Origin of the sequence: Miniphocaeibacter halophilus, assembly GCF_016458825.1 — a bacterium.
Taxonomy (GTDB): Bacteria; Bacillota; Clostridia; order Tissierellales; family Peptoniphilaceae; genus Miniphocaeibacter; species Miniphocaeibacter halophilus.
This window is the reverse complement of sequence record NZ_CP066744.1, coordinates 2,311,353-2,369,023: the sequence shown is the minus strand read 5'-3', so window position 1 is coordinate 2,369,023 and position 57,671 is coordinate 2,311,353. Positions and strand designations below refer to the sequence as shown.

The 57,671-nt window shown below is 30.6% G+C and carries 54 protein-coding genes, 1 tRNA gene, 3 rRNA genes and 2 pseudogenes (1 of these 60 only partly in view); 56 read left to right on the top strand and 4 right to left on the bottom strand.

The features are described from left to right. From JFY71_RS11870 to xdh, 21 genes and pseudogenes are all read left to right on the top strand, one after another. On the top strand, window positions 1–100 hold the 3' portion of the coding sequence (locus tag JFY71_RS11870; RefSeq protein WP_243660983.1) for an RNA-binding S4 domain-containing protein. Its footprint begins 143 nt before the window's first position; the window shows 100 of its 243 coding nt (coding positions 144–243); the start codon falls outside the window, past its left edge; its stop codon occupies window positions 98–100. Continuing rightward, entirely contained in the window at window positions 100–432 is a 333-nt protein-coding gene (locus JFY71_RS11865; RefSeq protein ID WP_243660982.1) for an FtsB family cell division protein, read from the top strand. Before JFY71_RS11870 ends, JFY71_RS11865 begins: the two co-directional genes overlap by 1 nt. A gap of 91 nt (window positions 433–523) precedes the next feature. Further along, complete coding sequence (locus JFY71_RS11860; protein WP_243660981.1) at window positions 524–922, top strand: S1 RNA-binding domain-containing protein; 399 nt, start codon at window positions 524–526, stop codon at window positions 920–922. Beyond that, window positions 903–2,315: a tRNA lysidine(34) synthetase TilS gene (gene tilS / locus JFY71_RS11855; protein ID WP_243660980.1), complete on the top strand. Its 1,413-nt coding sequence runs from the start codon at window positions 903–905 to the stop codon at window positions 2,313–2,315. Before JFY71_RS11860 ends, tilS begins: the two co-directional genes overlap by 20 nt. After that, a complete protein-coding gene (gene hpt, locus JFY71_RS11850; RefSeq protein ID WP_243660979.1) occupies window positions 2,308–2,859 on the top strand; it encodes a hypoxanthine phosphoribosyltransferase in 552 nt (183 codons plus the stop codon). The genes tilS and hpt overlap by 8 nt, the downstream gene beginning before the upstream one ends. A gap of 21 nt (window positions 2,860–2,880) precedes the next feature. Continuing rightward, window positions 2,881–4,791, top strand: a complete 1,911-nt coding sequence (gene ftsH / locus JFY71_RS11845) for an ATP-dependent zinc metalloprotease FtsH (RefSeq protein WP_263457736.1) — start codon at window positions 2,881–2,883, stop codon at window positions 4,789–4,791. Next, window positions 4,792–5,283 carry a DUF5673 domain-containing protein gene (locus JFY71_RS11840; RefSeq protein WP_243660978.1) on the top strand — a complete coding sequence of 164 codons (492 nt, stop codon included), beginning with the start codon at window positions 4,792–4,794 and terminating at the stop codon, window positions 5,281–5,283. Between the two features lie 130 nt (window positions 5,284–5,413). Further along, the gene (locus JFY71_RS11835; RefSeq protein WP_243662179.1) at window positions 5,414–6,199 is read left to right on the top strand and encodes a type III pantothenate kinase; all 786 of its coding nucleotides are present in this window, start codon (window positions 5,414–5,416) and stop codon (window positions 6,197–6,199) included. Continuing rightward, the gene (gene dusB / locus JFY71_RS11830; protein WP_243660977.1) at window positions 6,171–7,169 is read left to right on the top strand and encodes a tRNA dihydrouridine synthase DusB; all 999 of its coding nucleotides are present in this window, start codon (window positions 6,171–6,173) and stop codon (window positions 7,167–7,169) included. The genes JFY71_RS11835 and dusB overlap by 29 nt, the downstream gene beginning before the upstream one ends. Then, on the top strand, window positions 7,147–7,653 hold the full coding sequence (locus JFY71_RS11825) for a DUF5673 domain-containing protein (RefSeq protein ID WP_243660976.1): 507 nt from the start codon (window positions 7,147–7,149) through the stop codon (window positions 7,651–7,653). Before dusB ends, JFY71_RS11825 begins: the two co-directional genes overlap by 23 nt. A 94-nt stretch (window positions 7,654–7,747) precedes the next feature. Continuing rightward, window positions 7,748–8,224 carry a transcription elongation factor GreA gene (greA, locus tag JFY71_RS11820; RefSeq protein WP_243660975.1) on the top strand — a complete coding sequence of 159 codons (477 nt, stop codon included), beginning with the start codon at window positions 7,748–7,750 and terminating at the stop codon, window positions 8,222–8,224. A gap of 2 nt (window positions 8,225–8,226) precedes the next feature. Then, a pseudogene (gene lysS / locus JFY71_RS11815) lies at window positions 8,227–9,702 on the top strand (lysine--tRNA ligase); the annotation flags it as partial. A gap of 486 nt (window positions 9,703–10,188) precedes the next feature. Next, window positions 10,189–11,394 carry a DegT/DnrJ/EryC1/StrS family aminotransferase gene (locus JFY71_RS11810; protein WP_243660973.1) on the top strand — a complete coding sequence of 402 codons (1,206 nt, stop codon included), beginning with the start codon at window positions 10,189–10,191 and terminating at the stop codon, window positions 11,392–11,394. Beyond that, the gene (locus JFY71_RS11805; RefSeq protein ID WP_243660972.1) at window positions 11,378–12,067 is read left to right on the top strand and encodes a sugar transferase; all 690 of its coding nucleotides are present in this window, start codon (window positions 11,378–11,380) and stop codon (window positions 12,065–12,067) included. The genes JFY71_RS11810 and JFY71_RS11805 overlap by 17 nt, the downstream gene beginning before the upstream one ends. Further along, a complete protein-coding gene (locus JFY71_RS11800) occupies window positions 12,060–13,322 on the top strand; it encodes a glycosyltransferase family 4 protein (protein WP_243660971.1) in 1,263 nt (420 codons plus the stop codon). The genes JFY71_RS11805 and JFY71_RS11800 overlap by 8 nt, the downstream gene beginning before the upstream one ends. After that, entirely contained in the window at window positions 13,319–14,506 is a 1,188-nt protein-coding gene (locus JFY71_RS11795) for a DegT/DnrJ/EryC1/StrS family aminotransferase (protein ID WP_243660970.1), read from the top strand. Before JFY71_RS11800 ends, JFY71_RS11795 begins: the two co-directional genes overlap by 4 nt. Further along, entirely contained in the window at window positions 14,506–15,084 is a 579-nt protein-coding gene (locus tag JFY71_RS11790) for an acyltransferase (protein ID WP_243660969.1), read from the top strand. Before JFY71_RS11795 ends, JFY71_RS11790 begins: the two co-directional genes overlap by 1 nt. A gap of 5 nt (window positions 15,085–15,089) precedes the next feature. After that, the gene (locus tag JFY71_RS11785; RefSeq protein WP_243660968.1) at window positions 15,090–16,421 is read left to right on the top strand and encodes a nucleotide sugar dehydrogenase; all 1,332 of its coding nucleotides are present in this window, start codon (window positions 15,090–15,092) and stop codon (window positions 16,419–16,421) included. Window positions 16,422–16,434: 13 nt separating this feature from the next. Further along, a complete protein-coding gene (locus JFY71_RS11780) occupies window positions 16,435–17,460 on the top strand; it encodes a Gfo/Idh/MocA family protein (RefSeq protein WP_243660967.1) in 1,026 nt (341 codons plus the stop codon). 33 nt (window positions 17,461–17,493) lie between these two features. Continuing rightward, window positions 17,494–18,096, top strand: a complete 603-nt coding sequence (locus tag JFY71_RS11775) for a transglutaminase-like domain-containing protein (protein WP_243660966.1) — start codon at window positions 17,494–17,496, stop codon at window positions 18,094–18,096. Between the two features lie 287 nt (window positions 18,097–18,383). Further along, window positions 18,384–20,975 carry a selenium-dependent xanthine dehydrogenase gene (xdh, locus tag JFY71_RS11770; RefSeq protein ID WP_243660965.1) on the top strand — a complete coding sequence of 864 codons (2,592 nt, stop codon included), beginning with the start codon at window positions 18,384–18,386 and terminating at the stop codon, window positions 20,973–20,975. Window positions 20,976–21,349: 374 nt separating this feature from the next. On the opposite strand, the gene JFY71_RS11765 is transcribed toward xdh, so the two are convergent. Further along, entirely contained in the window at window positions 21,350–22,786 is a 1,437-nt protein-coding gene (locus JFY71_RS11765; protein WP_243660964.1) for a leucyl aminopeptidase, read from the bottom strand. A gap of 89 nt (window positions 22,787–22,875) precedes the next feature. On the opposite strand from JFY71_RS11765, the gene JFY71_RS11760 reads away from it, so the two are divergent. Continuing rightward, a complete protein-coding gene (locus JFY71_RS11760) occupies window positions 22,876–23,211 on the top strand; it encodes an FMN-binding protein (RefSeq protein ID WP_243660963.1) in 336 nt (111 codons plus the stop codon). A 180-nt stretch (window positions 23,212–23,391) separates the two neighbouring features. On the opposite strand, the pseudogene JFY71_RS11755 reads toward JFY71_RS11760, so the two are convergent. Further along, window positions 23,392–24,812, bottom strand: a pseudogene (locus tag JFY71_RS11755) (IS3 family transposase). Window positions 24,813–24,912: 100 nt separating this feature from the next. Between JFY71_RS11755 and JFY71_RS11750 the strand changes: the two are divergent. The 25 genes from JFY71_RS11750 (at window position 24,913) to JFY71_RS11630 (ending at window position 48,665) form a co-directional block, all read left to right on the top strand. Next, the gene (locus JFY71_RS11750) at window positions 24,913–25,698 is read left to right on the top strand and encodes a threonine/serine exporter family protein (protein WP_243660962.1); all 786 of its coding nucleotides are present in this window, start codon (window positions 24,913–24,915) and stop codon (window positions 25,696–25,698) included. A 10-nt stretch (window positions 25,699–25,708) separates the two neighbouring features. Beyond that, a complete protein-coding gene (locus JFY71_RS11745) occupies window positions 25,709–26,158 on the top strand; it encodes a threonine/serine exporter family protein (RefSeq protein ID WP_243660961.1) in 450 nt (149 codons plus the stop codon). 3 nt (window positions 26,159–26,161) lie between these two features. Beyond that, entirely contained in the window at window positions 26,162–27,133 is a 972-nt protein-coding gene (gene msrB / locus JFY71_RS11740) for a peptide-methionine (R)-S-oxide reductase MsrB (protein ID WP_243660960.1), read from the top strand. A gap of 343 nt (window positions 27,134–27,476) precedes the next feature. Continuing rightward, a 16S ribosomal RNA gene (locus JFY71_RS11735) occupies window positions 27,477–29,006 on the top strand. A 141-nt stretch (window positions 29,007–29,147) separates the two neighbouring features. Continuing rightward, window positions 29,148–29,223, top strand: a tRNA-Ala gene (locus JFY71_RS11730). Window positions 29,224–29,282: 59 nt separating this feature from the next. After that, window positions 29,283–32,183: ribosomal RNA gene (locus tag JFY71_RS11725) — 23S ribosomal RNA — on the top strand. A gap of 125 nt (window positions 32,184–32,308) precedes the next feature. Beyond that, window positions 32,309–32,425 (top strand): 5S ribosomal RNA (rrf, locus tag JFY71_RS11720). The 16S, 23S and 5S rRNA genes sit together here with 1 tRNA gene alongside, the layout of an rRNA operon. A gap of 389 nt (window positions 32,426–32,814) precedes the next feature. Further along, window positions 32,815–33,864, top strand: a complete 1,050-nt coding sequence (locus JFY71_RS11715; protein WP_243660959.1) for an inorganic phosphate transporter — start codon at window positions 32,815–32,817, stop codon at window positions 33,862–33,864. A gap of 9 nt (window positions 33,865–33,873) precedes the next feature. Continuing rightward, window positions 33,874–34,488 (top strand): DUF47 domain-containing protein, encoded by a 615-nt coding sequence (locus JFY71_RS11710; RefSeq protein ID WP_243660958.1) that lies wholly within the window; start codon window positions 33,874–33,876, stop codon window positions 34,486–34,488. Window positions 34,489–34,502: 14 nt separating this feature from the next. After that, window positions 34,503–35,150 (top strand): fructose-6-phosphate aldolase, encoded by a 648-nt coding sequence (gene fsa / locus JFY71_RS11705; RefSeq protein ID WP_243660957.1) that lies wholly within the window; start codon window positions 34,503–34,505, stop codon window positions 35,148–35,150. Between the two features lie 42 nt (window positions 35,151–35,192). Next, entirely contained in the window at window positions 35,193–36,173 is a 981-nt protein-coding gene (gene glpX / locus JFY71_RS11700; RefSeq protein WP_243660956.1) for a class II fructose-bisphosphatase, read from the top strand. A 12-nt stretch (window positions 36,174–36,185) separates the two neighbouring features. Continuing rightward, window positions 36,186–37,526, top strand: a complete 1,341-nt coding sequence (gene rho, locus JFY71_RS11695; RefSeq protein WP_243660955.1) for a transcription termination factor Rho — start codon at window positions 36,186–36,188, stop codon at window positions 37,524–37,526. Between the two features lie 73 nt (window positions 37,527–37,599). Further along, entirely contained in the window at window positions 37,600–37,803 is a 204-nt protein-coding gene (gene rpmE / locus JFY71_RS11690; RefSeq protein ID WP_243662178.1) for a 50S ribosomal protein L31, read from the top strand. 55 nt (window positions 37,804–37,858) lie between these two features. Next, window positions 37,859–38,782, top strand: a complete 924-nt coding sequence (locus JFY71_RS11685) for a DUF1385 domain-containing protein (protein WP_243660954.1) — start codon at window positions 37,859–37,861, stop codon at window positions 38,780–38,782. Further along, complete coding sequence (gene prmC, locus JFY71_RS11680; RefSeq protein ID WP_243660953.1) at window positions 38,776–39,576, top strand: peptide chain release factor N(5)-glutamine methyltransferase; 801 nt, start codon at window positions 38,776–38,778, stop codon at window positions 39,574–39,576. The genes JFY71_RS11685 and prmC overlap by 7 nt, the downstream gene beginning before the upstream one ends. Window position 39,577: 1 nt before the next feature. After that, window positions 39,578–40,096: a chromate transporter gene (locus JFY71_RS11675; RefSeq protein ID WP_243660952.1), complete on the top strand. Its 519-nt coding sequence runs from the start codon at window positions 39,578–39,580 to the stop codon at window positions 40,094–40,096. A 10-nt stretch (window positions 40,097–40,106) separates the two neighbouring features. Further along, window positions 40,107–40,655, top strand: a complete 549-nt coding sequence (locus JFY71_RS11670) for a chromate transporter (RefSeq protein WP_243660951.1) — start codon at window positions 40,107–40,109, stop codon at window positions 40,653–40,655. Window position 40,656: 1 nt separating this feature from the next. Further along, on the top strand, window positions 40,657–41,724 hold the full coding sequence (gene prfA / locus JFY71_RS11665) for a peptide chain release factor 1 (protein WP_243660950.1): 1,068 nt from the start codon (window positions 40,657–40,659) through the stop codon (window positions 41,722–41,724). A gap of 72 nt (window positions 41,725–41,796) precedes the next feature. Beyond that, entirely contained in the window at window positions 41,797–43,050 is a 1,254-nt protein-coding gene (locus tag JFY71_RS11660; protein ID WP_243660949.1) for a bifunctional folylpolyglutamate synthase/dihydrofolate synthase, read from the top strand. Between the two features lie 10 nt (window positions 43,051–43,060). After that, window positions 43,061–43,969, top strand: a complete 909-nt coding sequence (murB, locus tag JFY71_RS11655; RefSeq protein ID WP_243660948.1) for a UDP-N-acetylmuramate dehydrogenase — start codon at window positions 43,061–43,063, stop codon at window positions 43,967–43,969. Then, entirely contained in the window at window positions 43,956–44,720 is a 765-nt protein-coding gene (locus JFY71_RS11650; RefSeq protein WP_243660947.1) for a PHP domain-containing protein, read from the top strand. The genes murB and JFY71_RS11650 overlap by 14 nt, the downstream gene beginning before the upstream one ends. A gap of 20 nt (window positions 44,721–44,740) precedes the next feature. Continuing rightward, window positions 44,741–45,601: an RNase adapter RapZ gene (gene rapZ, locus JFY71_RS11645; RefSeq protein WP_243660946.1), complete on the top strand. Its 861-nt coding sequence runs from the start codon at window positions 44,741–44,743 to the stop codon at window positions 45,599–45,601. Continuing rightward, complete coding sequence (locus tag JFY71_RS11640) at window positions 45,570–46,577, top strand: gluconeogenesis factor YvcK family protein (protein ID WP_243660945.1); 1,008 nt, start codon at window positions 45,570–45,572, stop codon at window positions 46,575–46,577. Before rapZ ends, JFY71_RS11640 begins: the two co-directional genes overlap by 32 nt. 163 nt (window positions 46,578–46,740) lie before the next feature. Then, complete coding sequence (locus tag JFY71_RS11635; RefSeq protein ID WP_243660944.1) at window positions 46,741–47,523, top strand: acyl-CoA dehydratase activase; 783 nt, start codon at window positions 46,741–46,743, stop codon at window positions 47,521–47,523. Beyond that, a complete protein-coding gene (locus JFY71_RS11630; protein WP_275955184.1) occupies window positions 47,520–48,665 on the top strand; it encodes a double-cubane-cluster-containing anaerobic reductase in 1,146 nt (381 codons plus the stop codon). The genes JFY71_RS11635 and JFY71_RS11630 overlap by 4 nt, the downstream gene beginning before the upstream one ends. Before the next feature lie 23 nt (window positions 48,666–48,688). On the opposite strand, the gene JFY71_RS11625 is transcribed toward JFY71_RS11630, so the two are convergent. Then, window positions 48,689–49,696, bottom strand: coding sequence for a serine hydrolase domain-containing protein (locus tag JFY71_RS11625; RefSeq protein ID WP_243660943.1), 1,008 nt, complete (start codon window positions 49,694–49,696; stop codon window positions 48,689–48,691). Between the two features lie 119 nt (window positions 49,697–49,815). On the opposite strand from JFY71_RS11625, the gene JFY71_RS11620 reads away from it, so the two are divergent. From JFY71_RS11620 to JFY71_RS11610, 3 genes are all read left to right on the top strand, one after another. Beyond that, on the top strand, window positions 49,816–50,262 hold the full coding sequence (locus JFY71_RS11620) for a hypothetical protein (RefSeq protein WP_243660942.1): 447 nt from the start codon (window positions 49,816–49,818) through the stop codon (window positions 50,260–50,262). 10 nt (window positions 50,263–50,272) lie between these two features. After that, a complete protein-coding gene (locus JFY71_RS11615; RefSeq protein ID WP_243660941.1) occupies window positions 50,273–50,788 on the top strand; it encodes a hypothetical protein in 516 nt (171 codons plus the stop codon). A 61-nt stretch (window positions 50,789–50,849) separates the two neighbouring features. Beyond that, window positions 50,850–51,719, top strand: a complete 870-nt coding sequence (locus JFY71_RS11610) for a hypothetical protein (RefSeq protein ID WP_243660940.1) — start codon at window positions 50,850–50,852, stop codon at window positions 51,717–51,719. Window positions 51,720–51,780: 61 nt separating this feature from the next. On the opposite strand, the gene JFY71_RS11605 is transcribed toward JFY71_RS11610, so the two are convergent. Continuing rightward, window positions 51,781–52,818 carry a M42 family metallopeptidase gene (locus JFY71_RS11605; RefSeq protein WP_243660939.1) on the bottom strand — a complete coding sequence of 346 codons (1,038 nt, stop codon included), beginning with the start codon at window positions 52,816–52,818 and terminating at the stop codon, window positions 51,781–51,783. Window positions 52,819–52,878: 60 nt separating this feature from the next. Here JFY71_RS11605 and JFY71_RS11600 point away from each other — a divergent pair, with 60 nt between their 5' ends. The 6 genes from JFY71_RS11600 (at window position 52,879) to JFY71_RS11575 (ending at window position 57,594) form a co-directional block, all read left to right on the top strand. After that, window positions 52,879–53,616: a copper homeostasis protein CutC gene (locus JFY71_RS11600; RefSeq protein WP_243660938.1), complete on the top strand. Its 738-nt coding sequence runs from the start codon at window positions 52,879–52,881 to the stop codon at window positions 53,614–53,616. A 90-nt stretch (window positions 53,617–53,706) separates the two neighbouring features. Next, complete coding sequence (locus tag JFY71_RS11595; protein WP_243660937.1) at window positions 53,707–54,120, top strand: NUDIX hydrolase; 414 nt, start codon at window positions 53,707–53,709, stop codon at window positions 54,118–54,120. A gap of 2 nt (window positions 54,121–54,122) precedes the next feature. Further along, a complete protein-coding gene (gene whiA, locus JFY71_RS11590; RefSeq protein ID WP_243660936.1) occupies window positions 54,123–55,052 on the top strand; it encodes a DNA-binding protein WhiA in 930 nt (309 codons plus the stop codon). Window positions 55,053–55,137: 85 nt separating this feature from the next. After that, window positions 55,138–55,830, top strand: a complete 693-nt coding sequence (locus JFY71_RS11585) for a response regulator transcription factor (RefSeq protein WP_243660935.1) — start codon at window positions 55,138–55,140, stop codon at window positions 55,828–55,830. 2 nt (window positions 55,831–55,832) lie between these two features. Then, window positions 55,833–57,143: a sensor histidine kinase gene (locus JFY71_RS11580; protein ID WP_243660934.1), complete on the top strand. Its 1,311-nt coding sequence runs from the start codon at window positions 55,833–55,835 to the stop codon at window positions 57,141–57,143. 13 nt (window positions 57,144–57,156) lie between these two features. Then, complete coding sequence (locus tag JFY71_RS11575; protein WP_243660933.1) at window positions 57,157–57,594, top strand: MarR family winged helix-turn-helix transcriptional regulator; 438 nt, start codon at window positions 57,157–57,159, stop codon at window positions 57,592–57,594. The last annotated feature ends 77 nt before the right edge of the window (window positions 57,595–57,671 follow it).

Here is a 57,671-nt window from a genome sequence, read left to right as displayed (position 1 = left end):
AATAAGATTTGGTACTGGAGAGTTAAAGGTAGAAGTTAAAGAGATAATAGACAATCCTAAAAAAAACCAAGCATCTGAAATGATTGAAAAGGTAGAATAATGGAAAGAAAAACTTATAAAAAAGAAATAAGAAAAAGAAAACAAAGTAATAGAAGATTTGTAAGCTTTATAGTTGTTTTGGCAATTATTTCTTCTTTGTATTTTACTTTTACTTTTATTAGGCAAATAGGTGATTATAATAGAATAAATAAAGAACTGGATACTTTAGTAAGTGAAAAAGAATCCTTGAAAGATGAAATAAAAGAACTGGAAAATACCTATAAGGAAGTGGATACGCCTGAATTTGTGGAAAAGATGGCAAGGGAAAAACTAGGTATGGTTAAATCAGATGAATATATAGTAAAGTATAAAACAAAAAAATCAAATGAATAATAATATATGAAAAATGGCATTTCATTGACATTAATGACTATTTGGAATATAATTTTATAAGCAAAAAATATTTAGGAGGAAGTTATAATCTATGTCGATTTCAGTAGGAGATATAGTTGAAGGAAAGGTAACAGGAATTACAAAATTTGGAGCTTTTGTTACTTTGGAAGATGGTAGTAATGGTTTAGTACATATTTCTGAGATATCTAATGAATATGTTGAAAAGGTTGAGGATTTTATTAAGAAAGATGATAAGGTGAAAGTTAAAGTGCTTTCTACAAAGGACGGCAAAATAAGTTTGTCTATGAAAACAACATCTAAGAAGGTAAAGCAACCTGAGGAATTTAAAAAGAATGTGGAAAACTCAGAAAATGACGAAATGTCTTTTGAGGATAAAATCTCTAAGTTTTTGAAGGATAGTAATGAACGTTACGTAGAAATAAGAACTAGAGAGAATAAAAGAAAGCGTAATGGGTCAAAGAATTATTAATAAACCGGATTTATCCGGTTTTCTTTTTTTAGCTATGATTATAAATAAAGTTGAAGATTTCATAAAAGAAAAAAACTTAATATTAAATGGAGATAAAATCGTAGTAGGTTTTTCAGGAGGTCCAGATTCTGTTTTTCTCTTGTATTTATTAAATAATATAAGGGATAAATATAATCTGGAAATTGTTGCTGTCCATATTAATCATTTAATTAGAGAAGATGATGCAAGAAGGGATGAGGAATTTTCCAGGGAATTTGCTAGTAGATTAAATATAAAATTTGTTTCCTATAAGAAGGATGTTATTTCCTATGCAAAGGAAAAAGGTTTATCTGTAGAAGATGCCGGGAGACGAATAAGATATAATGTATTTAATGATGAGGCAAAAAAATTAGGGCCTAATGCAAAAATAGTTGTTGGACATCATAAAGATGATTTAGTAGAAACTATATTTCTGAATTTTTTAAGGGGTTCAGGAAGTAATGGACTTATAGGTATACAAGAAAAAAACAGGAATATTATACGTCCAATTTTGTGTTTGGAAAAATCGGAAATTATTAATTTCCTAAAATCAAACAATATTTCCTATGTAGAGGATTATACTAATTTAGAAAATGATTATAGACGAAATAAAATACGAAATGAGTTAATACCATATATAAAAGAAAATTTTAATCCTAATATTACTAATACAATAAGGAATATGTCAAATATTATTAAGGATGAACAAGAATTTATTGAAGAATATAGCAATAATTTAAATTTAATAAAGGAAGTTAATAATAATATTTGTTTAAATATAGAAGAATTAAAAATTCAATCAAGGGCTATACAAAGAAATTTAATTATTAAGGCCTATGAGAAGATTAATGGAAATAGGAAAGATTTGTCCTTTGAGAATATAGAATCAATTTTAGAATTAATATATAAGAAAAATTCAAGTTTTGAAATAAAGAATTATAGAATATATAATTATAATAATAATATTATTTTTTCCATTAAAAAGAAAATTAAATATAAAAAAATAGATTATAAAATCAATGAAAAAATTACTTTTAATGATTATATTATTAAAAGCGAAATAGTAGATAATACTGGAAATTTAGAATTAAATAAAAATATTGCCTATTTTAATACGGACATTTTAAAGGGAGATTTAATTATACGAAGTAGAGAAATTGGTGATACAATAAAATTAGAGGGTTTTACAAAAAAAGTCAAAGATATATTTATTGACAAGAAAATTAATAAATATAATAGAGATTTAATTCCTTTAATTGAGTTTAATAATGAGATATTATGGATTATGGGAATTAGAAGAAGTAGTTTGTATAAAATTAATAAAAACATGAAAAAAGTTGTAAAAATTTCATTTGAGAGGGTAATAAATGGTTAAGAAGGTAGAAATTTATAAAGAAATTTTAGTATCAGAAGAAGAACTGGATAAAAGATTAGATGAACTAGCAGAAGAAATTACCGAAAGTTACAAGAATTCGGAAAAAGAATTATTAGTTGTAGGTATTTTAAGAGGGGCAGTAATCTTTATGACTAATCTTGTAACCAGAATGGATTTAGATTTAACTATGGATTTTATGGCTGTTTCCAGTTACGGAGGTTCATCGGTTTCTTCAGGAGTAGTAAGAATACTAAAGGATTTAGAAGAAGGAATAAAGGATAAGGATGTTTTAATAGTCGAAGATATTATCGATACAGGATTAACACTAGACTATTTAATTAGAAATTTAAAAGATAGAGGTGCAAATTCTATAAAAATTGCTACATTGTTAGATAAGCCTAATAGGAGAAAAGTAAATGTAGATGTTGATTTTGTAGGATTCAAAATTCCTGACGAATTTGTTGTAGGATATGGATTAGACTATAATCAAAAATATAGAAATTTACCATTTATTGCTGCTCTAAAAGAAGAAGTTTATTCTTAATAAACAGTAGGAGGATATGGTTTGAAAAAAACTTATAGAAATATATTTTATTATATTGGACCTATTTTGGTTATTATATTGATTATGTCTTTTTTACAAAAGAATTTAACAGGAACAAAGGAAATAAGTGTAAATACTTTTATAGAATACATTAATTCCGAAAAAATTGTAGAGGTTTCTAACGAAGGAAATTACTACAGAGGTAAATTAAAAGACGATACAACTTTTGAAATTTATTTACCTGATAATATAGGAAATACTTTCTTTAGTGAGTATTTAAGAAAACCAATAGAGAATAAGGAAATTATTTTAACAACGGCACCAGCTCAAGATACGAATTGGATTTTTAATTGGCTGCCTATATTCTTTATTGTAATTATTATGGTAGGATTTTTCTATTTATTAATGTCACAAGCCCAAAGTAAGGGCGGTAGCTCTACAATGAATTTTGGTAAAAACAGGGCTAAGCTATCAAAAAATGACACCTCTGTTACCTTTAAGGATGTTGCTGGACTAAAGGAAGAAAAAGAAGAATTAATGGAAGTAGTAGATTTTCTTAAAAGTCCTAAAAAATATATTGCATTAGGAGCAAGAATACCTAAAGGGATTTTATTAGTAGGTCCTCCAGGAACAGGTAAAACATATTTGTCAAAGGCTGTTGCAGGAGAAGCAGGAGTTCCGTTTTTTAGTATTTCAGGTTCTGATTTTGTTGAAATGTATGTAGGAGTAGGAGCGTCAAGGGTTAGGGATTTATTTAAAGATGCTAAAAAGAATTCTCCTTGTATTATTTTCATAGATGAAATTGATGCTGTTGGACGTCGAAGAGGAGCCGGAATGGGTGGCGGCCATGATGAAAGAGAGCAGACATTAAACCAATTATTAGTTGAAATGGATGGCTTTGGTAAAAACGAAGGCGTTATTGTTATGGCAGCAACTAATAGACCGGATATATTAGACCCGGCAATTTTACGACCAGGTAGATTTGATAGACAAGTTTATATTGGAATACCGGATGTTCGTGAAAGAGAAGCTATGTTAGAGGTTCATACTAGAAATAAGGAACTTGATCCAGATGTGGATTTAGGAAGTATTGCAAAAACAACTTCAGGATTTACACCAGCGGATTTGGAAAATCTTTGTAATGAAGCTGCTTTATTAGCTGCTAGAAATAACTTAAAAAGCATATCAAAAGAGATTTTTGAAGAAGCGGCAATTAAGGTAGTTGCAGGCCCTGCTAAAAAATCTGCAGTTGTAATTGAAAAAGAAAGGGTCTTAACAGCCTATCATGAAGCAGGTCATGCAATAGTTTCACGACTTCTTCCCGATACGGATCCGGTCCACATGATTTCAATAGTTCCAAGAGGTAGAGCAGGTGGTTTTACAGCTTATACTCCGGAAGAGGACAGAAGTTACAAAACTAAAAATGAAATGAAACATGAATTAATTATGTTACTAGGTGGTCGTTCTGCAGAACATTTAATACTAGATGATATTTCAACAGGTGCTAGTAACGATATTGAAAGAGCTACTAAAATAGCTCGAGCAATGGTAACTAAATATGGTATGAGTGAAAAGCTAGGACCTATATTATATGATTCTGAAGATGATGAGGTATTTATGGGAAGGGATTTTGGAAGAGCTAAACACTATTCTGAAGAAGTAGCATCTGCAATTGATGAGGAAGTAAAAAGACTTATTGATGAAGCTTTTGATAAATGCTTAAAACTTCTAGAAAATAATATAGACCTACTTCACAAATTAGCAAAGGTTCTTCTAGAAGAAGAAACAATTGATGCAGAGCAATTTGAAAAAATATATCAAGATTATCTAAAAAATGGTGGGGAACAACCACCGGAATTGTTGCATACAGTGCAAGAAACAGATAAAAATATTAGAGATGTATTAAATAATGAAGAAGTAAGGGATGAATAAATGAATTTTACACAAGTATTACAGGTTCTATATGCTATAATTTTATTATTTATTTTAAAACAAATATATAATGCTATAAATACAAAAAGAAGAATAAATGGTAAGGTAATTGCAATCTATATGCCAAAATCTAGGGTGGTTATGGCAATAGCAGCAGGTTTATTGGCTATGATGGGAGCTTTTTCCCTTTTGGCCAAGGATTATTTTGGATTTGTTTATCTTTTTGCAGGTTTAGGATTTGGGTATTTAACAATGGAAAAAATTCTAGTCTATGACACTGGATTGTATTATAGCGGTAGATTTGATAAGTGGGAAGATATAAAAAAATGGTCTTATGATAGTTCAGCTAACTTATTGGAAATTGAAACTACTAGAATAGGTAATAAAGCCAATAGGACAATACCAATAAAACTTGAAGACAAAGATGAAGTTCTTACTATTATTAAAAGTAAAAAGAATAAAAAGAAAAGTAAATCTAGAAAAAAATCATAGTTATCTATGATTTTTTTATTTTGTAAATAAATATAAATACTATTATGTTATAATAAGAGAATGTTTATTAAGAAAATTACAGTGTAAATATTAATAAAGGATAGATTTTTTTAGATAGGAGGCGGTTTTTATTTTACTGGTTATTGATGTGGGAAATACAAATATAGTTTTTGGTATATACTCTGGAGAAGAGTTGATTTTTGATTGGAGAACTTCCTCAGATAAAAATAAAACATCTGATGAATATGGATTGTTATTTAAAGATTTTTTTGATTTTGCAACATTGGATATTGAGCGATTAAAGGATATTATTATTTCATCTGTAGTACCTAATTTAATGCATACTATTTCAGTTGCCTGTACTAAATATTTAGGCAAGGAGCCAATAATAGTATCAAATGATATTGATTTAGGAATAAAGAACCTATATAGAAATCCTAATGAAGTTGGAACAGATAGACTTGTAACATCTGTTGGAGCTTATGAAAAATATGGTGGGCCTAGTATTATTGTAGATATAGGAACGGCTATAACTTTAGATTATATCAACAAAAAAGGTGAATATATAGGTGGAATTATAGCGCCTGGTATTGAAATTTCTGCAGATGCCCTATTTAACAAAACGGCAAAACTTCCTAAAATAGATATTGATATTCCAGACAGGATTATAGGAAAATCCACAAGAGAGAGTATGCAATCCGGTTTAGTTTTTGGCTTTATTGGATTAATAGATAGTTTAATTGAAAGGATTCTAGAATCTGAAAAATTAACTAAGGATGAAGTTAGAATAATTGGTACCGGTGGTTTTGCTGCATTAATTAGTCATAACAGTAAATATATAGAGCTAGTTGACAAAATGTTGACTATGGAAGGTTTAAAATTAATTTATGAAAGAAATCAAAAGAAGATCAATTAAAATTGGAAATTTAGAATTAAATAACAATGTCTTTATGGCACCTTTAGCAGGAATTACAGATGCCGCCTTTAGAGAAATAGTAAGTGAAATGGGTTCAGGTTTAAATTTTACAGAAATGATATCTGCAAAGGGATTATATTATAAGGATAAGGGAACAAATAGGCTTTTAAAAATTTCCAACAAGGAAACTACTCTAGGAGTTCAAATTTTTGGAAATGATCCCTATATTATGTCAGAAGTGGTAAAAAGATATATAAATGAAAATGAAAGTATATCGATGGTTGATATAAATATGGGATGTCCTGCTCCCAAAATTGTTAAAAATGGAGAAGGGTCAGCTTTAATGAAGGATTTATCCTTAGCGGAAAAAGTTATTAAGGCTGTAGTAAAGGCTTCTGAAAAAGATGTTTCAGTTAAATTTAGACTAGGTTGGGATGACAATAGTATCAACTACTTAGAAATGGGGAAAATAGCTGAATATTGTGGTGTATCTATGGTAACCTTACATCCTAGAACCAGAAAGGCGTATTATTCAGGTAAGGCTAATTGGGACGCAATTAGGCAATTAAAGGAAGAGTTATCTGTACCGGTAATTGGAAATGGCGATTTAAACACCTGTACTGATATTGAAAATATGTTTAAATTAACAAAATGTAATGGTGTTTCTTTAGGAAGAGGTGCATTACAAAATCCCTTTTTATTTACAGGAACAAATTATGTACCAACACTAAAAGAAATAATTGAATTAATAAAGAAACATTATGCCTTAAAAATTAATTTAATTGGGGAAAGAGTAGCAATAAAAGAAATGCGAAAACATGTAGCATGGTATTTAAAGGGACAAAGAAATTCAAATATTTTAAAAAATGAAATAAATACATTAAATGATTTAAATGAAATATTTGCAAAATTGGATTTATTTTTAGAGTCAAGTAATGAGGTGGAAAATGTTAATTTATTTGTCAATTAGTATAATAGCTTTATTCTTTATAATAAAAAGGTCATTGTTAGCAAAAAATCCTATTTATATATTTAAAACAAATTTTAGAAACGATAGAATTGTTGAGTTGTTAGTAATTTTTATATGTATAATAGTTGGGATAACAAACATTGTAAACAATTATTTAGTTCATAATATTTTCCAAACTAGAAATGTTATTATATTTGTAAGTGTAGTAGTAGTATTAATAGTATTGTCTATATTGGAATACAATAAAAATCAGATTGGAATTTATGACAACGGTTTAATTATGAAAAGTCAATTTTATAAATGGAAAAAAATTTATACTTATAGATTAAAGAAACTAAATGGAAATAAAACAAAAATTTCTTTTTATTTTCATGACAGTATGGATGAAAAGAAATTAAGTATTTCATCTTTAAATCTTACAGATGAAGAGTGTGAAAAAGTAGTTGAAGCAATTGGTGAAAATATAGATCCAACTTTAAGCTAAAGTGTAATCTTGACTTTGAAGAGCAATAAGAATATAATTTAAATAATGCGCGAAAGTATATTCTTTCGCTAATTATTTTTTAAGGAGTAATGAAATGTCAGAAAAAGAATTTCTTCTTACAAAAGAAGGCTATAATAAACTCGAAGATGAATTGGAATTTTTAAAGACAGTTAGAAGAAAAGAAGTTGCCGATAAAATTAAAGTAGCAAGAGGTTTTGGTGACTTGTCAGAAAATGCTGAATATGATGAAGCAAAAAATGAACAAGCCCAAGTTGAAGATAGAATACTTGTTTTAGAGCATATGCTTATAAATGCAAAAATCATAGATGAATCAGAAATAAAAACAGATGCTGTAGGAGCTGGATCTACAATTATTCTTAAGGATTTATCAGATGGAGAAATAGATGAGTATACAATAGTTGGTTCAGCAGAATCTGATCCTTTTAATGGTAAAATATCAAATGAATCACCTGTAGGACAAGCTTGTATAGGCATGAAAAAAGGTGATAAGGTTACTGTAGTAACAAATGGCGGAACATTTAATTATGAAATTATGGAAATTAAGAGGTAGAAATGGAAGAACAAAATCTTAATGAAATGCTTCTTATTAGAAGAGAGAAATTAAAAAAACTTGTTGAGGAAGGAAAAGACCCTCATAAAATAGAGAACTTTAAGGATGCGGTTTATTCTAAAACTATTAAGGAAAACTATAGTGAATATGAAGGAAAAAGCGTAAGAGTATCTGGACGTATTATGACTAAAAGAGGTCATGGTAAAGTTAATTTTATGGACTTACAAGATTCTACCGGTAGAATTCAACTATTTAATAGAATGAATGATATAGGTGAAGAGGCTTATGAAGATGTAAAAACTTTAGATATTGGTGATATTGTTGGAGTAGAAGGAGAAATCTTCACTACTAAGACCGGTGAAATAAGTGTAAGAACTAAAAAAATAACACTACTAACTAAATCTTTACAAATTCTACCAGAAAAATGGCATGGTTTAAAAGATACAGATTTAAGATATAGACAAAGATATGTTGATTTAATAGTAAATCCTGATATTAAAGATGTATTTGTTATGAGAAGTAAAATAATTTCTGCAATAAGAAAATTCTTAGATGGTAGAGGTTTCTTAGAAGTAGAAACTCCAATACTAAATACTATAGCAGGTGGAGCAAATGCCAGACCTTTTATTACCCATCATAATACATTAGATATTGATATGTATTTAAGAATTGCAAATGAGTTATTCTTAAAGAGACTTATTGTTGGTGGTTTTGACAAAGTATACGAAATGGGACGAATGTTTAGAAACGAAGGAATGGACCACAGTCATAATCCTGAATATACAGCAATTGAATTATACCAAGCCTATGGTGATTATGAAGATATGATGGATATAACTGAAAATATGGTATCAACAATAGCTCAGGAAGTTCTTGGAACAATGAAGGTAGATTATCAAGGAACAGAATTGGACTTTACACCACCATGGAAAAGAATTACAATGGTAGACGCAATTAAAGAATACTCTGGTATAGATTTTAATAATATAGAAACTGCTGAAGAAGCAATGAAAATTGCAAAAGAAAAAGAAGTGGAAATTGATGATGATCTAACAAGAGGAGAAATAATTTCAGAATTTTTTGAAGCTTTTTGTGAAGAACATTTAATTCAACCTACTTTTGTTATAAAACATCCAGTAGAAGTAAGTCCCTTAGCTAAAAGAGATCCTGAAGATCCAAGATTTACTCAAAGATTTGAAGCATTTGTTTTTGGAAATGAGCTTGCTAATGCTTTTAGCGAATTAAATGATGCAATAGATCAAAAACAAAGATTTGAAAAACAAGTTGAGGCAAGGGAAAAAGGTGACGATGAAGCACAGATGATGGATTATGACTTCATTAATGCTTTAGAAATAGGTCTACCACCTACAGGTGGCTTAGGAATAGGAGTAGATAGACTTGTAATGTTACTTACTAACCAGTCTTCAATAAGAGATGTCTTATTGTTCCCAACTATGAAACCGGTAGGAATTGAAAAGGATAATATTGAAGAGTAAGACAAAATTTGTCTTACTTTTTTTATGACCTAACAGAAATCTTTGATTTCGTTGTAGGTCAGATGCAGTCTAGTCCAAAACTTGTTTTGGCAAACTAAGTTGTATTATGACCTAACAGAAATCTTTGATTTCGTCGTAGGTCAGCAGATTGTTGAGGCCAAATATAAAATTTGGACAACGAGTAAGATAAGCCCTAGTTAAGCTTAAAACCTACATGTAACGAGTTTACTTATATAGGATTTTTACAAAGACTAGTGTTATAAATCGGTGAAATAAACTCTGGATTTGTTCCAATATTTTTAGCTTATTAGCAAATGAGATAGGGGAACTTGATTTGTAGAGAAAGTTGAATTATTATTTAAGGGGTTTAAAAATAATATATTTGTATTTTAATATATATTGATTTGGAAAAGTCATTCAAGTGTTTTATACTATATTACAGAATTATTATTACAATTAGGAGGATATATGAATATACCTTTTTCTCCACCAGATATTACGCAACTTGAAATTGATGAAGTTGTTGATACATTAAAATCTGGTTGGATAACAACTGGAAATAAAACAAAAAAATTAGAAAAATTAATTACAGACTATATAAACGTAGATGGAACAATATGTTTAAATTCTGCTACTGCAGCAATGGAAACAGCCTTAAGATTTTTAGGAATAGGCGAAGGAGATGAAGTTATTACTTCAGCTTATACCTATACTGCATCTGCCAGTGTAATTGACCATGTAGGCGCTAAAATAGTCTTGGTCGATACTTTAGAAGATAGCTTTATGATGGATTATAACAAATTAAATAGCCTAATAAATGAAAAAACTAAGGCTATTATTCCAGTGGATATTGCAGGAGTTCCTGTAGATTATGATAAATTAAAGGAAATTATTTTAAACAATAAAGATAAATTTAAGCCTAATTCTGAAATTCAGAAACTTATAGGAAGAATAGCTATTGTTTCAGATAATGCCCATTCTTTAGGTTCTACTTATAAAAATAGGAAAACAGGAGAAGATTCCGATTTTTCTAATTTCTCATTTCATGCTGTAAAGAATTTTACAACAGGAGAAGGAGGAGCTTTATCTTGGAAATCCATAGATGGAATTTCCGATGAAGAGATTTATAAAAGACTTCAGTTGTTAACCCTACATGGACAAAACAAAGATGCACTATCAAAAACTAAATTAGGTTCATGGGAATATGATATTATCGGTTTAAATTATAAATATAATATGCCAGATATAACAGCGGCTATAGGCCTTGCTCAATTTAAAAGATATGATGGTTTACTTAAAAGACGAAAAGAAATTATAAAATACTATGATGACTCTTTTAAAAATACAAGCATAGAACCTTTAAAACATTGCAGTGACAAATATAACAGTAATGGTCATCTATACTTAACAAGAGTAAAGGGAATTGCTGAAACTGAAAGAAATAAAATAATAGAAAAATTAGCAGAAAGGGGAATAGCTTCTAATGTTCATTATAAGCCTTTACCTATGCTTACAGCATATAAGAACCTTGGCTTTAAAATAGAGGATTTTCCTAATGCATATAATCAATACAAAAATGAAATTACCTTACCTCTACATACTCTATTATCAGATGAAGAGGTAGAATATATTGTAGATAATTATAAGGAAATAGTAAATGAACTCACTCGATAATATAAAAGAGCCTATTTTATATTCTAAGACAATAGATGAGATTTTAGAAAGAAAAAAAGGTCAAATTTTTTTAAAAAGAATTTTTGATATTGTAGTTTCTTTTATAGGATTAGTTATATTGGGAATTCCTTTAATTATAATTGCTTTAATTATTAAACTTACCTCTGAAGGTCCGGTTTTTTATAGACAGACTAGAGTAGGTAAGAATAATAAGGATTTTAAAATTTTTAAATTTAGAACAATGGTAGTAGATGCTGATAAAAAAGGAATGTTAATAACTGTTGGAGAGGACAAAAGAATTACAAAAATTGGGAAATTTTTACGTAAAACAAAATTAGATGAATTACCCCAACTAATTAATGTTTTTATTGGTAGTATGAGTTTTGTTGGACCAAGACCGGAAGTTAGAAAATACGTTGAATTATATGATGATTTTCAAAAAAATGTTCTGAAAATAAAACCCGGCATTACGGATTTAGCATCTATTAAATATAGAGATGAGTCAACTTTATTAGGAAAAAGCGATAATCCGGAAAAAACATATATAGAAGAAATTATGCCAATAAAGTTAAAAATAAATTTAGAATATATTTCGAAAATATCGTTAATATATGATATAAAATTAATATTTTTAACCTTGTTTAGAATAATTGGGAAAGGTGAAAATGAGTAAAGATATAAAAAATGTATGGATAATTAACCATTATGCAGATCCACCAAATATAGGTAAATTTAATAGACATTATAATTTCGCTAAAAACTTGATAGAAAGAGGTTATAATGTTAAAATATTCACAGCGTCAACAATTCATACTACGCCAATCAATATGATAACTAACGATAGTAAGTATAAGGTAGATTATTATAATGGTGTAGAATATATTTTTATAAAGACCAGTACCTATGATAATAGTGATTATAAAAGGGTATTAAATATTCTTCAATACTTTATTAAGGTACCCTTTGTTACAAAAAAATTTGGTAAACCAGATTTAATTTTTGCCTCTTCGCCACATCCTTTAACATGGATAGCAGCAAAAAGAGTTGCAGATAGAACTGGTGCATATTTTGTAACAGAAACAAGGGATTTATGGCCTGAAACTTTTGTTGCTATGGGTAAAATGAAAAAAAATAGCATACCTGCAAAAATATTATATAGAATTGAAAGAAAAATATTTGAAGCTTCAGACAGACTGATTTTTACAATGCCAGGTGGCGCAGATTATGTAAAAGAAATAGGCTTAGATTCATCAAAAGCGGATTATATAAACAATGGTATAGTATTGAAGAATTTTTATGATAATGTAAAAAATACCAACTATATAGATGAGGATTTATCAGATCCAAATATATTTAAAGTCGTATTTACAGGAGCAATAGGAAGGGCTAATGATTTAGGAAGATTTATTAGAGCTTTTGAAATAATAAAAAAAGAAGGATTTGACGATATTAAGTTTCTAATCTTTGGAGATAGGGGAGAAAAAGAAGAATTAGAAGCTTATTGTAAGGAAAAGGGAATTGAAAATGTTGTTTTTAAGGGAAGGGTTAATAAAAGTGAAGTTCCTTCAATTTTAACTCAATCGGATTTACAAGTCCTATCTTTAGCTAATTTACCTAGCCTTTTTAAATATGGATTAAGTCCAAATAAATTATTTGAATATTTAGCAGCAGGAAAACCTGTAATTTCAAATGGCGAATGTGGATATGACCTTTTAGAAGAGAAAAAATGTGGTAAAACTGTAAAAGGTGATTCAATAGAAGATATGGCAAATGGAATATTATTTTTCTACGATCTATTTAAAAATAATAAAGAAGAATACGATGTTTACTGTTCCAATGCCCTAAAAACTGTAAAAGAGTTTGATTTTTCTGTATTAACAGACAGACTTGAAGATACATTTAGGAAAATACAACAGGAGGAAATATGAAAATTTCTTTAATTGATTTAAAGAGACAGTATCAGACAATAAAAGAAGAGTCGGATAAGGCTGTTTTAGATGTTTTAAATAATGCTCAATATATTATGGGTGAAAATGTAAAATCCTTTGAAAAAGAATTCTCGGAATTTTTAGGTGCGAAAAATTCTATTTCTGTAGGCAATGGTACAGATGCTTTAATAATTGCTTTAAGAGCATTGGGAATTGGTGAAGGAGATGAAGTTATAACTACAAGTTATACTTTCTTTGCAACAGCTGAGGCCATAAGCTATGTTGGAGCTACACCGGTATTTGTTGATGTAGATATAGAAACCTATAATATCGATACAAAATTAATAGAGGAAAAAATCAATAATAAGACAAAGGCTATTATTGCAGTTCATATTTTTGGTAATCCTTGCGATATGGATGAAATTAATAAAATAGCTAAAAAACATTCGCTTTTCGTAATAGAAGATGCTGCCCAAGCAGTAGCAGCGGATTTTAAAGGGAAAAAAATAGGAACCTTATCTGACTTAGCTTGTTTTTCATTTTTCCCAACTAAAAATCTAGGTTGTGCCGGTGATGGCGGTATGATAGTTACAAATAATGATGATTTAGCTACTATTGTTAAAGCTTTAAGAGTACATGGGTCAGGAGAAAATGGATTAAAAGCATACAATATATTAAATAATATAGATGAAGTAGTAGAGGAAGATAAATCTACAGACAATACAGTTTACAACCCATTAAAATATTATAACTATTTAATAGGTCAAAACTCTAGGCTTGATGAGTTGCAAGCAGCTCTTTTAAGAATAAAATTAAGAAAATTAGAAGAATGGACAAATAACAGAATAGAAAATGCGAAATTATATACAGAAGGATTAAAAGATACTAATTTAGTTACTCCTGTTACTCAAAAAGATGGAAAACATGTTTATCATCTTTATATACTACAATCTGAAAAAAGAGAAGAACTATGTAATTTCTTAGAAACTAAGGGAATTGCAACTGGTATTTACTATCCTGTACCAATGCATTTACAAAAAGTTTTTAAACCTTTAGCTTATAAAGAAGGGGATTGCCCTAATGCAGAATATTTGTCTAAAAGAACTTTTGCCTTACCTATGTTTCCGGAATTAAAAGCGGAAGAAATAGATTATATAGTTAATGCTGTTAAGGAGTTTAATTAATGTCCGATTATTTTGTTCATGAATCAAGTTATGTAGATGAAGGAAGTAAAATAGGAACTGGGACAAAAATATGGCACTTTTCACATATTATGTCAGGGTGTATAATAGGAGAGAATTGTAATATTGGACAAAATGTTGTTATTTCGCCAGGGGTTATTTTAGGAAATAAGGTAAAGGTTCAAAACAATGTTTCAGTTTACACAGGTGTTGAATGTGAAGAAGGTGTATTTCTAGGTCCTTCATGTGTTTTTACAAATGTAATTAATCCTCGATCTTTAATAGAGAAAAAAGATGAGTATAAAAAAACCGTTTTAAAAAAGGGAGCTTCCATAGGTGCTAATGCTACAATAATTTGTGGTAACACTATTGGTAAATTTGCACTAGTTGGTGCAGGAGCTGTCGTAACTAAAGATATAGGTGATTATGAATTAGTAGTTGGTAATCCGGCTAAAAAAATAGGTTATGTTTGTGAATGTGGTGAAAGACTAAAAGAACCATCTAATTCAAATGATTACAAATGCAATATTTGTGGTAGAATATATAAGTTAAAAGATAATACTTTAGAAGAAGAGGAGTAATCCAAATGTCAGATATAAAAAATGAATTATTAGAAAAAATTGAGTCAAAAGAATTAGTAGTAGGGGTAATTGGACTAGGTTATGTAGGACTTCCTCTAGCAGTTGAAAAAGCTAATGCGGGATATAAGGTTATAGGATTTGATGTTTTACCAGACAAGGTAAAAATGGTAAACGAAGGTCATAACTATATAGGTGATGTAGTAGATGAAGAATTAACTGAATTAGTTGAAAAGGGAATGTTAAGAGCTACAGATAATTTTGAAGAGGTTGCTTCTTGTGATTTTATAGCTATTGCTGTTCCTACTCCTTTAGACGAGTATCAACAACCTGATATTTCCTATGTTGAAAAATCTACAAAAGATGTTTCCAAACATTTGAAAAAGGGAAGTATTGTAGTATTAGAATCAACAACTTATCCAGGAACAACAGAAGAATTAATGTTACCTTTACTTGAAGAAGGTTCAGGATTAAAATGTGGAGAAGATTTCTTCTTGGCTTTCTCACCGGAAAGAGTAGATCCTGGTAATAAAGTATATAAAACTAAAAACACTCCTAAGGTTGTAGGTGGAGTTGGAGAAGATTCTACAGAAGTAGCAGCTGCATTGTATAGAAATGTTTTAGAAGGAGAAGTTTATACAGTTTCTTCACCAAAAGTAGCTGAATTAGAAAAAATATTAGAAAACACATATAGAAATGTTAATATTGGACTAGTAAATGAATTTGCTTTAATAGCAGACAAAATGGGAATTAATATTTGGGAAGTTGTAGATGCTGCAAGAACAAAACCATATGGTTTCCAAGCATTTTATCCAGGTCCAGGAATAGGTGGTCATTGTATACCATTAGATCCATTTTATTTAACTTGGAAAGCAAAAGAATACGATTCACATATGAGAATAATTGAAGCTTCTGGATCAGTAAATGATTTTATGCCTGAATGGGTTGTAGAAAGATCTATGAAAATTTTATCTAAGAATTTCAAAAAGGCTTTAAATGGTTCAAAAGTTTTAATTTTAGGTGTAGCTTATAAAAATGATATTGATGATTTAAGGGATAGTCCGGCTCTTGTTGTAATAGATCATTTCTTAAACGAAGGAGCAGAAATAGATTATTATGATGGATATAATCCTTCATATAAAGACAAGGATGGTAATTTAGTTCATTCATTAAAGGAAATAAATCCGGAAATAATATCTTCTTATGATTTAGTTGTAATTACAACTAACCATTCAAATGTTGATTATCAAATGGTAGTAGATAATGCAAAATATGTATTTGATACAAGATATGCTACAAAAAATGTTGAAAACAAGAAAGATAATATAGAACTTTTATAATTGGAGGCAAAAATTGCAAAAATTAAAATGTGCAATAATTGGCTGTGGTAGAATTTCATATAAACATGTAGAAGCTATTATAGATAATAGTGAAGAAACAGAACTTGTGGCTTTGTGTGATTTAATAGAGGATAGGGCCATAGCTAGAAAGGAACAATATAAGGAAAAATTTCCAGATGCTAAAGTAAGTGTTTATACAGATTATAAAAAAATGCTTACGGAAGTTGACATAGATTATGTTGCAATAGCTACAGAAAGTGGATATCATGGAGAAATATCTTTAGATTGTTTAAATGAAGATGTTAATTTAATAATAGAAAAACCTATGGCTATGACTTTAGAAGAAATAGACAGTATTAATGAACTTTCTGATAAAAAAGGATTAAAGGTAGCTGTTAGTCACCAAAATAGATTTAATCCACCTATTCAAAAATTGAGAAAAGCAATTGATGAAGGTAAATTTGGAAATTTAATTAATGGAACTGCTAGAATACTTTGGACCAGAGATCAAAATTATTATGACATGGCACCATGGAGGGGAACTAAAGCTTTAGATGGTGGTACTCTAATGAATCAATGTATTCATAATATAGATTTATTATTATGGATGATGGGTTCAGAAGTAGTATCTGTAAAATCTGAAAGAGGTACCTTCCTAAGAGATATTGAAATGGAAGACTTTGGAGCCATATTATTAAGATTTGCAAATGGTTCAATAGGAATAATTGAAGGTTCTGCTTGTGTTTATCCTAAAAATTTAGAGGAGACTTTAAGTATTTTTGGAGAAACCGGAACGGCAGTTATAGGTGGACTTGCAGTAAATGAAATAAAAACTTGGAATTTTGAAGATAAAAATGAAAAAGCAGATGAATTGGATTCTGGTAAAATAGAAAATGTTTATGGTGATGGACATACACCACTATATAAAGATTTTATTGATGCAGTAAATAATGACACTCAACCGTTAGTTACTGGATATGAAGCTAGAAAACCTGTTGAAGTAATTTTAAAATCATATGAAGAAAAGAAATGGCCTTAGAATATTCTAAGGTCTTTTTGTTTGGAGATAATTATGAAACTAGAATCAGATAATATGAAAAAATATTTGGAATCTTCTAACTATATTGACTATAATAATGATTTAATTAAAAGAAAAAGTTTTGAAATCAAGAATAATAGTAAGGACAATTTAGACTATATAAAAAAATGCTTTGAATTTGTAAGAGACGAAATAAAACATTCATGGGATTATAAAGAAAGTCGTATTACAATAAAAGCTTCTGATGTATTAAAATATAAAACGGGAATATGTTGGGCAAAATCCAACTTATTAGCAGCCTTGTTGAGGGTTAATAATATACCAACAGGTTTTTGTTATCAAAAACTTACTTTGAAAGATAAGCCCAGTAGTGGCTACTGTATTCATGCTTTTAATGCTGTAAAAATAGAAGAGATAAACAAATGGGTTAAGTTAGATGCTCGTGGAAATAATAATATTGTCAATGTGGAATTTTCTTTAGATAGAGATAATTTAGCTTTTAATACTAGAAAACATTATGGTGAAAAAGAATACGATATTATATATTATAAGCCCTTGGAAAATACAATGAAGGTTTTAAAAGAGAACAGGGATGCCTTGTTTATGTATTTAAACTGTTTACCAGAGGATATTTAAACAGAAAAATAATTCCATAAGAATTCTGTAGCCTAGTAATTTAAGTAAGTATAAGTCTGAAAAGGTTTTTTTAGCTATTGTAAATAATCAAAATTATTGTTAAACTATATTTATAATTATAAACAAAAGTATAGTTATTATCATTATACGATATATTTTGTAAAATACAAGGGTTTTTCAAAATATTTTGTTTGTTTAAGAAAGAAAGTATATTTTAATTAATACATATAGGAATTAAAATATTATTATTAAGAATTTTAAAATAAAATGTTGAGGTGTAATTTATAATGGAAAAATATGTTTTTACTGTTAACGGAAAAACATGTGAAACAGAAAAGGATATCCCACTACTTACATATCTTAGAAACGAATTAGGCTTATTTTCAGTTAAAGATGGTTGTAGTGAAGGTGCGTGTGGAACATGTTCGGTTATTGTAGATGGTAGATCCATGAGAGCTTGTGTACTTAAAACAAGTAGAGCTCATGGTAAAAGTATTACAACAGTAGAAGGCTTATCTGAAAAGGAAAAAGAAGCTTTTGTATACGCATTTGGAGTTAAGGGTTCTGTTCAATGTGGTTTTTGTATACCGGGAATGGTTATATCCGGAAAAGCATTAATAGATCAAAACCCAAATCCAACTGAAGAAGAAATTAAAAAAGCGATTAGAGGAAATATTTGTCGTTGTACAGGATATAAAAAGATTATTGAAGGAATTGATTTAGCCGCTGCTATTCTTCGAGGAGATGCTCAAATTGACGATCTTGAAAAAGGTGAAGAATATGGAGTAGGAGAAAAAGCCTTTAGAATTGACGTAAGAGAAAAAGTTTTAGGAACTGGCGAATACTGTGATGATGTTGTAATGGAAGGTATGTTACATGGTTCTGCAATAAGATCTAAATATCCGAGAGCAAGAATTTTAGATATAGATGCTAGTAAGGCACTTGCACTTCCAGGAGTAGTAGATGTATTAACAGCAGAAGATGTGCCAAATAATAAGGTAGGTCACATTCAACAGGATTGGGATGTTTTCATAGCTAAAGGCGATATTACAAGATCAGTTGGAGATGCAATTTGTTTAGTAGTTGCAGAAACTGAAGAAATAATGAACAAAGCAAAGGCTATGGTAAAAATAAAATATGAACAATTGGAACCTGTAAGAAATATAAAGGAAGCTATGGCAGAAGATGCTCCGAAACTTCATGAAAATGGAAACTTATGTCAGCAAAGACATGTTACTAGAGGAGATGCTAAAAAAGCCTTGGCAGAATCTAAATATGTAGTTACACAATCCTATAGTACTCCATTTACTGAGCATGCTTTCCTAGAGCCTGAATGTGCTGTTGCTTTTCCTTATAAGGATGGAGTAAAGGTATATACTTCTGACCAAGGAGTATATGACACAAGAAAAGAAATAGCAATAATGTTTGGCTGGGAAGAGGACAAAATAGTTGTTGAAAATAAATTAGTAGGTGGAGGATTTGGTGGTAAGGAAGACGTATCTGTACAACACGTTGCTTGCCTTGCAGCAAATAAACTTCAAAAACCGGTAAAGGTAAAATTAACTAGACAAGAATCCATTAACTTCCATCCAAAAAGACATGCTATGGAAGGTACATTTACATTAGGCTGTGACGAAAATGGTATATTTACAGCTTTAGATTGTGACATTTACTTTGATACAGGAGCCTATGCTTCATTATGTGGACCGGTTTTAGAAAGAGCTTGTACACATTCAGTTGGACCTTACACTTATCAAAATACGGACATAAGAGGTTATGGATACTATACAAATAATCCGCCGGCAGGAGCTTTCCGTGGCTTTGGAGTTTGCCAAAGTGAATTTGCCCTTGAATCAAATATAAACTTATTAGCTGAAAAAGTTGGAATTTCTCCTTGGGAAATTCGTTACCGTAATGCAATAGAACCTGGAAAAGTTTTACCGAATGGACAAATCGCAGATGTTTCTACTGCATTAAAGGAAACTTTAGAAGCTGTAAAAGATGTTTATGAAGCTAATCCTGGACGTGCTGGTATAGCATGTGCAATGAAAAACTCAGGAGTAGGAGTAGGCTTACCGGACAAAGGTAGGGCTAGAATAGAGGTTCATGATGGAATTGTTCAATTATATACAGCAGCTTCTGAAATTGGACAAGGATGTTTTACAGTATTTTTACAAATGATATCTGAAACATTAGATATTGGTTTAGAAAAAATAAAATATATGGGATGTAATTCTGAAATAGCACCGGATTCAGGAACTACTTCAGGCTCACGTCAAACATTAATTACAGGAGAAGCAGTTCGTATGGCTTCTGAAGATTTAAAAGCAGATTTAGAAGCAGCAGGTGGAGATCTATCTAAACTAGAAGGAAAAGAATACTATGCAGAATTCTTTGAGCCAACAGATAAATTAGGTGCCGACAAACCAAATCCTGTAAGTCACGTTGCATATGGATTTGCAACACATGTTGTAGTATTAGATGATGATGGAAAAGTTAAAGAGGTTCATGCAGCTCATGACTCTGGAAAAGTAGTTAATCCAATTTCAATTCAAGGTCAAATTGAAGGTGGAGTATTAATGGGATTAGGCTATGCATTTACAGAGGACTTTCCATTAAAGGATTGTGTTCCACAAGTTAAGTTTGGAACATTAGGACTAATGAGAGCAACGGATATACCATATATTAATGCAATATATGTAGAAAAAGATGAGCTATTACCATTTGCTTATGGTTCAAAAGGTATTGGTGAAATTGCAACTATACCTACAGCACCAGCTGCACAAGGGGCTTATTATGCAATGGACGGCGTATTGAGAACTACCTTACCAATGGATGATACAGCTTATGTTAAAAAGAAAAAAGCAGTTAAAAAATAAATAAAAATAATTTAGCAAGGGATTCGTTTTTAACAAAATGAATCCCTTGAATTTTAATAAAAATCAAGAAAAAGAATAAACTTATTTTATAAAATAAGTTAAATAATAAAAAAATTACAGTTTTACAAGACCTAAAAAATAAAAAAAAAGATATTATGGAAAAAAGCTCTATCTTATAATAGGAAGTAGACTAGAACATGGCAATTAAATAAGATGATTTTTGAATCTAATAAGGGTGGAAGCTTGGATTAGCTAATAAGCTTTTTGAACTAAAAAAAGTATAAAGGGACCATCATAAATATGAAGATGAAGATTTAAAGGTATTAAAAAATCCAGAGTAAAAATTTCACCCTGGATTTTATAGTTAATGGATATTAAAAATCTTTCACAAAATTATATAGGGTTTTAACAGGAATTCCTGTAGCTCCATAAGGAATATAACTATATGGTTTAGTTATATAGGCAGGACCGGCAATGTCCATATGAGCCCAGTTTTTACCTTCAACAAATTCCTCTAAAAATAAACCTGCAGTAATAGCTCCACCATATGGACCGGTAGAGTTAGTAATGTCTGCTATTTTACTCTTTAACATATCTCTAGTTTCTTTAAATGATGGTAATTTCCAAACATATTCTCCGGATTTTTCTGAAGCTTCTTGAATTTTGTTATAAACATTGTCATTGTTTGTTACTATACCTGTTGTTATTTCACCTAGGGCTACAACGCAAGCACCGGTTAAGGTTGCTAGGTCAACAATGGTATTAGCCTCTGTTTTAGTTGCAGCATAATATAAGGCGTCAGCTAAAGTTAAACGTCCTTCAGCATCTGTGTTTTTCACTTCTATTGTAGTACCTTTCATTGAACTAATAATATCTCCGTTTTTATAAGCGTTTCCGGAAATCATATTTTCACAAGCTGCTATTAGCCCAACTACATTTTGTTGAATATTGTTTTTTGCTAGAGCATACATAGTTCCAATAACTGTTGCGGAACCTGCCATATCCCCCATCATTGTAGCCATACCTTCAGGTTTTTTTATTGCATATCCACCGGAATCGTAGGTAAGTCCTTTACCGACTAAAGCTATTAGTTCACTATTCTTATCTTTTACAGGTGTATATTCTAATTTAATAAACTTAGGTTCTTTTGCGGAGCCTTTTGAAACAGCTAGGAAGGCATGCATGTTCATATCTTCAATTTCTTTTTTATTATAAACTGTAACTTTAATACCCAATGGCTCTAATATTTCCTTGGCTTTTTGTGCTAAAGTTTCAGGATACAAATCTATAGAAGGAGTGTTGACCAATTCCCTAGTTATATTAATACCGTCAACAATGTTTTCTACTTCTGAAAGAAACCTTTCGTTTAGTTCTGCGTTATTTGGTAACTTAATATTAATATTAAAATCTAATTTAGTATCTTTTTTTGTTTTATAAGTATCAAAACTATAATTGGATTGTAAAAATCCCTCAATTAAAGCAGGAATAAAAATATTACTTTCAAAATATTCTACCTCAAAATAATTTATGTTTATATTAGAATAATTTTTACTTTTTAAATCCTTTGCAATTTTGAAACCAAGATGACGAATATCGTTTAGTAATAGTTTTTTTGTATCTCCTAGATTTACTAAGTATATTTTCTCAGATTCATTAATATAGTAGAAAATTTTAAAATTATCACTTTCAAAATAATTTATTTCCTCTAATACTTTCTTCAAACTAGGTTTAATTTTTTCAACATCGAAATTATTGTCAATAATATAGACCTCTAATGCATTATCAATATTGCTATTAATTTTTAGTTGCATTTAAAAACACCTCCAAAAAATAATATACCCTATTTATTATAAATTGACACAGAGTTTATAAGTTGATAATATAATCTTCGAGGTAGAATATGATGAAAAAAATTTTTGCATTTATTTTAATAGGAACTCTATTTTTTTTAACTTCTTGTAATAAAATTAGTAAGGCAGGTACTTATGAAGCTACAGGAAAAGGGAGAAACGGAGATTTAAAGGTTTCTGTTACAATTAACTCAGAAGGTGAAATATCGGATATTGAACTAGTTGAATATGAAGACAATATAGAATTTGTTGAAGCATGTTATGAAAAAATCAAGGAAGAAATAATAAGAAATAATTCATATGATGTCGATACTGTAACAGGTGCAACATTAACTAGCGAAGGTATAAAGGAAGCTGTAAAAAATGCAGTAGAACAATCTAAATAAATTTTTCAAAAAATACAATTTAAGGTGACCCCAAAAAGTTGGACTTTTTCCAGAGCAGATTTTTTGCTCTGGTTTTTTATATTATACTGTAGCTAATTTTATTTAATTATTTTGAAAGACTTATGTCAAGAGCAAAAGCGAAGCGACTCTTGATATATGGCTTTCAAAATAATACCATAGCTATGCTACAGATAATTGTTTTCTATATTCTACTGGACTTAACCATCCAAATCTTTCTTTTATCCTTAGTTCATTATAGTATTTTATATATTTTCTTATTGCTGTTTCCAATTCCTCATAACTATAATATATTTTTCCATAATACATTTCTTGCTTCATTATTCCAAAGAAATTTTCTATTGGTGAGTTGTCTAAACAATTACCTTTTCTAGACATACTTTGCATTATTCTGTTTTACCTTAGCTCTTTTACATAGGCCTTCATCTGATACGCCCAACCTTGATCTGAATGAAAAGTCCTTCTGTATTTACAATCAGACGTTATTTTAATAGTTTCTTTTAAGGAAGCCATTATACTCTCTGCTGATGGTTTTTCAGATATTCCATAACTTAATATTTCCAGGTTACATAAATCCATAAATGGATCAAAATACAACTTTTTAATTTGAAGATTGCCATTTTTATCACGCTCATAGTATTTAAATTCCGTTGTATCTGTTGTGATTTTTTGATGTATTACACTGGTGTTAAATCGTCTATTTAGTTTGTTTTTTGCTATTTTACCAACTTTACCTTTGTATGAACTATATTTTCTACTTTTTCTAGTAAATGACATTACTTGAAGTTTAAGTTTTTGTACAAGTTTTTGTACAAGTCTTTGCACCTTCTTCTTATTTATCTTAAATCCTAATTTTTTAAGTTCACCATAAATTCTTCTATATCCAAAGTTTTCATGGTCTTCTCTTATCTTTAAGATTTCTTCTTCTATTTTTTTATCCGGATTATCTCTATTAAATCTTTTTTGCCAATACATATATGTTGATTTGGGAAATTTAAGCACTGCAAGAATATCTTTTAATTTAAATGATCCTCGGAGATTGTGTATTATTCTTGCGATTTGTTCTTTTTTTGACTTTCCTTTAGACGCAATCTCCTCAATTCTTTTAAATATTCATTCTCTATTTTCAGAGCTAAAACTTGTTGTTCTAGTTCTTTAATTCTATCAGCATCATTTTTACTTATCTGAGAATTTTTATTGTTTTTATTGTCTTTAGCTTTCATTTTAGAGGGTCTCCCTTGTTGTTTTACGAGACCTTCTTTTCCCAATTTTCTAAACTTTGATACCCACCCTGCTATTAATGATGGATTATTTATTCCGAAATTGGTTGCTAGTTCATGATAAGAGATCTCTGTAGTTAGGTAAGACTCTATCATATTTAATTTAAAATCTAAAGTATATTTATCATTTTGTCGTTTTCTTAATAACCCTATTTCTCCAAATTCTTTATATGCTTGTATCCAGGTACATACTGTCGTAAAACTTGGAATATTATATTTTTTAGCTAGATACTGATATCCTCCCAAGCCATCTAAATATTCCTCTACTACTTTTAGTTTAAATTCAAAACTATATTTCGCCATTGAAAAACCGACCTCCTACTCGTTAGATTTTTGGTCTAACTTTTGGGGGTCGGTACAAATTTATTGTCTTTTTTTTATTACACTATGATATAATTCCAGTATGGAGAATATAAAAGATACAACTATAAAAACCCATAAGGAAGCTAAGGATTTTTCAATTCTATTAGTAAGTATGGCTCAAGTATTAGTACAAAATGGAGCTGAAATTTATAGAGTTGAGGATACAATAGCTAGAATGTGTGGTGTTTATAAAGAAATTAAAAATATAAATATATATGCTACTTATAATATGGTAATGGTATCTTTTAATTATAAAGATGAAGATATTATTACTATGAGAAGAATAAATTCATATTCCTTTGATTTAAGCAAAATATCTAAAATAAATAATTTCTCTAGAAAATTTGTAAACGGGGAATATAATATAAGTGAAGGAGCGAAAATAGTTAATGACATTGGCTATGGTAGTTATCAATCTTTAAGAAACTACTTAATATTTGGTAGCTTGGGAGCTGCGGCCTTAATATTTAATTTTGGTGGTACTTGGGAGGATTTTTTTGTAACTTTATTTGCCGGCTTCGCTGGTATTTTAGTGCTATTTAAAGTTGAAGATATTAGTTTCTCATTTTTTTTCAATAATATAGCAGGTGCTTTTGCCGCTGCTTTAGTGGCAGTACTTGGAATTAGCTTGGGAATTGGAACTAATGTGGATATTGTAATAACAGGGGCTATTATCCCACTATTGCCTGGAATATATTTTACTAATGCAGTAAGGGATTTTATGAGTGGTGATGTTTTATCTGGTATGTATGGCATGATGAAATCTATTTTAGTTGCAGCAGGTATGGCTCTAGGAGTTGGTTTAGTTTTATATTTTTATTATTAGAGGTAAATATATGATCTTATTTAAGTCAATAAGTGCAGGAGCATCAGCGCTGTTTTACGGATTGTTTTTTAATTCTCCAAAAAAATCTACATATGGTAACTTTATTACAGGAACAGTAGGTATGTTTGTTTATTATATATTCTTTGTAAAACTGGAAACAAAATTTGTTCCCTTAGTTATTAGCTCTTTTACAATAGGTCTTATGGCAGAGCTATTAGCTAGAATATGTAAATTTCCAGCAACTGTTTACTTAGTACCTAGTTTAATTCCGCAAGTTCCGGGACTTGCAATGTTTAGAACCATGCAGGGCTTAGCAATGCAAAACTTAGATGCAGTATTGTCAAATGCTTTAGATACCCTAATTAGTGCAACAGCATTAGCACTAGGAATAGTACTTTCGACAATATTTTCAAAATCTATTAACAGAGTAAGAATGAAAAGTAGAAAATATAAGAGGTAGAAGATGTTAATAAAAAAAGATTATAGCAGCAATAATTTTAAAACAATATATTTAGCCGGTGGTTGCTTTTGGGGAGTAGAGGAATATTTTAAAAGAATACTGGGAGTTGAATATACAGAAGTTGGTTATGCCAATGGAATAAGTGAAGAAACCAACTACAGATTATTAAATGAAACAAAACATAGTGAAGCTGTAAAAATAATATACGATACTAATATAATTAATTTAAAAAACATATTAGAAAAATTCTTTAAAATAGTAGATCCTACAAGTATAAATAAACAGGGCAATGATGTTGGAATACAATATAGAACCGGAATATACTATGAAAAGGAAGAAGATAAGAAGATAATATTAGAATATATTAATGAAGTACAGAAAAAATACAGCAAGAAAATAGTAGTGGAAGTAGAAAAAATAAAGAACTTTACTAAGGCCGAAGAATATCATCAAGAGTATTTAAGGAAAAATCCTTTAGGCTATTGTCATATTAACTTGGAAGAATTTGAAGTGGAAAAGCCTGTAGTAAATGAAAAGAACTATAGTAGACCAAATAATAAAGAAATTAAGAAAGCACTAACAGAAGAACAATACTTAGTAACACAAGAGGATATGACAGAAAAACCATTTAGAAATATTTATAATGACAATTTTAATAAAGGCATTTATGTAGATATTGTAACTGGTGAGCCTTTATTCTTGTCTTCAGATAAATTTGATTCAGGGTGTGGTTGGCCTTCTTTTAGCAAACCAATAGATGAAGAGGTTATTAAATATAAAAAAGACAATAAATTAAAAGTTGAAAGAACAGAAGTAAGAAGTAGAGTAGGAAATAGTCATTTAGGACATGTATTTAATGATGGACCAAGGGAAAAAGGTGGTCTAAGATATTGTATAAACTCAGCAAGTCTTAAATTCATACCTATTGAAAATATGAAAGAAGAAGGATATGAGGACTATATAAAGTATCTTTAAAAAACATTAATTAAGAATAAACTTGACTTTAATATTAAAATATTCTTTAAAAATATAAAAATATTAAAAGAATGTAAAAAACAAGTAAAAAAGATTTGACAATATTAAAAATAATTGATAATATAAATAGGCACTCAACTGAAGTGCCTTTTTAATTGGAAACAAAAAAATAAAAGGTGTTGACAAAAAGAAATACCCTATGGTATACTTAAAAAGTTGTCACGAGAGTGCAGCAAGAACCTAGACAAAAGAAAAGTGTAAAAAACTTTGAGAAAAAGTACAACCAAAACAATAATTTTCGGTGTAAAATTAAGAAGAAGTCAGCAAGAGCTGAATCAAACATTTAATTGAGAGTTTGATCCTGGCTCAGGACGAACGCTGGCGGCGTGCTTAACACATGCAAGTCGAACGAGAATCTTATCAGTGGAAACTTCGGTAGAAACAGATAAGAGGAAAGTGGCGAACGGGTGAGTAACGCGTGAGCAACCTGCCTTACACAAAGGGATAGCCTCGGGAAACCGGGATTAATACCATATGAGACCCCATTGGCGAGTGCCAAAGAGGTTAAAGATTTATCGGTGTAAGATGGGCTCGCGTCTGATTAGCTAGTTGGTAGGATAAAAGCCTACCAAGGCAACGATCAGTAACCGGCTTGAGAGAGTGAACGGTCACATTGGAACTGAGACACGGTCCAAACTCCTACGGGAGGCAGCAGTGGGGAATATTGCACAATGGGGGAAACCCTGATGCAGCGACGCCGCGTGAGCGACGAAGGTTTTCGAATCGTAAAGCTCTGTCCTTGGAGAAGATAATGACGGTAACCAAGGAGGAAGCACCGGCTAAATACGTGCCAGCAGCCGCGGTAATACGTATGGTGCGAGCGTTGTCCGGAATTATTGGGCGTAAAGGGTACGTAGGCGGTATAGCAAGTCAGATGTTAAAGCGTGGGGCTCAACCCCATAAAGCATTTGAAACTGTTAAACTTGAGTAGTGGAGAGGAAAGTGGAATTCCTAGTGTAGCGGTGAAATGCGTAGATATTAGGAGGAATACCAGTTGCGAAGGCGACTTTCTGGACACAAACTGACGCTGAGGTACGAAAGCGTGGGGAGCAAACAGGATTAGATACCCTGGTAGTCCACGCCGTAAACGATGAATGCTAGGTGTTGGGGGTCAAACCTCGGTGCCGAAGTTAACACATTAAGCATTCCGCCTGGGGAGTACGGTGGCAACACTGAAACTCAAAGGAATTGACGGGGACCCGCACAAGCAGCGGAGCATGTGGTTTAATTCGATGCAACGCGAAGAACCTTACCAGGGCTTGACATATATGCGCTAGCACTAGAGATAGTGGGTTCTCTTCGGAGACGCATATACAGGTGGTGCATGGTTGTCGTCAGCTCGTGTCGTGAGATGTTGGGTTAAGTCCCGCAACGAGCGCAACCCCTATATCTAGTTACCAGCAAGTAAAGTTGGGGACTCTAGATAGACTGCCGGTGACAAACCGGAGGAAGGTGGGGATGACGTCAAATCATCATGCCCTTTATGTCCTGGGCTACACACGTGCTACAATGGCCGGTACAGAGGGAAGCGAAGTCGTGAGGCGAAGCGAATCTCAGAAAGCCGGCCCCAGTTCGGATTGTAGGCTGCAACTCGCCTACATGAAGCCGGAGTTGCTAGTAATCGCAAATCAGCATGTTGCGGTGAATGCGTTCCCGGGTCTTGTACACACCGCCCGTCACACCACGGAAGTTAGTAATACCCGAAGCCGTCAAGCTAACCGCAAGGAGGCAGACGTCGAAGGTAGGATTAATGACTGGGGTGAAGTCGTAACAAGGTAGCCGTATCGGAAGGTGCGGCTGGATCACCTCCTTTCTAAGGAGTACAGTGCAGTAGTTAGAGTACAATAAGGAAATAAAGTACTGCATTAAGCCTTAACAAATCATAGATTTGAATAGGACTAATAGTTTTTTACACTTTTGTCGAGGGTTTTTTTAAATTAAAGACAAATAACATGGGGGTGTAGCTCAGTTGGGAGAGCGCCTGCCTTGCAAGCAGGAGGCCAGGAGTTCGAATCTCCTCATCTCCACCAATAACCGTAAGGTTATAGAAAAATAGAACATTGAAAACAAAATAGTAATAAATATTTCTGGTCAAGCGACTAAGGGCATAAGGTGAATGCCTTGGCACTAGGAGCCGAAGAAGGACGCGACAAGCAGCGAAAGCGACGGTTAGGAGCAAATATCCAACGATCCGTCGGTATCCGAATGGGGAAACCCACTTAGACAAACTCTAAGTATCCATATCCCAACCAATTAAGATATGGAAGGAAACCAGGTGAACTGAAACATCTAAGTAACCTGAGGAAAAGAAAGAAAACTCGATTCCCGTAGTAGCGGCGAGCGAAGAGGGAAGAGCCCGACATAAGAGAATACAACAACAAGAATTAGAAGAATTGCCTGGGAAGGTAAGCCGTAGAGAGTGAAAGCCTCGTATTCAAAAATTCAAGAAGTTGCTCTTAGAAAGAGTACCACGAAACACGAGAAATTTTGTGGGAATATGGGAGGACCACCTCCCAAGGCTAAATACTACCTAGTGACCGATAGCGAATAGTACCGTGAGGGAAAGGTGAAAAGAACCCCGGGAGGGGAGTGAAAAAGAACCTGAAACCTTATGCCTACAAGCAGATAGAGCATCAATAAGATGTAATATCGTACTTTTTGTAGAACGGGCCAGCGAGTTATGATATGTAGCAAGATTAATCGTTTAAGACGAGAAGTCGTAGGGAAACCGAGTCTGAATAGGGCCAAAGTTGCATATTGTAGACCCGAAACCAGGTGATCTATCCATGTGCAGAGTGAAGTTCAAGTAAAATTGAATGGAGGCTCGAACCGGGTATGGTTTAAAACATATCGGATGACGTGTGGATAGGGGTGAAAAGCCAATCGAACCTGGAGATAGCTGGTTCTCCTCGAAATAGCTTTCGGGCTAGCCTTAACGTAGTAATTGGAGGGGGTAGAGCACTGATTAGTCTAGGGGCATATAATGTTACCGAAACTTATCAAACTCCGAATACCTCTAAATTAGCGTTAGGAGTCAGACTATGTGGGATAAGCTTCATAGTCGAAAGGGAAAGAGCCCAGACCACCAGCTAAGGTCCCAAAATATAGATTAAGTGGAAAAGGATGTAACACTACTTAGACAACCAGGATGTTGGCTTAGAAGCAGCCACACATTTAAAGAGTGCGTAATAGCTCACTGGTCAAGTGGTGATGCGCCGAAGATTACCGGGGCTAAAATCTAATACCGAAGCTGTGGAACGAGTAATCGTTGGTAGAGGAGCGTTGTGTAAAGGAAGAAGCAAAACTGTAAGGTTTTGTGGACATTACACAAGTGAGAATGCTGGCATGAGTAGCGAAAAGGTGAGTGAGAATCTCACCCGTCGAAAGCCTAAGGGTTCCTGGGGAAGGCTCGTCCACCCAGGGTAAGTCGGGGCCTAAGCCCAGGCCGAAAGGCGTAAGCGATGGATAACAGGTAGAAATTCCTGTACTATCTCAAGCGATTGAGAGAAGTGTTGACGCAGAAGGATATACTTAGCGCACGGAAGGAAGAGTGCGTCCAAGTAAGTAGGTGGTAGGAGTAGGAAAATCCGCTCTTGCATAACACTGAGATACGATGGGGAGCGAAAAACAAGTAGTGAAGAAGTAGATTCCACGCTGCCAAGAAAAGGCACTATCGAGCGAAGAGATACCCGTACCGCAAACCAACACAGGTAGGCGAGGAGAGAATCCTAAGACGCGCGGAAGAACCTTTGTTAAGGAACTCGGCAAAATGACCCCGTAACTTCGGGAGAAGGGGTACCATGAGACGTATATGTTAAACACAAAAAGCGAAGCATGGTCGCAGAGAATAGGCCCAAGCGACTGTTTACCAAAAACACAAGTATCTGCTAAATCGAAAGATGAAGTATAGGTGCTGACACCTGCCCGGTGCTGGAAGGTTAAGGGGAAATGTTAGGGGTAACCCAAAGCATAGAACTTAAGCCCCAGTAAACGGCGGCCGTAACTATAACGGTCCTAAGGTAGCGAAATTCCTTGTCGGGTAAGTTCCGACCCGCACGAAAGGTGTAACGATTTGGGCACTGTCTCAACAAAGGATCCGGTGAAATTGTAGTACTCGTGAAGATGCGAGTTACCCACGGCAGGACGGAAAGACCCCGTGGAGCTTTACTGCAGGCTGACATTGGATTTTGGTATTAAATGTACAGAATAGGTGGGAGACTAAGAAACTAGGGCGCCAGTCTTAGTGGAGTCTCAAGTGGGATACCACCCTTTTAATGCTAAAGTTCTAACCTGGTACCTTGAAACAGGTACAGGGACACTGTCAGTTGGGCAGTTTGACTGGGGCGGTCGCCTCCTAAAGAGTAACGGAGGCGTTCAAAGGTTCCCTCAGAATGGTTGGAAATCATTCACAGAGTGCAAAGGCAAAAGGGAGCTTAACTGTGACACCAACAAGTGGAGCAGATAGGAAACTAGGACTTAGTGATCCGGTGGTACCGAGTGGAAGGGCCATCGCTCAACGGATAAAAGCTACCCCGGGGATAACAGGCTTATCTCCCCCAAGAGTTCACATCGACGGGGAGGTTTGGCACCTCGATGTCGGCTCGTCTCATCCTGGGGCTGGAGAAGGTCCCAAGGGTTGGGCTGTTCGCCCATTAAAGAGGCACGCGAGCTGGGTTCAGAACGTCGTGAGACAGTTCGGTCCCTATCCGCCGTGGGCGTAAGAAATTTGAGAGGAGCTGTCCCTAGTACGAGAGGACCGGGATGGACAGACCGCTGGTGTATCAGTTGTTCCGCCAGGAGCACAGCTGAGTAGCTAAGTCTGGTCGGGATAAGTGCTGAAGGCATCTAAGCACGAAGCCCCCCTCAAGATGAGATTTCTTTTTCAGAGATGAAGAGAGATACCATGAAGAAAATATGGTTGATAGGTCAGAGGTGTAAGAGCAGTAATGTTTTTAGCTAACTGATACTAATATATCGAAAGCTTGACCAGGAATATTTATTACTATTTTTTGAAGCCGTAACCCAGTTTGTGAAACAAATTGAAGTACGACTCATGACCTAATAGAAGTCTATAGACAGTTAGTAGAAACAATGTTACAATAGAAAAAGTTAATATAGGGTGAAGATAGCGGAAGGGATACACCTGTACCCATCTCGAACACAGAAGTTAAGCCTTTTAGCGCCGATGGTACTATGATGGAAACGTCATGGGAGAGTAGGTATTTGCCCAACAATATTCCCTGTACGATTTAATCGTATGGGGAATTTTTTGATATAAAGGCATACTAAAGTAGTGGAGTATATTATTGGATTATATTTTTGTGCTTTTAACTCTATTTAAATTAATTATTTATTAGTCTAAATTTCATTTGTATTTTACTTCAAATTTTTCATGTATTGCTATAGTTTAATATAAATATAACTTATTTATTCCATATATGATAGAATTATTTATATAAACTATAAACATTAATAAAAGAATATTTTATCCATTATTTTAATTATTAAGGAAGAAGATAAGAATTAATCTATAAAAGATTATAGGAATTAAAAGTAAAATTGTTTACATAAACTTCTATTTAAGTTAAAATCAATGGGTAAGTAAATTTAAAGGAGTAATTATGACAATTTCATTTTCAGAATTTATAAGTCAAGTTTTTTCTAACTATGCATTACTTATTACTGTTATTCTTACTTTAGCAGTAATTTTTGTTAATGGATGGACAGATGCACCTAATGCTATTGCTACAACAGTTTCTACAAGAGCTATGAGGGCAAAACCTGCAATTTTGATGGCAGCTATTTTCAATTTTTTAGGTGTTTTAATTATGACTATGATAAATGCGAATGTAGCTGAAACTATATATAATATGGTTGACTTTAGTGGTAATTCTCATGAAGCTTTAGTTGCATTATGTGCTGCTTTATTTGCAATAGTAATATGGGCTACAGCTGCTTGGTATTTTGGTATACCAACTAGTGAATCTCATGCATTAATAGCTGGTTTATCTGGAGCTGCTATTGCACTTCATAATAGTTTAAGTGGAATTAATGGGCGTGAATGGATAAAAGTAATTTATGGGTTATTTTTATCTACTGTATTAGGATTTATTTTCGGATATATTTTAGTTAGTATAGTCAAGTTTTTATTTAAAAACATAGATAGAAGAAAAACCCAAGGATTTTTCCAAGGAAGTCAAATAGTAGGTGGAGCTGCTATGGCCTTTATGCATGGAGCTCAAGATGGTCAAAAATTTATGGGTGTTTTTATGTTAGGTATGTTTTTATCTAGGGGTTCTATTCAAACTGAATTTATTATACCTGTTTGGTTAATGATTTTATGTTCAGCAGTTATGGGAATAGGTACTTCAATAGGTGGGTATAAAATTATTAAATCAGTAGGTATGGACATGGTAAAATTAGAAAAATATGAGGGCTTTTCTGCAGATATAGGTGCAGCCTTATGTTTGTTACTTTCTTCAATTGGAGGTATACCTGTTAGTACAACTCATGTAAAAACTACTGCAATTATGGGAGTAGGTGCTTCTAAAAGATTGTCCAATGTAAACTGGTCAGTTGTAAAAGAAATGGTATTGACTTGGGTGTTAACTTTCCCAGGATGTGGTATTATTGGATTTGTTATGGCAAAAATATTTATGATTTTATTTTAAGGAGTTAATATGTCAGTGTATAATTATTATGAGGGATTTGTCAGAATGTCAAAAAAGGCAAAGGAATGTGCTTATTATTTAAATAATGAATTAAAAAATTTTGATAAATCTATATTAGAATCTAAAATTGATGAAATTCATGCTATTGAACATGAAAGCGATGAAATAAAACATGAAATTATGGAAAACTTGGTAAAGGAGTTTTTACCGCCAATTGAACGAGAAGATATTATGATAATAACACATTATTTAGATAATGTTACTGATAATTTAGAGGAAGTACTTATTAATCTATATATTTTAAATATAGACAGTATTACCGATAAATCTATAGCCTTCAGTGAATTAATTATAGAATGTGTTGAAACTATGCATAAATGTCTTGAGGAACTACATAATTTTAAAAAATCTAAAATATTACTACCCCTAATTATTTCAGTTAATACAATTGAAGAAAAGGGAGATGTTTTATATTTAGAAACGATGAATGAACTTTATAGAAAAAACACTGATCCAATTTATATTATGGCTTGGTCAAAAATTTATGATTTGTTAGAAAAATGCTTAGATTCTTGCGAAAGTGTAGCAGATGAATTAGAAGTAATTATATTGAAGAATAGTTAATTAGGGGAGGAATAATGAAGTTTTTTATTGATACTGCAAATGTTGAAGAAATTAAAGAGGTAGCTTCTTGGGGTATTGTTGATGGTGTAACAACTAATCCATCTTTAATAGCTAAGGAAGGTCGAGTTTTTAAAGATGTAATTAAAGAAATAACCGATATTGTTGATGGTCCTATTTCTGCAGAAGTTGTTAGTTTAGATTCTGAAGGAATGGTTAAAGAAGCCTTGGATTTAGTTACTATTCATAAAAATATAGTTATAAAATTACCAATGACTAAAGAAGGTCTTAAGGCTTGTAAAAAACTTACAGATAAAGGAATAAAAACAAATATTACCTTGATTTTTTCTGCTTCACAAGCGTTAATGGCGGCTAAGGCTGGTGCAACTTATGTAAGTCCATTTTTAGGACGTTTAGACGACATTAGCTCCGATGGTCTAATACTAATAGAAGATATTGTAGAAATATTTTCTAATTATAATATTGAAACTGAAATAATTTGTGCTTCAGTAAGACATCCTATTCATTTAATAAACTGTGCAAAAGTAGGTGCTCATGTAGCGACGATACCATATAAGGTATTTGAACAAATGTTAAAACATCCGCTAACTGATATAGGTATAGAAAAGTTTTTAAGTGACTGGGAATCAGTGAAAAATTTATAATACTAGAGGGCACTGCCCTCTTTTTTCGTGATTGGAGGAAATATGGATATAAATCTACCTTTAAACCTTGTTAGAGTAACAGAAGCTGCAGCTATTAAGTCTTTTTATTATATGGGAAAGGGCGATGCTAATCTTGCAGACCAAGCGGCAGTTGATGCTATGCACTTAGTTTTTAACGATTTGGATATGGAAGGTACTGTTGTAATAGGAGAAGGAGAAATAGATAATGCTCCTATGTTATATATTGGAGAAAAATTAGGTTCAGGCAGAGAAGGATCCCCAAAATTAGATATTGCTGTTGATCCAGTGGAAGGAACTTCCTTAGTTGCTAATGGACAAAATAATGCTATATCCGTTATTGCAGCTGCTCCAAAAGGGTGTTTATTACATGCCCCTGATATGTATATGGAGAAAATTGCATGTGGACCTGAAGGAAAGGATATAGTACATTTAGATTTATCTATTGAAGAAAATATTAAAAGATTAGCGAAAGCAAAGGATAAGGACATTTCAGAAATAATTATTTCTGTTCAAAATAGGCCAAGACATGAAGAGTTAATTAAAAAAATTCGTAATTTTGGGTCAAGAATTAGAATTTTTGAAGAAGGTGATGTAAATACAAGTATAGCAACTTGTTTTAAGTCATCTGGTGTTGATCTTTTTGTAGGTATAGGTGGAGCACCGGAAGGTGTAATTTCAGCTGCTGCAATTAAATCATTAGGTGGAGTTTTTCAAGGAAGACTCAAACCTAGAAATGAAGAGGAAATAGAAAGATGTTATAATATGAATATAAATGATGTAAATAAGATTTTAGAATTAGAGGATTTAGTTAAAGGTGATGAAGCTTTATTTGCAGCTACAGGTATTACTGATGGTGAATTTTTAAATGGAGTGGTACAATATCCTAATAATACTGTAAAAACATATTCTATTATGCTTAGAGCGCAAACAGGAACAATTAGATTTGTTGAAGCTTTGCATAAACTAGACAATAAACCCCATCTTTCTACAAGAAATATGTAAAGGAGATAAAATTTGGACGCAGAGTTACTTAAAGATAAGAAAATTGATGACTTGAAAGTAATAGCAAAAGCTTTGGGAGTTCCAGGTATATCAAAATATAGAAAAAGTGAACTAATTGAAGAAATTGTAAAACAAGCGAAAATAAATGAAGAAGAGAATTTAAAAGATGAAGAAGAAAGTTATTTAGAAAATAATCGTAACAATGTTACAAATAATGATGAAGAAAAAGAAAATACAGGAAATACTAAAGAAATTTCAGGTATCTTAGATATATTACCGGACGGATATGGATTTTTACGTTCAGATGGATATAATTCAGGTGATGAGGATATTTATGTTCCCCCTGTACAAGTTAGAAGGTTTAGATTAAAAACCGGTGACTTTATTGTTGGCTTAACTAGAGAAAAGAAGGAGAAAGAAAAATTTTCTCCACTAATATATGTAAATTCAGTAAATTATGAAGGACCGGAAAATTTAAGAAATAGAAGAAATTTTGAAGATTTAACTCCAATTTATCCTAATAAAAAATTAAAACTCGAAAACAATTCTAAGGATCTATCTACAAGAATAATTGACCTAGTATGTCCAATAGGAAAAGGACAAAGAGGAATGATAGTAGCCCCTCCTAAAACTGGGAAAACAACATTATTAAAATCAATTGCAAATGCAATAGTCAAAAATAATCCAGAAATATTTTTAATCGTTTTATTAATAGATGAAAGACCGGAAGAGGTTACAGATATGCAACGCTCTGTAAAAGGAGAGGTAGTTGCGTCAACTTTTGACGAAATGCCTCAAAATCATACTAGAATAGCTGAAATTGTATTAGAAAGAGCAAAACGTCTAGTTGAACATGGAAGAGATGTTGTTATTTTAATGGATAGTTTAACAAGGCTTTCAAGGGCTTATAATGTAACTAGTCCCTATTCAGGAAAGACTTTGTCAGGAGGATTAGACCCTCTTGCATTAAATCATCCGAAGAGATTTTTTGGTGCTGCAAGAAATATTGAAGAAGGTGGAAGTCTAACAATTCTTGCTACTGCATTAATAGACACCGGCTCTAGAATGGACGATGTTATTTTTGAGGAGTTTAAGGGTACAGGTAATATGGAAGTTCATTTAGATAGAGATTTATCTGATTTAAGAATATTTCCTGCTATAGATATATATAAGTCAGGTACTAGAAAAGATGAATTGCTATTAAGTGAAAATGAATTAGAAACTATGAGAAAAATAAGAAGGGCCTTATCTAATTCAACAAATCAACAAATAGCCGACAAGATTATGGAAATGCTGAAGAATACAAAGACAAATGAGGAATTTGTCAACAGTATTAATAAAGTTAAATTTTAGTATTGATTAATGAAAATTACTATGGTATAATTGTAAGGCTGAATATATGAAAGTACATGAAAGAGGTGAAAGAATGAAGGACGGAATTCATCCAAAGTATCATGAAGCAACAGTAACTTGTGTTACTTGTGGAAATACATTTAAAACTGGATCAACTAAAGAAGAAATCAAAGTAGAGATTTGTTCAGAATGTCACCCATTCTATACAGGTCGTCAAAGATCTGCTGAACGTGGTGGTAGAGTAGAGAAATTTAAAGAGAAATATAATATAAAATAGTTGAAAAGGGCTAGTACGCAAGTACTAGCTTTTTTAAAATAAATTAGGAGATAAAATGGGTGTAAAGAAAAAAACCACAATTGGTGGACAAGCATTATTTGAAGGTATTTTAATGCGGGGACCAAATAAGACAAGTATGGTAGTAAGAAAACCTGATGGAGAATTAGAGATTAAGGAAGATACTACAAAACCTATAGCGAGTAAGAGTAAAATATTCAGATTACCCTTTATTAGAGGGATAATTTCTTTAATAGATTCACTTTATATGGGAGTAAATGCAATAGTGTATTCAACTTCTTTCTATGATGATGAGGAAGACGAGGAACCGGGTTTTTTAGAAAAAAAATTTGGTGATAAAGCCGAAGCTATTGGAACAGGATTATCTATTGTAGTATCATTAGCTTTATCTATTTTAATATTCTTTTTTGTACCGACAATAGTAACTTCATTTTTTAAAAAATTTATTGAAAATACTATTTTATTGAATTTAATTGAAGGATTTATAAGAATTTTAATATTTTTAGCCTATATTTATCTTGTGTCAAAAATGGAAGATATGAAAAGAATTTTCATGTACCATGGTGCAGAACATAAATCGATACACTGCTATGAAAATGGTGATGAGCTAACTGTTGAAAATGTTAGAAAATGCTCAAGACTTCATAGAAGATGTGGTACAAGCTTTATTTTTACAGTTATGATTGTGTCAATACTAGTACTGTCTTTTTTCGGATGGCCAAATCCTTTCGTAAGACTATTAACAAGACTTCTAGCATTACCATTAATTGCAGGAATATCATATGAAATCAATAGATTATTAGGAAGATCCGACAGCGTTATTGCTGAAATACTATCATCACCGGGACTTTTAATTCAAAAACTTGGAACGGTAAGAGAACCAACAGATGATATGATTGAAGTTGCAATTGTAGCATTAAAAGAGGTAATTCCTGAAAATGAAGTTGATGATATATGGTAATACAAGATGTATTGGATTTGTTTAGTAAAGTTGATGGAGAAATAATATTAAAACATTACTTTAATATAAACAAAATCGATATTGTATTAAATAAAAATAAAAAACTTGAAAAAAAACAAGAAGATTTAATATATGAAATATATAAAAAATATAAGAGAAATTATCCTTTACAATATATTTTAGGACAATGGAATTTTTATGGGAGAGATTTTTTCACTGAAGAAGGTATCTTAATACCTAGATTTGAAACGGAAATTTTAGTTGAAAAAATATTGGATTTAAATATTGATTTTAGAAATATTCTAGAAATAGGAGTTGGAAGTGGAATTATTTCTATAACACTGGCTTTAGAAATGGAAAAATCCCAAATAATTGGAGTAGATATTTCTCAAAAGGCAATTGATTTAGCCAATAGAAATAAAGAAAAATTTAATGTAAAAAATTGCAAATTCATAAAAAGTGATTTATTTTCTAGTGTTAGTAGAGAAAATAAGTTTGATTTAATAGTTTCTAACCCTCCATATATAAATTTGGAAGATATGGATAAATTAGAAGAAAAATTAAGTTACGAACCGGAAAATGCTCTTTATGGTGGTAAAGACGGATTGGATTTTTATAGGGAAATTATTGAAAAATCAAAAGATTATTTAAAGAGTAATGGTGTAATAGCCTTTGAAATAGGATATAATCAAGGTGAGAGCATAAAGGAAATACTTAGTAATCATAATTTTATGGATATAGAAATTTTTAAGGATTATAATGATTTTGATAGATGTATAATAGCTAGGAGATAAAATGATTTTTTTAAAATTATTTTTTACCTTTTTCAAAATTGGTTTGTTCAGTTTTGGAGGAGGCTATGCAATGATACCATTAATATTACAGGAAATTGTTAATACTAATGGGTGGATAGAAAAAATTGATTTAATAAATATGATTTCAATTTCACAGGTTACTCCCGGTCCTATTGCAATAAACATAGCTACATTTGTAGGGTATGTTATTTCAGGAGTAAGAGGTTCTCTTGTAGCTACAATTTCTGTAATTTTACCATCTGTTATATTGGTAACAATAATGTTTTTCTTTATTAAAAAATTTAAAGGCAATATTTATTTAGAATGGTTTTTAAAAGGTATTAGAGTTGTAGTAGTTGGTTTAATAGGAGCAGGATTTCTTTCTATATTTTTAGAAGGTGTTAATAATGTATTTGCTGTAATAGTATTTACAGTGAGTTTTTATTTAGTAGCTTTTAAAAAAGTTCATCCTATTCCGGTAATAGTTGTTGCAGGAATATTAGGAGCTGTGGTATCATAATGGAGGCAATATGCTTTATTTTCAAATGTTTAAGACATTTTTTATAATAGGTGCATTTACCATTGGTGGTGGAGTTGCAATGATTCCTATTATAGAAAATGAAGTAGTGGAAAAAAAGGAATGGTTAACTTATGAAGAGTTCATGGAAGCCTTAACTGTAGCACAGGGATTACCAGGTGTTTTAGCAGTAAATATGAGTGTTTATATAGGTTTAAAAATTAAAGGATATAAGGGTGCATTGCTATGTATGTTAGGAGCTGTGTTACCTTCATTTATAATGATTATTATTGTAGCTACTTTTTATGAAAAAATTATTGGTACAGATATTGTAGATAGAATTTTTAAAGGAGCATTACCAGCTGTAGCAGCTGTAATAGCAGCTTCAGTATATTCATTAGGAAAGAAATCAAATTTTAAATACTATCATTATATAGTAGCAATACTAATTGCTATAGTAGTAGAGTTGTTTAATATAAGCCCTATTCTATTAATTTTATCATTTGGAATAGGTTATATAATATATAATAAATTCGTCCTAAACAGTAGGAAAGGTGATTAATATGTTTGAGAATTTATCAACAATTGAAAAGAATTTTACAGATTTGGAAACCAAAATTTCAGATCCGGAAGTAATGAAGGATATGAATAATTGGCAAAAATTAGTAAAAGAACATGCAGACTTAAAACCTATAGTAGATAAATATAAGGAATATAGTCATGCAGTTAATATTTTAAAAGAAGACAAAGAAATGCTTAATGAAAAAATAGATGATGATATGAGGGAAATGCTTAAGGAAGAAATTTCTACATTAGAAGAGGATATAGAAAAATTCGAAGGTGAATTAAAAATTCTATTATTACCTAAGGACCCAAATGATCATAAAAATGTTTTTCTGGAAATAAGAGCAGGAGCTGGTGGAGATGAAGCCGGTTTATTTGCTGGAGAATTACTTAGAATGTATCAAATGTACGCAGATAAACAAGGCTGGTCAACAGAAATTATGGAAATAACAGACCAAGGTGTTGGCGGTATAAAAGAAGCTGTTATTATGATAAAGGGTAATGGAGCATATTCAAAACTAAAATATGAATCTGGTGTTCACAGGGTACAAAGAGTTCCTACAACAGAGTCCAGTGGAAGAATTCATACTTCTGCAGCAACAGTAGCGGTTTTACCTGAAGCAGATGATGTTGACGTACAAATAGAATCTAAGGATATTAGAATAGATGTATTTAGATCTTCCGGAAATGGTGGACAATCTGTTAATACAACGGACTCAGCAGTAAGAATTACCCACATGCCTACAGGAATTGTAGTTTCATGTCAAGATGAAAAATCACAGTTAAAGAATAAAGATAAGGCTATGAAAATATTAAAGTCCCGTCTTTATGATCAAATGATGGAAGAGCAAAATAAAGACATAGCTGATGATAGGAAATCCCAAGTAGGGTCAGGAGACAGATCTGAAAGAATAAGAACCTATAATTTCCCACAAGGAAGGGTAACAGATCATAGAATAAATTTAACATTATATAGATTACAGGATTTCTTAGATGGTAACATAGATGAAATGCTGGATTCATTAATAACATATGATCAAACAGAAAAACTTAAACTAGTAGGATAATAAACCACTTTCAATAGTGGTTTTTTTTAATGTATAATTATATCTATGATATAATTTTATTGGAGAATAATAATGAATAGAAATGAAAATCAGTTATTGAATATTGCAAAGGATATAAAGACCTTTAATGGCAAGGAAAATGTAAAACCTATACTGGAATATTTTGGCAATCCCCAAGATAAGTTAAAAGTTATTCATGTAGCCGGAACTAATGGCAAGGGATCGGTATCGGCTTTTATAAATAATATTTTAATAGAAAACAAGTACAATATCGGTTTATTTACTTCGCCGGCAATATTTGAACCTAATGATAGGATAAAAATAAATAATGAAAATATAAGCGATTATGACCTACTAGCATACTATAATAAGGTTATAAGAGTATCAGAAAAACTAAATATTAAATTACATGAATTTGATATTGCTACTATTATAGCTTACTTGTATTTTTATAATAAAAATTGTGATTTGGCTATTATTGAAGTAGGCATTGGTGGAAGAATAGACTCTACAAATATTGTAAAAAAACCGTTGATTTCTGTTATATGTAAAATAGGTAGGGATCATTTAGAAATACTAGGAAACAATATTGAAGAAATAGCTAGAGAAAAAGCTGGGATTATTAAAAAAGATTCTGCTGTAGCAATTTATAATCAAGAGGAAAATATTTTAAATATAGTGGAAAATATTGGAAAAGATTGTAATAATGAAATTATTATTCCTGATTTTAATGAAATAAAAAATTTAAATATAAATTTAAATAAAATTTTATTTTTTTACAAAGACTATGAAATAGAAATACAAATGACAAATATTGTCCAGGTATATAATGCTGTTCTAGCATTAGAAGTAGTATTATATTTAGGAAGAATAGGATATTCTATTTCAAAAAATAATATATTAAGAGGTATTTTAAAAACAAGAGTTATGGGAAGATTTCAAATTTTAAACGAAAATCCAATGGTTATTTTAGATGGAGCACATAATGTTGAAAGTGTGAAAGCATTAAATAAAACTTTAAAAGAGGATTTTCCAAATGAGAAATTTGTATTTATTACAAGTTTCTTTAAGGATAAAGAATATATGAAATTAGTTGAAATTATGGCTCCACTAGCCTATGCCTTTATAGCTTGTGAAACCGATGATAAAAGAACTGTAGAAAGCTTAGAACTAACAAATTTCTTAGGCATGTTTTGCGATAGAGTCCATAATGGTAAAACAATTAAAAATAGTTTAGATATAGCTATGAATAATTTTAGTGATAAAAAAATAATAATATATGGATCATTATCTTTAATTAAGGATTCTGTAGATTATTTTAATTAATGGAGGAACAATGACAATAGATTATAAGGAAATTTTTTCACAAAATAATGTAGGAAAAGTTTTATATAATGAACCAATGGCTAATCATACTACATTTAAAATAGGTGGTCCTTGTGATGTTATGATTTTACCAAAGGAAGAGAATGAAATTATTAATGCTTTAAATATAATTAAAAAAAATAATTTAGAGTATATGATTATAGGAAATGGTAGTAATCTTCTAGTAAGGGATAAAGGAATACGTAAAGTAATTATAAAATTAAATGATAATTACTCAAATATAGAAATTAAGGATAATTATGTAATTGCACAAGCAGGTGCATTATTATCTAAAACAGCTAAGACTGCTATGAAAGAGGATTTAACAGGTATGGAGTTTGCTTCAGGAATACCTGGAGGAATAGGTGGGGCAATTACAATGAATGCAGGAGCCTATGGTGGAGAAATGAAGGATATTCTTTATAAGGTTAAAGCTCTTAATAGGGATTTGGAAATTGTAGAATACAATCTTGATGAAATGAATATGAGATATAGAAACTCAAGGGTTCAGGATGAAGGCTTAATTGTATTAGAAGCAACCTTTAAACTTAAAAAGGGCAACCCTGAGGAAATTAAAGCCCTATATGACGACTTAACATTTAAACGTACATCTAAACAACCTTTAGAGTATGCTTCAGCTGGCTCTACTTTTAAAAGACCTGAAGGCCATTTTGCAGGCAAACTAATTGATGATTGTGGTCTAAGAGGGTATAGGTACAAAGATGCTCAAGTAAGCGAAAAGCATTGTGGTTTTGTCATAAATAGAGGAAATGCTGACTTTGAACAGGTTTATCATGTTATTAGTCATGTTCAAGAAGTTGTTAAAGAAAAATTTGGTGTGAATTTAGAACCGGAGATTAGGATAATTGGAGAAGAATAAATATAAACTTATAGGAGATTATCATACCCATACTATTTATAGTAGGAATGGTCATGGAAAGGGAACTATAAGAGAAAATGTAGAAGAAGCTATAAAAAAAGGATTAGAAGAAATCTATATAACAGACCATGGACCAGGACATTTTCTTTTTGGAATAAAGAGGAAAAAATTGCCTGAAATAAGAAGAACTATTGATGCTTTAAACGAAGAATATAATGGGAAAATAAAAATATATTTAGGTGTTGAAGCAAATGTAGTAGATTATAATGGTAAATATGATTTAAGAAATGAGGATTTAAAATATTTTGATGTAGTTAATCTAGGTTACCATAGTGGTGTAGTGCTTAAAAACTTAAAAAGTTATTTTATATACCATATTTTAAATAGCTTGGGAAGATTTAATAAAAAACTAGAAAAGTATTGTATAGAAAAAAACACCGATGCCATTATTAAAATAATAGAAGAAAAAGATATCACAATAATTACTCATCCAGGCGATAAAGTAAAGGTAGATATTAAAAGATTAGCTAAGGTCTGTAAAGAAAATAATACTTTATTGGAAATCAACAATCACCATCCACATTTAAGTGTAGATGAAATTAAAGAAGCAATTCCCAGTGGAGTAAATTTTTCTTTAGGAAGCGATGCTCATAAACCGGAAAAAGTTGGAATTGTTGATCAGGCAATTAAAAGAGTAGAAAAAGCAGGACTGGATATAAATCGGATTAAAAACTTAAAAGAAGTTAAATAAAGGAAGTTAGGGAGTAAAATATGGAAATTGTAATAGTAACAGGAATGTCAGGTGCAGGAAAAACCTCAGCATTAGATATATTCGAAGATATGGGATATTATGCTATGGATAATTTACCACCGGCATTAATAAAAGAATTTGTTAAACTAATTACAACCAGTAAAATGGACATTGATAAAATTGCTATAGTTGTTGATATAAGAACAAGGGATTTATATGAACAACTATATAATGAAGTGGAATATTTTAAAAATTCCGGAGAAAAAATATCTGTGTTATTTTTAGATTGTACAGATGAAACTCTCATAAGACGATATAAGGAATTAAGAAGACCTCATCCATTAAGTAGTACAGGTAATATTATTTCCGGTATTGACAAAGAAAGAAAATTACTAAAGAAAATGAAAGAGAATTCTACTTATATTATAGATACAACATCCTTAAAATTAGGAGAATTAAAAAGTAGAATATCTACATTATATAACTTTGACGATATAGCAAGCGATAAAATACACATATCCATAGCTTCATTTGGATTTAAACATGGAATAATTTTAGATGGAGATTTAGTATTTGATGTTAGATTTTTACCAAACCCATTTTATATAGAGGATTTGAAAAAGAAAACCGGGTTAGATGAAGAAGTAAGAGATTATGTTTTTAGTTTTGATGACACAAATACTTTTATAGATATGGTACTTGATATGTTGGAATTTTTACTTCCAAAATATAAAAAAGAAGGAAAGAATAATTTGGTTATAGGAATTGGTTGTACAGGTGGTAAACATAGATCTGTTGCTATAGCTGAAGAATTGGATAAAAGACTTTCCGAAAAAGGAGAAATTACCTATGTATCACACAGAGACTCTAAATATTGGTAATAGAGATTTAAATATTGTAACAATTGGTGGTGGAACAGGAAACTCCACAATATTAAAAGGTTTAAAGAAATATTCAACAAATATTACAACAATAGTAACAGTTGCAGATGACGGTGGTGGTTCAGGTAAATTAAGAGAGGATTTAGGTATTCTACCACCGGGAGATATAAGAGCTTGTTTAATAGCTTTGGCAAATACAGAACCGGCTATGGAAACCTTAATGAACTATAGATTTAGAGAAGGAATATTAAAAGGACAATCCTTTGGAAATTTATTTCTAGCAGCAATGATCGATATTTATGGAGATTTTGATATTGCTGTAAAAGAAGCTGGAGATGTTCTAGCAATAACAGGCAAGGTTTTACCTATGACACTGGAAGATGTTGTACTATATGCAGAATTAGAAGGTGGTATAACCTTAAAGGGTGAATCCAATATAACAGAGAAGAATAAAAAATTAAAAAAACGTATAAAAAAAGTATATATTGAGCCTAACTCTCCTAAACCTTTAGATGAAACAGTAGAGGATATTAAAAATGCAGACTTAATAATCATAGGTCCGGGAAGTCTATATACCTCCATTATCCCAAACTTATTAGTTAAGGATATTGCAAAAGCTCTAAGGGATACTAAAGCAAAAATATATTATATTTGCAATATAATGACTCAAGAAGGGGAAACAGAAGGCTATGGAGTATATGATCATGTAAAGGCGATTAATAACCATCTAGAATATGATGTAATAGATAAAATAGTAGTAAATAACGACATTATACCTAGGGAAATAGTTGAAAAATATCATACATCGCCAATCTATCTAACTGATTATGATAGGGAAAAGCTGTCTAAATATAAAATTTTAACTTGGCCATGTTATTACTTATACGGTGATTATATAAGACATGATGCAGATAGGATTAGTAAGTATATAATAGACGATTTTAATAAGGATATAGTAAAAATTTATAATATGTAAGTCCTAAAGATTAATTCTTATGAATTAGTCTTTTTTATTTTTAAATTATAAAACTTACTTCTTGACAAATTTGTAACTAAGATATAAATTACTTATAGAAATAATTATATATTTATTAGATAAATGTATAAATTAATTTTAAATTTAATTAGGAGGATAATATTTGTATTTTATTGGAATAGATATTGGTTCAACAGCAAGTAAAGTAGCAATAAGAGGAAAAATAATAGATGAATTTGTTATACCTACAGGTTGGAATAGCAAAGAAACTGCATTACATATTAAAAATAAACTACTGAAAGATTTTAATATAAATGTTTTAAAAGATGATTCTATTATTATATCAACAGGATATGGTAGAGTTTCAGTACCATATTCCCAAAAACAAATTACAGAAATCACTTGTCATGGATGTGGCATAAGAGAGCAATTCGACTATGATTTATGCACAATTGTAGATGTTGGAGGACAGGATACAAAGGTCATTAATTTAAAAGATGGCTTTGTAGATGATTTCTTAATGAATGACAAATGTTCAGCCGGGACCGGAAAATTTTTAGAAATTATGGCAAATAGATTAAATATTACCTTAGATGAATTATTTGAATTGTCAAATTTAGGAGAAAAAATAAAGATAAGCTCAATGTGTACGGTTTTTGCTGAATCGGAAATTATTTCTCTAATGGGAGAAGGAGAAAAAATAGAGAATATTGCTTCAGGTATTGTTGATTCTGTTGTAGTTAAAGTAGCACAACTAGTAAAAAGACAAGGAATACAGGGAGATATGATTTTAACAGGCGGGTTATCTACTAATAAATTTTTTAACAAATACCTGTCAGAAGAATTAGAAACTAAAATTAACTCCTATAGTAAGGGACGTTATGCTGGTGCAATAGGAGCAGCTTTAATAGCTGAAGATAAATATAAAAAAAGAGGTAGAGTATGATAGATATAAAGAAAGATTTACCGGAAATTTTTGAAGATTTTGCTGAAAATAGACAAAATTCATTTTTAAAAGTAAGAGAAGTAAAGGAAAATGATAATCCTTTAATAGGGGTTTTCTGTAAATTTTTCCCTCAAGAATTAGCAATAGCTATTGATGGAACGGCAGTTTCATTATGTTCAACTTCTGATGAAACAATAGCAGATGCTGAAAAGGACCTACCTAGGAATTTATGTCCTTTAATAAAATCCAGTTATGGATTTGCAATTACAGACAAATGTCCGTTTTTTTATTTCTCTGACCTAGTAGTTGGAGAAACAACATGTGATGGAAAAAAGAAAATGTACGAATATTTAGCTGAAACAAAACCTGTACATGTTATGGAACTTCCAAATAAACAAAGTAAAGAAGGGTTAGTTCTTTGGGAAAAAGAAATATATAAAATGATAGATGTTTTAGAAGAATATTTTGGAAGAAAAATTACAAAGGAAAAATTAGAAGAAGCAATAAAAATTAAAAATGCGGAAAGAACAGCTGTAAAAGACTTTTATGAAATAATGAAAAATGATGAAATTCCTGTTAGCGGACTAGAATTATGGCATGTATTAAATGGAATAACCTTTGAATTTGATAAAAGAGCAGTACCTAAACAATTAAAGGACTTAAAAGAAAAAATATTCTCGGAAAATGAAAAAATTACAGGTAAACCTAGAATTTTAATAACAGGATGTCCAATAGGGGGAGCAACTGAAAAAGTAATAGAAGCAGTTGAAAACCATGGCGGTGTTGTTGTTGCCTATGAGAATTGTGGTGGTGCAAAAGCAATAGATAGAAATGTTGAAGAAGATACAGGCGATCCAATTAGGGCAATAGCTGAAAAATATATTGAAATTGGATGTGCGTGTATGTCACCTAATCCAAATAGGATGGATTTATTAAATAGGATAGTTGACCAGTATAAGGTTGATGGAGTAATAGATATGCACTTACAAGCTTGCCAACCCTTCCAAGTAGAATCTTTAAAAATAAAAAGATTTGCAAATAATGAAAAAAATATACCGTATATAAGCATTGAAACAGATTATTCCCAGTCGGATATTGGACAAATAAATACAAGAGTAGCAGCATTTATAGAAATGATTTAAAATAAGGAATGAATTTTCATTCCTTATTTTAAAATAGGTAGAATATGTTTTTTTATAAAAACCCATCTATTTCTAGCTTTTGGGATATAATCCGATACTATTGATACAACAGTATCCATTTCAGGTACAACGCATATACAGCGTCCTCCTGTTCCCATAGCACAGTAGGAATTCATACCTTCATATTGAAAAAGCCACCATAAATATCCATAATCGTATTTTGATTTTGTAGTTGATTCTTCTACCCAATTATCCGGTAGAACTTTTACACCATTCCAAATTCCATTATTTAAATAAAGAAATCCAAACTTTGCCATTTCCCTAGGAGTTAAATTTAAACCATAGCCTCCAATAGTATAATATTGAGGGTCATTTAACCAACATCCTTTAGTATGTTTACCAAATATGAAATTAGGAGTATAATCTTCCATTTTGTAAGGTGGAATAATATCCATACCAATTTTATTAAAAAGTTCTTTATTAGCATATTCCCTTGCTGTTAAACCGGTAGCTTTTGTTAAAATCCCCGATACTATATGAGTGCCAATTGTAGAGTATTTAAAAGTTCTACGACCTTTATCATCGGCTAAAATATCTAAAGAATATTTCATCCAGTTAGGTGAATCAATAAGTTTATCTATAGGTTCGTTAATAGACTCAAAGGGATAAGGGGCAACACAGGTTAGTAAATCTATAACTCTAATATCTTTTTTTACCGGATTACTTGTCTTATATTCCGGGAAAAAATTTAAAACCTTTTCATCTAACGTTTTAATACTACTGTTTTTCATAGCAATTCCTATTAGAGATGATAGTACAGATTTAGTAACAGAAGCCATAGCATATTTTTCATCTATTGTATGACCATTAAAATAATTTTCATATTTTATATATCCATCTTTAACAACAACTATTCCTGCTATATTTTTATATTCTTTTTTTATAATATTTTCAAGGTTGAATTTTTCTTCTTCAGTAAATTGATTTTCAGATAATTTCCAATCCTTTGTAGGCCAATAATCTCTTTTCATTTAAATCCCTTCTAAATTAATACTAATATATATATTAACATAATTATAAGTATTTTTATAAATTGATTTAAATAGTAAGGTAGTGTATTATAGTGTTAACACTAAAAGGGAGTGATGTTATGAAAAAGAAAATAGTTTTGTTAATATTATTATTATGTTTTTCTTTAGTCGGATGTAAAACTCAAGAAGAAATATATGATGATAATGATAGAATTGCAAAAAATGTTGATAGTAATTTATATTTAAAAAATATAACCAACAAAGAGAAAAATAATTATGAAGCTGAATTTGAGAAATTTACAGGACTAGATACAATTTTTACAATAAAATCAGATGAAGATTCTACCATAAAAATGAAAAGCAATGTAAGTGTAAATAATGATGATTTTAAGGTTGTTTTAGTAAATTCGAATAAAGAAGTTATTAACCTTATTGAAGGTAATTTTGAGGGGGAAGTGGAATTACCTTTAAAAAACGGTACAAATAAAGTGAAAATTGTAAGTAAGGGTAGTGAGGGAGAAGTATCTTTAGAAGTAGAAGAAAATGAGAATATAAGTGTAAGGTAAGGAAGTGTATATGAAAAAAAGTAAAAAGATTTTATTGTTTTTGCTATTAATAGGAACTTTAATAATGTTAACTAGTTGTAAATTTTCAGTAAAAAAGCTCGTTGACCAAGTAGTAGGTATTAAGGGTGAGATGATTTATAATAGTGATAGAAAAATTAAAGGTAGTGGAAATTCTTATTCTATAAGCAATTATAATATTGAAGTTGAAGATAATAGTATAATAGGGGATTTTAAATATTTTTCTGGACTTTATGATCTAGCTAAAATTGAATCGAAGGGAAATAATAAGGTTACATATAAAACAAATATAGAATCCGATACAGAGGACTTTAAAATCGTAGTAATTAGTCCAGAAAAAGAAATAGCCATTTTAGGTGAAGGAAATGGCAGTAATGAAGAATTAATTGAATTTACTGAAGGAGAAAGTCATTTAAAAATGGTAGGAAAAGGTGGAAAGGGAAAATATAATTTAGAATTTGATAAAAATGATAATATAGAAATTACAAGAATTCTTGATGAAGATTAGTAGTAACCTATAGAAAAAATTCTAAAGAACCACATTATTATAATTAGGAGGAAATTAAATAGTGAAAACAAAAAATACTTTATTATCTATGTTAATGATTATATTTTTGTGTATCTTTTTTGTTCTATTCTTATCTTCTTGTAGTATTAAAACTATTTTAGATTCTGATAGAGATAAATTAGAAAAAGAAGTCGTGCATGAAATATATAACAACTCTATTTTATGTGAAAATATAGAGATGTTATCTGTATATAATGATATCGGAAATATTATTGTGAAAGAAATAGAAAGTAATAAAATAAATATTAAAGTTAATTTAATACAAGATAAAAGGATTAAAGATTTGGATTACAAATTATCTAGTATAAATATTGAGCCTAGCATAAATAATAATATTTTATTTTTAGAACCATTAGATGCAAACGAGGGAAATAATTATTGGGAAAATAAAAAAAACAATGCTAATGGTATAAGAATTGACTATATTATTGAAATACCACAATCAATAGAAAGTGTAAATTTATTCACAGACATTGGCAATATTGACTTAAAAGATATTAATGCTAAATTATCTGTGTTTACTAGTATGGGAAAAATAGAAGGGACTAAAATAAGTCCCATGGATGATTCTAGATTTTTTACATCATCGTTACTTGATGGGGGAGAGGCTATAAACATTGATATTAAAAGTTTGGATAATGCTAATAATATAGAGATAGGTAGTGATATAGGTGAAGTGTATATTTCTATTCCCAAAGAAGAGTATATCCATACAATAAAAGAAACAGATATAGATAAAGCAAATGATGATTTTGTTAAAAATATAAAAAATAATAAGTTAGAATATATTAAACCAAAAGTAGATAAAACAAATTTAATAACTACAGATCCAGAAAATATGTTGGGAGAGTTAATAATAGAAGAATACTAGTAAAAACACCTAGAGGGAATTTAAAAATCCAATTAGGTGTTTTTATCTACTTTATGCAATTTTATTTAATTTTTTCTACAAAGCCAATTCCAAGTTCTATTGTATTTGTAATTCCTTTTATGTGCGTTCTTTCAAATGCATGGGAAGCATCTACTCCCGGACCAATTAAGCCTACTTTAAAATCGTAGCCTGCTCTTAATGCCGCAGAAGCATCTGAACCATAGTTAATATAAATATCTATTTTATAATCAAGTTTTCTTTCTTTTGCCACTTGTTCTAAAATTCGTCTTGTTTCTAAGTCATAAGGACCTGAACCGTCTTTTACACAGATTGTAGTGCTTGTTTCTTCAGATGTTTGTGTATCCCCAATAGCCGCCATGTCTACGGCTATAAAATATTCTGTATTTTCTGGCAGTCCGGCAGAACTTCCATGACCAACTTCCTCGTAATTACTAACAAAAAAATTAACTGTATATTCCGGAGTAATTTTATTTTCAATAAAATAATTTGCTATACCTAGCATTGCGGCTATTCCTGCCTTATCATCAAGATGACGGGATTTTATAAAACCATTTTCAAAAATTTCAACATTAGGATTTAAATATATAAAATCTCCAACTTGAATTCCTAGTTTTTCTACATCTTCTTTAGACTTAACCAGTTCATCAATTCTTATTTCTATATTATTTAAAGTTCTTTCAGCACTATTTACATCATCATATACATGGACTGATTGATGTTCAAACATTACTGTACCGGAATATTCTTTATTTTCTGAAGTTATTATTTTAACATAATTTCCCTCAATTGTAGATAGAGAATAACCACCGAGTTTTGTTACTTTTAATCTTCCGTTTGATTTTATTTCTTTTACCATTAGTCCTAATGTGTCTACATGACCTGAAAAAGTAATTGCTTCTTTTTTCTTTCCAGGTATTGTTCCTATTAAAGCTCCTTTTATTGTTTTATAGTTTTTTAAACCAATTTTATTGAACTCTTCTTCAACTAATTTAATAGCTTTTTCAGTATCACCTGTAGGACTAGGTGTTTGTAATAGATTTTTTAAGAAATCTGTTAAATAATCATTATTTATTTTCATATTTCACCTCTTTTATATTATACTATTAGAAGATTAATAATTAAATAAGGAAGGAAAATAATGATATTTGAATTATGTTGTGGCTCGTTAGAGGATATAGTTATTGCTAATGAACTAAAAGTAGATAGAATAGAGCTAAATGCGGGATTAGCATTAGGAGGTTTAACGCCTTCTTTAGGATTGTTAGAACTGGCAATAAAGGAGACGAATATACCTCTTGCCCTTATGGTTAGACCAAGAGGTGGTGGTTTTATGTATAATGATTACGACTATAAAACCATGTTGAAGGATTTACAAATTTTTTTACAATATAATATTGAGGGAATAGTATTCGGTTTTTTGGATAAAGATTTTAATATAGACATAAAAAAAACCGAAGAATTTATTAATATTATTAAGAAGTCCGGTAAAAAGGCGATTTATCACAGAGCTTTTGACAATACATCTAATAAGACCAAATCAATAGAGGAACTTATAAGCCTAGGTTGTGATAGACTTCTTACAAGTGGGGGAAAAAATACTGCAATTGATGGAAAAGATATGATTAAATCATTGCAAAAAGAATATGGAAATAAAATAGATATTGTTGCAGGAAGTGGTTTAAAATCCAACAATATTAAAGATTTTATAAACTACACAAATGTTACTGAAATACATAGCTCCTGTAAAGAATGGAAGGTTGATAATACATCTAATTCATTTGTAAGCTATGATTATAATTTAAGCTATAAAGGAATGTATGATGGTGTGTCTAGAAATGAAGTAATAAAAATGAAGGAAGCATTAAAAAACTTATAATTCATATATACATAATTAGAAATGCTATATTTTTAAATTTATAGTATAATAGTTTTTAGTTTGTGTATTTTAGAATAAAGGAGGAGAAACATGGAGGAAGTAAGCGCAGGCGGAGTTGTTATTCATAAGGGAAAAGTAGCTGTGCTAAGAAAGTTCCGTGGTGATTGGGTTCTCCCAAAAGGACGTCTTGAGAAAGGGGAAACAAGAGAAGAAGCTGCTTTAAGGGAAGTAAATGAAGAAGCAGGCATAAAAGCCGAAATAGTAAGATATATTGGATATGTTAAATATTGGTATAAACATATAGATGGAATGAAGGTACAAAAAACTGTACATTATTATTATATGACAACAAAGGATTCTCAATTAACACCACAAAGGGAAGAAGGATTTACAGAGGCAGTTTACATGCCATTAGATAAGGCAATACACTATATTAGACATGATGCAGAAAAAAATATGGTGAGGAAAGTGAAGGAGTTTTATAAAAAAGAAAGAAAGGGATAGAATTGTCTTTTTCAATTGATGTTAAAAACGAAGTGTCTCGTTTGGATTTTGGAACAGATGAAGAAATAATTTCTGAATTAGGCGGTATGTTTAGAGTAAATGGAACTATACTAACTAATAGCGGAAATATAAAGTTAAGATTTACATCTGAAACCAATTCTATAGCAAGAAGAATTTTTGCAGAATTAAAAAAATTGTACAATTACGATTCTATTATAGAAATAAGTAAGAATAATCAATTAAGGAAAAAAAATTTGTATAGAATAAATATAGAGGGAGAAACGGCTAATCTATTTTTAAAGGATATTGGCTTAAGTAACGATCCTTTTTCATTTTTATATTTAGATATACCAAAATTTTTAATTGATAATAGTAAAAAGAAAAGAGCTTTTATTAGAGGAAGTTTTTTAGGAGCAGGTTCAATTTCAAATCCGGAAAGGTCCTATCATTTAGAAATAGTTACTGGGAAATTGGATTATAGTAAGTATTTTGTAGATCTTTTAAAGGAATATAACATAGTTGCTGGAATTATAGATAGGAAGGACAATTATATTATTTATATAAAAGATAGTGAAATGATTTCAGATTTTTTATCTTTAATAGGTGCTTTTCAAAATCTATTTAAATTTGAAGATATTAGAGTTATTAAAGATATAAAAAATAATGTAAATAGGGTAATGAACTGTGAATCTGCAAATATGGACAAGACCATAGAGGCCTCGTTAAAGCAGATAGATGATATAGAATTAATAGATAAATGTATAGGATTAGAGAATATTCAGGACAATTTAAGGGAAGTAGCTGTAATACGGTTAGAAAACCCTGAGTATTCATTAAAGCAAATAGGTGAGAAATTAAATCCTCCTGTTGGAAAATCCGGTATAAATCATAGATTTAAAAAAATAAGATCTATAGCCGACAATTTAAGGTAGGCTTAGGTCTTTTTTGTTGAAATATTGTAATATTATTTATTTTTTTATCGTAGAAATATGATATATAATAAAGTGGGTGATAATAATGTATAATATTTTAGTTTGTGATGATGAAAAAGATATAGTAGAAGCTATATCAATATATTTAAATCAGCAAGGATACAATGTTTATAAATGCTATAACGGTAAGGAAGCGCTAGAAATTATTAATTCAAATAAACATATGGATTTACTACTTGTAGATATAATGATGCCTGTAATGGATGGAATAGAATTAACTAAAAGAGTTAGAGAGATTTCTGCAGTTCCAATTATAATTTTATCAGCTAAAGGAGAATTAGAGGATAAGGTTGAAGGTTTGGAAATTGGAGCAGATGACTATATTACAAAACCCTTTGATCCAGTTGAACTTTTAGCTAGAGTAAAGTCCAATATTAGAAGAGTGGAGCTTGCAAAAGAGGCCAATACCTTTAAAGATCAAGAAGTTTATAGTTCCGGGAGAATAAGGGTAAATAATACTAAAAAAGAGGTTTTAGTTGACGGGGAACCAATAAAAATAACACCTTATGAATATGGAATACTATTGTTATTAATTTCAAATAAGGGAAAAGTTTTTAACTCAGATGAAATATATGAAAAAGTTTGGGATAGTCCACCTTACGACGTAAAAAAAATTGTGTCTGTACATGTTTCAAGACTAAGGGATAAAATAGAAATTAACCCAAGAAAACCGGATCATTTAAAATCCGTCTATGGAATGGGTTACAAAATTGAGTGATAATGGAAAATACAAAGACAGTTGGTAAAAAAATATTAGAAATCTTAAAAAAAATCGCTTTATGGTTTAAAAGAATATTTGATAGTATAGATGGTTATATTGAAGATCAGATTTTTTATCTTGTACTTTTTTTTGGCATACAATATTTGCTATTAAAAATTCTTACAGAAATACTATCAAAGGGAATAATAAATATAGATGGAATATTTAAAATATACGTAGTAGTACTTTTGGTATATAAATTTTATAAGACCATAAAAAAATATGGAATTCATAGTTTTTTAATTATAGATTTTATACTTGGATTTAGATTTAAGTATTTTATGGTTTACTTAGAATGCTTAGTTATAGAATTGTTTTTAATAATTGCATTTTTGTATATTAGGGCAGATAATGAGGAATTATTGGGTATATATTCCATGGCAGTAATCATACAAAAAATTTCAGCGTCAGTAATGGAAAACTACCTAGGCAAGGTTTTATTAAATAGGAAAATTGAAGCTTTAAATGATGGTAAAAATATAAATGTAAGTATAATAGAGGATACCTATTCCGAATCCATTTATTTAATAGACCATCTTTATGACTCAATGAAAAAATCTTTAGATGCTAAATATAAAAGTGAAAGATTGAAAACCGATTTAATAACCAATATTTCCCATGACCTAAAAACCCCTCTAACTTCTATTATTAATTATGTAGATATTGTAAAAAATACAGATAATGAAGAAGAAAGAGAAAAATATATTAATATTTTAGATTTTAATGCAAAAAGATTAAAGGCTATGGTAATAGACTTAATAGATGCTTCAAAAACTGGAACCGGCAATGTAGATTTAAATTATGAAATCATTGAACTCAATGAGTTGATTTTACAGGTATATGGTCAATTTGATGCAAGATTTGAAGAAAAGAATCTAGAGTTTGATTATGATAGCTTTAGCGATAATATTTTTATAAATGTAGATGGAGATCAATTAAGTAGAGTTTTTGAAAATTTAATAGGGAATGCAGTTAATTATTCAAAAGAAAATTCAAAAATAATTGTTAGGATATCCGTAAGTGAAAATCATTTAATAATTTCTTTAAGTAATGAAACGGAAGAAAAAATTGATGTTAAATCCGAAGACCTACTAGAGCAATTTGTAAGAGGAGAAAAGTCCAGAAGTTCAGAAGGAAGTGGTTTAGGCTTATATATTTCCAAGAATATTATTGAATTAATGAAGGGTAAATTAAATATAAAAATAGAAGATAACAGATTTGTTGTTCTTATATCTTTTAAAATAAAAACAAATAAGAAAAAAGTAAAATAGAAAGGGGAATTGCTTGAAAAAAAATAGTAATGCTCTTTCATTGAGATTATTTATAGACTTATACAGAGCAAACACGACCTTACAGAGAAAATTGAGTAATAATCTTAGCAGTTCAGGAATTACTCTTAGTCAATTTGCAGTCCTAGAAGCTTTATATAATAAAGGTGAATTATGTGTAGGAGATATAAAAGATACTATTCTTACTACTAATGGAAATATTACGGTAGTTATAGCTAACTTAGAAAAAGAAGGTTATATTATTAGAGAAAAAGATAAGAAGGATAGAAGAAAATTTATTATTATTATAACCGATAAGGGAAAAAAATTAGTAGAAAAATTATTTCCACTTCAAGAATCTACAATAATTGATACTTTTAAACATATAGATGATGAATTGAAAGAGCAGATGATTAAAGAATTAAATGCCATTTGGTATAAAGAAAAGCCATAGAATCTATGGCTTCAGGCTGTTGACAATGAAATTGTCAGCAGCCTTTTAAAATGGGTAAAAATAATATAGGGTGATAA

What these genes read in the sequence shown, in the direction of transcription:
- JFY71_RS11865 (WP_243660982.1), top strand. Translation starts at nt 100, where the DNA reads ATGGAAAGAAAAACTTATAAAAAAGAAATAAGAAAAAGAAAACAAAGT.
- JFY71_RS11860 (WP_243660981.1), top strand. Translation starts at nt 524, where the DNA reads ATGTCGATTTCAGTAGGAGATATAGTTGAAGGAAAGGTAACAGGAATT.
- tilS (WP_243660980.1), top strand. Translation starts at nt 903, where the DNA reads ATGGGTCAAAGAATTATTAATAAACCGGATTTATCCGGTTTTCTTTTT.
- hpt (WP_243660979.1), top strand. Translation starts at nt 2,308, where the DNA reads ATGGTTAAGAAGGTAGAAATTTATAAAGAAATTTTAGTATCAGAAGAA.
- JFY71_RS11840 (WP_243660978.1), top strand. Translation starts at nt 4,792, where the DNA reads ATGAATTTTACACAAGTATTACAGGTTCTATATGCTATAATTTTATTA.
- dusB (WP_243660977.1), top strand. Translation starts at nt 6,171, where the DNA reads ATGAAAGAAATCAAAAGAAGATCAATTAAAATTGGAAATTTAGAATTA.
- JFY71_RS11825 (WP_243660976.1), top strand. Translation starts at nt 7,147, where the DNA reads ATGTTAATTTATTTGTCAATTAGTATAATAGCTTTATTCTTTATAATA.
- greA (WP_243660975.1), top strand. Translation starts at nt 7,748, where the DNA reads ATGTCAGAAAAAGAATTTCTTCTTACAAAAGAAGGCTATAATAAACTC.
- JFY71_RS11810 (WP_243660973.1), top strand. Translation starts at nt 10,189, where the DNA reads ATGAATATACCTTTTTCTCCACCAGATATTACGCAACTTGAAATTGAT.
- JFY71_RS11805 (WP_243660972.1), top strand. Translation starts at nt 11,378, where the DNA reads ATGAACTCACTCGATAATATAAAAGAGCCTATTTTATATTCTAAGACA.
- JFY71_RS11800 (WP_243660971.1), top strand. Translation starts at nt 12,060, where the DNA reads ATGAGTAAAGATATAAAAAATGTATGGATAATTAACCATTATGCAGAT.
- JFY71_RS11795 (WP_243660970.1), top strand. Translation starts at nt 13,319, where the DNA reads ATGAAAATTTCTTTAATTGATTTAAAGAGACAGTATCAGACAATAAAA.
- JFY71_RS11790 (WP_243660969.1), top strand. Translation starts at nt 14,506, where the DNA reads ATGTCCGATTATTTTGTTCATGAATCAAGTTATGTAGATGAAGGAAGT.
- JFY71_RS11785 (WP_243660968.1), top strand. Translation starts at nt 15,090, where the DNA reads ATGTCAGATATAAAAAATGAATTATTAGAAAAAATTGAGTCAAAAGAA.
- JFY71_RS11775 (WP_243660966.1), top strand. Translation starts at nt 17,494, where the DNA reads ATGAAACTAGAATCAGATAATATGAAAAAATATTTGGAATCTTCTAAC.
- xdh (WP_243660965.1), top strand. Translation starts at nt 18,384, where the DNA reads ATGGAAAAATATGTTTTTACTGTTAACGGAAAAACATGTGAAACAGAA.
- JFY71_RS11765 (WP_243660964.1), bottom strand. Translation starts at nt 22,786, where the DNA reads ATGCAACTAAAAATTAATAGCAATATTGATAATGCATTAGAGGTCTAT.
- JFY71_RS11760 (WP_243660963.1), top strand. Translation starts at nt 22,876, where the DNA reads ATGATGAAAAAAATTTTTGCATTTATTTTAATAGGAACTCTATTTTTT.
- JFY71_RS11750 (WP_243660962.1), top strand. Translation starts at nt 24,913, where the DNA reads ATGGAGAATATAAAAGATACAACTATAAAAACCCATAAGGAAGCTAAG.
- JFY71_RS11745 (WP_243660961.1), top strand. Translation starts at nt 25,709, where the DNA reads ATGATCTTATTTAAGTCAATAAGTGCAGGAGCATCAGCGCTGTTTTAC.
- msrB (WP_243660960.1), top strand. Translation starts at nt 26,162, where the DNA reads ATGTTAATAAAAAAAGATTATAGCAGCAATAATTTTAAAACAATATAT.
- JFY71_RS11715 (WP_243660959.1), top strand. Translation starts at nt 32,815, where the DNA reads ATGACAATTTCATTTTCAGAATTTATAAGTCAAGTTTTTTCTAACTAT.
- JFY71_RS11710 (WP_243660958.1), top strand. Translation starts at nt 33,874, where the DNA reads ATGTCAGTGTATAATTATTATGAGGGATTTGTCAGAATGTCAAAAAAG.
- fsa (WP_243660957.1), top strand. Translation starts at nt 34,503, where the DNA reads ATGAAGTTTTTTATTGATACTGCAAATGTTGAAGAAATTAAAGAGGTA.
- glpX (WP_243660956.1), top strand. Translation starts at nt 35,193, where the DNA reads ATGGATATAAATCTACCTTTAAACCTTGTTAGAGTAACAGAAGCTGCA.
- rpmE (WP_243662178.1), top strand. Translation starts at nt 37,600, where the DNA reads ATGAAGGACGGAATTCATCCAAAGTATCATGAAGCAACAGTAACTTGT.
- JFY71_RS11685 (WP_243660954.1), top strand. Translation starts at nt 37,859, where the DNA reads ATGGGTGTAAAGAAAAAAACCACAATTGGTGGACAAGCATTATTTGAA.
- prmC (WP_243660953.1), top strand. Translation starts at nt 38,776, where the DNA reads ATGGTAATACAAGATGTATTGGATTTGTTTAGTAAAGTTGATGGAGAA.
- JFY71_RS11675 (WP_243660952.1), top strand. Translation starts at nt 39,578, where the DNA reads ATGATTTTTTTAAAATTATTTTTTACCTTTTTCAAAATTGGTTTGTTC.
- JFY71_RS11670 (WP_243660951.1), top strand. Translation starts at nt 40,107, where the DNA reads ATGCTTTATTTTCAAATGTTTAAGACATTTTTTATAATAGGTGCATTT.
- prfA (WP_243660950.1), top strand. Translation starts at nt 40,657, where the DNA reads ATGTTTGAGAATTTATCAACAATTGAAAAGAATTTTACAGATTTGGAA.
- JFY71_RS11660 (WP_243660949.1), top strand. Translation starts at nt 41,797, where the DNA reads ATGAATAGAAATGAAAATCAGTTATTGAATATTGCAAAGGATATAAAG.
- murB (WP_243660948.1), top strand. Translation starts at nt 43,061, where the DNA reads ATGACAATAGATTATAAGGAAATTTTTTCACAAAATAATGTAGGAAAA.
- rapZ (WP_243660946.1), top strand. Translation starts at nt 44,741, where the DNA reads ATGGAAATTGTAATAGTAACAGGAATGTCAGGTGCAGGAAAAACCTCA.
- JFY71_RS11640 (WP_243660945.1), top strand. Translation starts at nt 45,570, where the DNA reads ATGTATCACACAGAGACTCTAAATATTGGTAATAGAGATTTAAATATT.
- JFY71_RS11630 (WP_275955184.1), top strand. Translation starts at nt 47,520, where the DNA reads ATGATAGATATAAAGAAAGATTTACCGGAAATTTTTGAAGATTTTGCT.
- JFY71_RS11625 (WP_243660943.1), bottom strand. Translation starts at nt 49,696, where the DNA reads ATGAAAAGAGATTATTGGCCTACAAAGGATTGGAAATTATCTGAAAAT.
- JFY71_RS11620 (WP_243660942.1), top strand. Translation starts at nt 49,816, where the DNA reads ATGAAAAAGAAAATAGTTTTGTTAATATTATTATTATGTTTTTCTTTA.
- JFY71_RS11615 (WP_243660941.1), top strand. Translation starts at nt 50,273, where the DNA reads ATGAAAAAAAGTAAAAAGATTTTATTGTTTTTGCTATTAATAGGAACT.
- JFY71_RS11605 (WP_243660939.1), bottom strand. Translation starts at nt 52,818, where the DNA reads ATGAAAATAAATAATGATTATTTAACAGATTTCTTAAAAAATCTATTA.
- JFY71_RS11600 (WP_243660938.1), top strand. Translation starts at nt 52,879, where the DNA reads ATGATATTTGAATTATGTTGTGGCTCGTTAGAGGATATAGTTATTGCT.
- JFY71_RS11595 (WP_243660937.1), top strand. Translation starts at nt 53,707, where the DNA reads ATGGAGGAAGTAAGCGCAGGCGGAGTTGTTATTCATAAGGGAAAAGTA.
- JFY71_RS11585 (WP_243660935.1), top strand. Translation starts at nt 55,138, where the DNA reads ATGTATAATATTTTAGTTTGTGATGATGAAAAAGATATAGTAGAAGCT.
- JFY71_RS11580 (WP_243660934.1), top strand. Translation starts at nt 55,833, where the DNA reads ATGGAAAATACAAAGACAGTTGGTAAAAAAATATTAGAAATCTTAAAA.